Source organism: Mesorhizobium norvegicum, from assembly GCF_004919685.1.
GTDB classification, from domain to species: Bacteria; Pseudomonadota; Alphaproteobacteria; order Rhizobiales; family Rhizobiaceae; genus Mesorhizobium; species Mesorhizobium norvegicum.
The window spans coordinates 109,190-153,340 of the sequence record NZ_SMYZ01000089.1 but is presented as its reverse complement, the minus strand read 5'-3'; the positions used below and the strand labels follow the sequence as shown (position 1 = coordinate 153,340).

Annotated in this window: 46 protein-coding genes (1 of these 46 running past the window's edge); 24 read left to right on the top strand and 22 right to left on the bottom strand. The window is 64.6% G+C overall.

The genetic code is table 11. The features are described from left to right. Positions 1-64: 64 nt before the first annotated feature. Genes FCU66_RS34280 through FCU66_RS34265 form a run of 4 tightly spaced genes read left to right on the top strand, consistent with a single transcriptional unit; the run spans position 65 to position 2,724 of the window. Entirely contained in the window at positions 65-415 is a 351-nt protein-coding gene (locus FCU66_RS34280; RefSeq protein ID WP_136618025.1) for a cupin domain-containing protein, read from the top strand. 44 nt (positions 416-459) lie between these two features. Next, positions 460-828, top strand: a complete 369-nt coding sequence (locus FCU66_RS34275; RefSeq protein ID WP_246094155.1) for a cupin domain-containing protein — start codon at positions 460-462, stop codon at positions 826-828. Positions 829-850: 22 nt separating this feature from the next. Continuing rightward, complete coding sequence (locus FCU66_RS34270) at positions 851-1,195, top strand: cupin domain-containing protein (protein ID WP_136618026.1); 345 nt, start codon at positions 851-853, stop codon at positions 1,193-1,195. Between the two features lie 20 nt (positions 1,196-1,215). Next, positions 1,216-2,724 carry an aldehyde dehydrogenase family protein gene (locus FCU66_RS34265; RefSeq protein WP_136618027.1) on the top strand — a complete coding sequence of 503 codons (1,509 nt, stop codon included), beginning with the start codon at positions 1,216-1,218 and terminating at the stop codon, positions 2,722-2,724. Between the two features lie 122 nt (positions 2,725-2,846). Here FCU66_RS34265 and FCU66_RS34260 read toward each other — a convergent pair whose 3' ends face one another. From FCU66_RS34260 to FCU66_RS34235, 6 genes are all read right to left on the bottom strand, one after another. Continuing rightward, a complete protein-coding gene (locus FCU66_RS34260; protein WP_136618028.1) occupies positions 2,847-3,596 on the bottom strand; it encodes a hypothetical protein in 750 nt (249 codons plus the stop codon). A 299-nt stretch (positions 3,597-3,895) separates the two neighbouring features. After that, positions 3,896-4,657, bottom strand: a complete 762-nt coding sequence (locus FCU66_RS34255) for an SDR family NAD(P)-dependent oxidoreductase (protein ID WP_136618029.1) — start codon at positions 4,655-4,657, stop codon at positions 3,896-3,898. A 10-nt stretch (positions 4,658-4,667) separates the two neighbouring features. Beyond that, positions 4,668-5,480: an ABC transporter permease gene (locus FCU66_RS34250; protein ID WP_136618030.1), complete on the bottom strand. Its 813-nt coding sequence runs from the start codon at positions 5,478-5,480 to the stop codon at positions 4,668-4,670. Continuing rightward, positions 5,480-6,343: an ABC transporter permease gene (locus FCU66_RS34245; RefSeq protein WP_136618031.1), complete on the bottom strand. Its 864-nt coding sequence runs from the start codon at positions 6,341-6,343 to the stop codon at positions 5,480-5,482. The genes FCU66_RS34250 and FCU66_RS34245 overlap by 1 nt, the downstream gene beginning before the upstream one ends. A gap of 77 nt (positions 6,344-6,420) precedes the next feature. After that, positions 6,421-7,584 (bottom strand): ABC transporter substrate-binding protein, encoded by a 1,164-nt coding sequence (locus tag FCU66_RS34240; protein WP_109664056.1) that lies wholly within the window; start codon positions 7,582-7,584, stop codon positions 6,421-6,423. Then, the gene (locus tag FCU66_RS34235; RefSeq protein ID WP_136618032.1) at positions 7,565-8,701 is read right to left on the bottom strand and encodes an ABC transporter ATP-binding protein; all 1,137 of its coding nucleotides are present in this window, start codon (positions 8,699-8,701) and stop codon (positions 7,565-7,567) included. The genes FCU66_RS34240 and FCU66_RS34235 overlap by 20 nt, the downstream gene beginning before the upstream one ends. A 115-nt stretch (positions 8,702-8,816) precedes the next feature. Between FCU66_RS34235 and FCU66_RS34230 the strand changes: the two genes are divergently transcribed. After that, positions 8,817-9,623: a response regulator transcription factor gene (locus FCU66_RS34230; RefSeq protein ID WP_136618033.1), complete on the top strand. Its 807-nt coding sequence runs from the start codon at positions 8,817-8,819 to the stop codon at positions 9,621-9,623. Between the two features lie 5 nt (positions 9,624-9,628). On the opposite strand, the gene FCU66_RS34225 is transcribed toward FCU66_RS34230, so the two are convergent. The 8 genes from FCU66_RS34225 to FCU66_RS34185 all read right to left on the bottom strand — a co-directional run bounded on the left by FCU66_RS34225 (position 9,629) and on the right by FCU66_RS34185 (position 19,681). Next, positions 9,629-11,695 carry a 3-hydroxyacyl-CoA dehydrogenase NAD-binding domain-containing protein gene (locus FCU66_RS34225; RefSeq protein ID WP_136618034.1) on the bottom strand — a complete coding sequence of 689 codons (2,067 nt, stop codon included), beginning with the start codon at positions 11,693-11,695 and terminating at the stop codon, positions 9,629-9,631. Positions 11,696-12,046: 351 nt separating this feature from the next. Next, on the bottom strand, positions 12,047-12,994 hold the full coding sequence (locus FCU66_RS34215; RefSeq protein WP_126066859.1) for an ABC transporter permease: 948 nt from the start codon (positions 12,992-12,994) through the stop codon (positions 12,047-12,049). Between the two features lie 3 nt (positions 12,995-12,997). Next, positions 12,998-13,978, bottom strand: coding sequence for an ABC transporter permease (locus FCU66_RS34210; RefSeq protein WP_168991878.1), 981 nt, complete (start codon positions 13,976-13,978; stop codon positions 12,998-13,000). Position 13,979: 1 nt separating this feature from the next. Beyond that, a complete protein-coding gene (locus FCU66_RS34205; RefSeq protein WP_136618036.1) occupies positions 13,980-15,449 on the bottom strand; it encodes a sugar ABC transporter ATP-binding protein in 1,470 nt (489 codons plus the stop codon). A gap of 49 nt (positions 15,450-15,498) precedes the next feature. Further along, positions 15,499-16,512 carry an ABC transporter substrate-binding protein gene (locus FCU66_RS34200; RefSeq protein ID WP_136618037.1) on the bottom strand — a complete coding sequence of 338 codons (1,014 nt, stop codon included), beginning with the start codon at positions 16,510-16,512 and terminating at the stop codon, positions 15,499-15,501. Between the two features lie 93 nt (positions 16,513-16,605). Continuing rightward, positions 16,606-17,496 carry an SMP-30/gluconolactonase/LRE family protein gene (locus tag FCU66_RS34195; protein ID WP_136618038.1) on the bottom strand — a complete coding sequence of 297 codons (891 nt, stop codon included), beginning with the start codon at positions 17,494-17,496 and terminating at the stop codon, positions 16,606-16,608. Positions 17,497-17,669: 173 nt separating this feature from the next. Further along, a complete protein-coding gene (locus tag FCU66_RS34190) occupies positions 17,670-18,404 on the bottom strand; it encodes a response regulator transcription factor (RefSeq protein WP_136618039.1) in 735 nt (244 codons plus the stop codon). Beyond that, a complete protein-coding gene (locus FCU66_RS34185; protein ID WP_136618040.1) occupies positions 18,404-19,681 on the bottom strand; it encodes a histidine kinase in 1,278 nt (425 codons plus the stop codon). The genes FCU66_RS34190 and FCU66_RS34185 overlap by 1 nt, the downstream gene beginning before the upstream one ends. A gap of 155 nt (positions 19,682-19,836) precedes the next feature. Here FCU66_RS34185 and FCU66_RS34180 point away from each other — a divergent pair, with 155 nt between their 5' ends. The 8 genes from FCU66_RS34180 (at position 19,837) to FCU66_RS34145 (ending at position 29,088) form a co-directional block, all read left to right on the top strand. Further along, positions 19,837-22,248 (top strand): glucan 1,4-alpha-glucosidase, encoded by a 2,412-nt coding sequence (locus tag FCU66_RS34180; protein WP_136618041.1) that lies wholly within the window; start codon positions 19,837-19,839, stop codon positions 22,246-22,248. 57 nt (positions 22,249-22,305) lie between these two features. Continuing rightward, positions 22,306-23,319 carry a phosphogluconate dehydrogenase (NAD(+)-dependent, decarboxylating) gene (gene gnd / locus FCU66_RS34175; protein ID WP_136618042.1) on the top strand — a complete coding sequence of 338 codons (1,014 nt, stop codon included), beginning with the start codon at positions 22,306-22,308 and terminating at the stop codon, positions 23,317-23,319. A gap of 22 nt (positions 23,320-23,341) precedes the next feature. Continuing rightward, positions 23,342-24,718, top strand: a complete 1,377-nt coding sequence (gene zwf, locus FCU66_RS34170) for a glucose-6-phosphate dehydrogenase (protein WP_136618043.1) — start codon at positions 23,342-23,344, stop codon at positions 24,716-24,718. 12 nt (positions 24,719-24,730) lie between these two features. Next, on the top strand, positions 24,731-25,435 hold the full coding sequence (locus tag FCU66_RS34165; protein WP_136618044.1) for an ROK family protein: 705 nt from the start codon (positions 24,731-24,733) through the stop codon (positions 25,433-25,435). A 215-nt stretch (positions 25,436-25,650) separates the two neighbouring features. Continuing rightward, complete coding sequence (locus tag FCU66_RS34160; RefSeq protein WP_136618045.1) at positions 25,651-26,112, top strand: Ros/MucR family transcriptional regulator; 462 nt, start codon at positions 25,651-25,653, stop codon at positions 26,110-26,112. Positions 26,113-26,232: 120 nt separating this feature from the next. Then, a complete protein-coding gene (locus FCU66_RS34155) occupies positions 26,233-27,333 on the top strand; it encodes an aminotransferase class I/II-fold pyridoxal phosphate-dependent enzyme (protein ID WP_136618046.1) in 1,101 nt (366 codons plus the stop codon). A gap of 160 nt (positions 27,334-27,493) precedes the next feature. Further along, positions 27,494-28,732, top strand: coding sequence for an MFS transporter (locus FCU66_RS34150; protein ID WP_136618047.1), 1,239 nt, complete (start codon positions 27,494-27,496; stop codon positions 28,730-28,732). Positions 28,733-28,779: 47 nt separating this feature from the next. After that, complete coding sequence (locus FCU66_RS34145; protein WP_136618048.1) at positions 28,780-29,088, top strand: NIPSNAP family protein; 309 nt, start codon at positions 28,780-28,782, stop codon at positions 29,086-29,088. A gap of 164 nt (positions 29,089-29,252) precedes the next feature. Here FCU66_RS34145 and FCU66_RS34140 read toward each other — a convergent pair whose 3' ends face one another. From FCU66_RS34140 to hemC, 6 genes are all read right to left on the bottom strand, one after another. Then, complete coding sequence (locus FCU66_RS34140; protein ID WP_136618049.1) at positions 29,253-29,969, bottom strand: glutamine amidotransferase; 717 nt, start codon at positions 29,967-29,969, stop codon at positions 29,253-29,255. A gap of 18 nt (positions 29,970-29,987) precedes the next feature. After that, a complete protein-coding gene (locus FCU66_RS34135) occupies positions 29,988-30,467 on the bottom strand; it encodes a tellurite resistance TerB family protein (RefSeq protein ID WP_136618050.1) in 480 nt (159 codons plus the stop codon). Between the two features lie 36 nt (positions 30,468-30,503). Beyond that, positions 30,504-32,105 (bottom strand): heme biosynthesis protein HemY, encoded by a 1,602-nt coding sequence (locus FCU66_RS34130; RefSeq protein WP_136618051.1) that lies wholly within the window; start codon positions 32,103-32,105, stop codon positions 30,504-30,506. Between the two features lie 10 nt (positions 32,106-32,115). Then, positions 32,116-33,600 carry a COG4223 family protein gene (locus tag FCU66_RS34125; protein ID WP_136618052.1) on the bottom strand — a complete coding sequence of 495 codons (1,485 nt, stop codon included), beginning with the start codon at positions 33,598-33,600 and terminating at the stop codon, positions 32,116-32,118. Between the two features lie 115 nt (positions 33,601-33,715). After that, the gene (locus tag FCU66_RS34120; protein WP_136618053.1) at positions 33,716-34,426 is read right to left on the bottom strand and encodes a uroporphyrinogen-III synthase; all 711 of its coding nucleotides are present in this window, start codon (positions 34,424-34,426) and stop codon (positions 33,716-33,718) included. Between the two features lies 1 nt (position 34,427). Continuing rightward, complete coding sequence (gene hemC, locus FCU66_RS34115; RefSeq protein ID WP_136618054.1) at positions 34,428-35,354, bottom strand: hydroxymethylbilane synthase; 927 nt, start codon at positions 35,352-35,354, stop codon at positions 34,428-34,430. A 100-nt stretch (positions 35,355-35,454) separates the two neighbouring features. Between hemC and tsaD the strand changes: the two genes are divergently transcribed. From tsaD to FCU66_RS34085, 6 genes are read left to right on the top strand one after another with little or no spacing between them, the layout of a single operon-like run. Further along, the gene (gene tsaD, locus FCU66_RS34110; protein ID WP_181956583.1) at positions 35,455-36,540 is read left to right on the top strand and encodes a tRNA (adenosine(37)-N6)-threonylcarbamoyltransferase complex transferase subunit TsaD; all 1,086 of its coding nucleotides are present in this window, start codon (positions 35,455-35,457) and stop codon (positions 36,538-36,540) included. Next, positions 36,537-37,553 (top strand): NAD(P)H-dependent glycerol-3-phosphate dehydrogenase, encoded by a 1,017-nt coding sequence (locus tag FCU66_RS34105; protein WP_136618056.1) that lies wholly within the window; start codon positions 36,537-36,539, stop codon positions 37,551-37,553. Before tsaD ends, FCU66_RS34105 begins: the two co-directional genes overlap by 4 nt. 22 nt (positions 37,554-37,575) lie before the next feature. Continuing rightward, positions 37,576-37,872, top strand: a complete 297-nt coding sequence (locus tag FCU66_RS34100; RefSeq protein ID WP_136618057.1) for a YciI-like protein — start codon at positions 37,576-37,578, stop codon at positions 37,870-37,872. 43 nt (positions 37,873-37,915) lie between these two features. Beyond that, positions 37,916-38,341, top strand: a complete 426-nt coding sequence (locus FCU66_RS34095; RefSeq protein ID WP_136618058.1) for an EVE domain-containing protein — start codon at positions 37,916-37,918, stop codon at positions 38,339-38,341. Then, positions 38,296-38,994, top strand: coding sequence for a class I SAM-dependent methyltransferase (locus tag FCU66_RS34090; protein WP_181956581.1), 699 nt, complete (start codon positions 38,296-38,298; stop codon positions 38,992-38,994). Before FCU66_RS34095 ends, FCU66_RS34090 begins: the two co-directional genes overlap by 46 nt. A 49-nt stretch (positions 38,995-39,043) precedes the next feature. Next, the gene (locus tag FCU66_RS34085; protein ID WP_136618059.1) at positions 39,044-39,469 is read left to right on the top strand and encodes a DUF1761 domain-containing protein; all 426 of its coding nucleotides are present in this window, start codon (positions 39,044-39,046) and stop codon (positions 39,467-39,469) included. Positions 39,470-39,560: 91 nt separating this feature from the next. On the opposite strand, the gene gcvA is transcribed toward FCU66_RS34085, so the two are convergent. Next, entirely contained in the window at positions 39,561-40,511 is a 951-nt protein-coding gene (gene gcvA, locus FCU66_RS34080) for a transcriptional regulator GcvA (protein ID WP_136618060.1), read from the bottom strand. Between the two features lie 130 nt (positions 40,512-40,641). On the opposite strand from gcvA, the gene FCU66_RS34075 reads away from it, so the two are divergent. After that, a complete protein-coding gene (locus FCU66_RS34075) occupies positions 40,642-40,896 on the top strand; it encodes a hypothetical protein (RefSeq protein ID WP_136618061.1) in 255 nt (84 codons plus the stop codon). 72 nt (positions 40,897-40,968) lie between these two features. Here the strand turns inward: FCU66_RS34075 and FCU66_RS34070 are convergent, their stop codons facing one another. Continuing rightward, positions 40,969-41,484, bottom strand: a complete 516-nt coding sequence (locus tag FCU66_RS34070) for a L,D-transpeptidase family protein (protein ID WP_168991879.1) — start codon at positions 41,482-41,484, stop codon at positions 40,969-40,971. 165 nt (positions 41,485-41,649) lie between these two features. Here FCU66_RS34070 and FCU66_RS34065 point away from each other — a divergent pair, with 165 nt between their 5' ends. From FCU66_RS34065 to FCU66_RS34050, 4 genes are all read left to right on the top strand, one after another. Then, positions 41,650-42,333: a response regulator transcription factor gene (locus tag FCU66_RS34065; RefSeq protein ID WP_013528898.1), complete on the top strand. Its 684-nt coding sequence runs from the start codon at positions 41,650-41,652 to the stop codon at positions 42,331-42,333. A gap of 123 nt (positions 42,334-42,456) precedes the next feature. Further along, a complete protein-coding gene (locus FCU66_RS34060; protein ID WP_136618063.1) occupies positions 42,457-42,912 on the top strand; it encodes a Crp/Fnr family transcriptional regulator in 456 nt (151 codons plus the stop codon). 7 nt (positions 42,913-42,919) lie between these two features. Further along, the gene (locus FCU66_RS34055) at positions 42,920-43,432 is read left to right on the top strand and encodes a GNAT family N-acetyltransferase (protein ID WP_136618064.1); all 513 of its coding nucleotides are present in this window, start codon (positions 42,920-42,922) and stop codon (positions 43,430-43,432) included. A 103-nt stretch (positions 43,433-43,535) separates the two neighbouring features. After that, positions 43,536-44,151 carry the 5' portion of a glycosyltransferase family 9 protein gene (locus FCU66_RS34050; protein WP_136618065.1) on the top strand. The gene runs 479 nt beyond the window's last position, so 616 of the gene's 1,095 nt are visible here — the first part of the coding sequence; it begins with the start codon at positions 43,536-43,538; its stop codon lies beyond the right edge, outside the window.

Here is a 44,151-nt window from a genome sequence, read left to right as displayed (position 1 = left end):
GCAGGCCAGAGGGGGGTGCCCTGGCGCAACATGTCATTAGGTATCGCGCCACCGGAGCACGCCCATGACCTCCTCCGCTCCCCACCTCCACCAGGCCTCGACCCGCACCGACCTCGTCGACTGGGGTGCCCAGCCGGATGCTCTGGGAGGCGCCTCGCACTCCACCGGCAAACTCGTGCACAAGGGGCCGAACAACCAACCGGAATCCGGCATCTGGATGTGCACGCCCGGTCGCTGGCGCCTTAGCATCCCGCGCGACGAATTGTGCCATTTCGTCGCCGGCCGCGCGACCTACCGGTCGGATGTCGGCGAGGTGATAGAAGTCTCCAAGGGAACCGTGGTCATGTTCCCCGCCGGCTGGACAGGCGAATGCACCGTGCATGAGACCATGCGCAACGTCTACATGCTGGCCTGAGAGCATGATCCCGAAAAGTGGGAGCCGGTTTTTCGGACAAGATCATGCTTAAGCAAGAATCGGAGCAAGACATGCCGACACCGCACTGGCCGAAGGCCTCGAGCGTGGAACTGGAGGACTGGGGCGCGGGCAGCAACACGCTCGCCGGTTCGCCGCGTGCTTCCGGCAGGATCCTGTCGCAGAACCCGGACGGATCAAGCGAATGCGGCCTGTGGTCATGCACGCCGGGCACGCGCAAGGTCACCTTTGCCGCCGACGAGTTCTGCCACTTCCTCTCGGGGCACGGCACCTATGTCCACGAGAACGGCGAACAGATCCCCGTCGAGGCCGGCACGCTCGTGTTCTTCCCCGCCGGCTGGACCGGCATCTCCATTATCACCGAAACGCTGACCAAGGCCTTCATGTGCCGCTGAGCACCATTCCAAGGAAATCGCTATGACCACGCCGATCATGAAATCCCCGCTCACCATTACCGACCTCGTCGACTGGGGCGTCATCCCGACGATGATCGAGGGGCAATCCCACACCTCGGGCAAGCTGCTGCACAAGGGACCGGAAGGACGTTCCGAATGCGGGCTTTGGGTCTGCACGCCAGGCAAATGGCACTGCCACGTTACCCGCGACGAGTTTTGCCACTTCCTCGAAGGGCGCTGCACCTATGTGCATGAATCCGGCGAGGTGATCGAGATCGAGCCGGACACGGCAGCCTTCTTTCCGCAGGACTGGAAAGGCGTCTGCACCGTCCATGAGACCATCAAGAAGGTCTACATGATCCGCTGAGCGGATCTGAGAGGATGCCCATGGATTTCTCAGCTGACCGGCCGGCTTTCTTCGTCAACCCGGATTACCGGCCGATGACCGGCGCCAACAAACCGGTGATCGATCCGGCGACGCTGGAAACCGTCGGCACGATCTCGGCCGCTACCGACGGCGAGATCGACGCCGTGTTGACCGCCGCGACCAAGGCGCAGGCCGCCTGGAAGAAGCTCGATGCCAAGAGCCGAGCCAAGCACCTGCATGCCGTCGCCAACGCCATCGAGGCGGCGGACTTCACCCGCTGCGCCGAGCTGATGGTGCGCGAGATGGGCAAGCCCTACCCCGAGGCGATCGGCGAGATCGCCAATTGCGCGCCGATCTTCCGCTACTATGCAGAGATGGCGCGTGACGACGCCGGCAAGATCGCCGGCACGACGCAGGCCGGTTCGTTCCAGTATGCGCGCTACGAGCCCTATGGCGTCTCCGTCCACGTCATGCCCTACAACTTCCCGATCCTGCTGATGTGCTGGACGGTCGCCGCATCGCTCGCCGCCGGCAATGCCTGCATCATCAAGCCGGCCGAGGCGACCACGCTGTCGACGCTGGACTACATGACCGTGTTCCGCTCGCTGCCGGCAGGCCTCGTCTCCTGCCTGCCGGGCGGCGCGGCCACCGCGCAGGCGCTGATCGCCTCCGATCGCACCCACGCGGTCGCCTTCACCGGCTCGGTCGCCGCCGGCAAGGCGGTGGCGGTGGCCTGCGCCGAACGCATGAAACCGTGCGTCATCGAGGCCGGCGGCAGCGATCCGCTGATCGTCAGCGAGCATGCCCCGCTCGAGATCGCGGCGGCCGGCAGCGTCACCGCCGCCTTCCACCTCACCGGCCAGGTCTGCACTTCGGCCGAGCGCTTCTTTGTCGTCGATGCCGTTCATGACCGCTTCGTCGAGCTGTTCGCCGAAAGGACACGCGCGTTGCGCATCGGCAACGGCATGGACAAGACCGAGATTGGCCCGCTGGTCAGCGAAAGCGCGCGGACAAAGGTGATGCGCCTTGTGGATGACGCCATTGCCCATGGCGCCAAGGCGGTCACCGGCGGCCGCATCCCGCCGGCACACAACACCGGCTGGTTCTACGAACCGACGATCCTGACCGGCGTCACCCCTGATATGGCCATCGTGCGCGAAGAATGCTTTGGGCCGGTCGCCGCCATCTGCCGGGTGAAAGATTTCGACGAGGCGATCCGGCTTGCCAATGACAGTCCGTTCGGGCTCGGTGCTTCCGTCTTCACCACCGATCTGGCCGAAGCCCACGAGGCAGCCGAACGACTCGAGGCCGGCATGGTCTGGGTCAACAATCCGCTGATCGACAATGACGCCCTGCCCTTCGGCGGCTGGAAGGCCTCCGGCCTCGGCCGCGAACTCGGACGCCAGGGCCTCGATGCCTTCCGCCGCTCGAAGATGGTGATCATCGACCACAAGCCTGCAATCCAGGACTGGTGGTACCCCTACCCAGACAGCTGGTTCCGCGAGACCGGCGGTCGCAAGCACGTCTGAGTGTCTCGAACCTTCCTATCTCGGGATGGCCAGCCCGGCCATGGCCGGGAAAAAGCAATGCCGCCGGGCGAGACCCGGCGGCATCTTCTTTGACTGGTCACTGCCGTTTCGGCGGCAAGTCGCTACGGCGTCGTTTCCGCTTCCATCGCGGCGGCCGTCTGGTCGATCTTGCCGGCAAGGACCCCCTGGGCCCAGGCCGTGACATCGTCGTCGACCGGCTTGTTGGCCATGTCCGTCAGCGCCGCGTCGAGCGATGCATCATCGGTGCCCTCCGCGGCCGCTTCCGCAGCAGTGGTCTGGGTGGCGATCTCGGCCTCCAGATCCGTTATCTTCCCGGGCAGGGCCGCCTGGTCTTCGGGCGACATGGCGGCAATCTCATCAGGCGTCAGCGCCTTCAGCGCGTCCAACTGCGCGGTCAGCGCATCCAGCTGGTCCTGGGCGACCTTGGCTTTCGCGGACTGTGTCACGAAGGCCTGAATGGCAGCGAACTTCTTGCTCTTGGAGTTCATATAGGCGTTGATGTTGCGCTGCAGCGAGTTCAACCGGCCGAGTTTGGCGTGGATGTTCTTCTCCTTGGGCACGGCCGAGACCTTTGTGGTCGTGTCGACCGTGGTGTCGTCCGCTTTGGCCTTGGCCACCTGCCCCCGAGCCGACGCGGACTTGCCGTGCGAAGCGCCGCTCTTGCCATTGCCGTTGCCGCCGCCGTTCCCGCCAGCATTGCCGCCGCCATTGCCATTGCCGCCAGCATTGCCACCGCCGTTCCCGTGCCCGTTGCCGCCGCCGTGCCCGTTGCCGCCGGCTCCGGCGAGCGCCGGAGACGCCAGAAGCGCCAATGCGGCAACCATCGCGAACAGAGTTTTTCGGTTTGTCATGGTAATCTCCTCGGGGAATCGCATCCCTTCGCCCACCGCTAGGGGAGGTCGTATGAGGAATCACTAATTGTACAGAGTAAACTTTAGACAAATGCGGTCTTAATACGCGATCTGGCAACCGCGAGAATCGTAACCATTTGATATTATAGACAGATCGACGCTCTCGGATCGTCGTGGCACTGAAGTCCCATGCCGGTCAGACCATAGTCCTGGCTGCCGACCAGCGGCACGGAGAAAGTCGTGGAGCAGTGTATCGGAAAGGCGCTGAAATAAAGGAGGTTGATGGCGAAAACACAGTCTCAACCGATGCTTTCGCCACCGTCGATCACCAGCGCCTGGCCGGTCATGAAGGATGAGCGGTCGGAGACGAGGAACAGGATCGCTTCGGCGATCTCATCGGCGCTGGCCCAGCGCCCCATCGGGATCTTGGTGCGGACATAGGTTTCGATCGCCTCGCGTCCGCCCATCTGGGCGATGAACGGTTCGTTGAACGGCGTATCGACCCAGCCTGGGCAGAGTGCGTTGACGCGGACATTGTGCCGGGCATAGTCGAGCGACATCTGCCGCGTCATTGCCACCACCGCATGTTTGGAGGTTGCGTAGGCGATCATCTCGCGGTCGTAGAACACGCCCGAATTGGAGGCGGTGTTGAGGATGACGCCGCCGCCTCGTGCGACCATCGATGGCATGACCAGCCTGGCCGCCAGGAACTGCGCCCGCACATTGACCCGCCACGAGGCATCCATGCCGTCGACTTCGACTTCGGTCAGCGTGCCGCCGACCTGGATGCCGGCGTGATTGTGCAGGATGTCGATGCGCCCATGCCTGCCCAGCGTGCCGGCAATGAGTTGCTCGACCGCCACGTCATCGGCGACATCGGTCGCGATCGCCTCGGCCTGCCCGCCCACTGCGCGGATGTCCGAAGCCGTTGCTTCGCCGGCGGCCTGATCCCTATCGGCGATGACAACCACCGCGCCTTCCCTGGCCATGATCATGGCGCCGGCGCGCCCGATGCCGGAGCCGGCGCCAGTCACCACGGCGATGCGGTCTTTGAGGATCATGATGCGACTTTCAGTTCGACGGTTTGCGCTGGCGCAGCTGCCATTGGGCAAGCACCACAAGCAGCACGGAGGCGACGAGCACGATCGTCGCGATGGCGTTGATTTCCGGCGTCACGCCGCGCCGGATCGACGCGAAGACATAGATCGGCAGCGTCGTCTGCGCGCCGGCGACGAAGAAAGCGACGATGAAATCGTCGAAGGAGAAGGTGAAGGCGAGCAGGAAGCCGGCGACGACCGCCGGTATGATCTGCGGAAGGACGATGCTGCGGAACGTCGTCAGCGGCGTGGCGTAGAGATCACTCGACGCCTCGACCAGATTGCGGTCGAGGCTGCCGAGACGTGTCCCAACGATCATCGTCACCAGCGCCATCGAAAACAGCCCGTGTGCCGCGATGATCGAACCATAGCCGAGCGCCAGGCGCGGCGGCTGGTCATCCGGCCAGATCGAGGCGAGGAACGGGTTGACGACGCCAAAGAGCTGGACGAGCGCGACCAGCGTCGAAATGCCGATGACGACCCCCGGAACGACGATCGCAGCACCGAGCAAGGCATCGAAGACCGCCCGGGTCCGGACACTGACGCGCGCCAGGCCGAGTGCGGCCGCCGTGCCGCATAGCGCCGCCAGCGAGGCGCTGGTGGTGGCGATGAACAGGCTGTTCTTCAGCGCTTCGACCAGGAACGGGTTCGCCAATGCCTTGCCGTACCATTGCACCGAAAAGCCGGTGAACTCGCTGGCATGGTGGCCGGCATTGAAGGAGAACCGCACGACAAGCGCTATCGGCAAATAGAGGAAGGCGAAGACGGCAATGACGAAAGCGCGCATCAGATCAGATCCACCCGGCGCGCGCCCGAAACCCGGGTCGAGATGCGGTTGGCGGCAATCAGCACCACCACCGAGACCAGCACCAGCGTGATCGCGATGGCCGATCCGAACGGCCAGTTGCGCGACTGCAGGAACAGGTCGACCAGCGCGTTGCCGATGAAGAACACCTTGCCGCCGCCAAGCAGCGTCGGGATCAGATATTCGCCAAGCAGCAGGATCATCACCAACGAGAAGCCGGTCATCACGCCCGGCAGCGACAGTTTCAGGGTCACCCCGAGGAAGGTCGAAATCGGTGTTGCGCCGAGATCGGCGGAGGCCTCCAGCAGCCGGCGATCAAGCCGTTCGAGGCTGACATAGATCGGCAGGATCATCAGCGGCAGATAGCCATAGACGATGCCGAGCAGCACCGCGCCCGGCGTGTTGATCAGCCTGACATCCTCGAAACCGATATAGGCGAGCAATGCCGGAATGCCGCGCCCGCCCAGCACATACATCCATGCGTAGGTCCGCATCAGAAGGCTGGTCCAGAACGGAATGACGACCAGTGCAAGCAGGATCAGCCGCCAGCGCTGCGGCGCCTGCAGGGCGAGGTAGTAGGCGACCGGGTAGGCGACGAGAAGACAGGCGAGCGCTCCCACCGGCGCCAGCACCATCGTGTTCCAGAACGCCGTCGCCCGCGCTGGCAGATTGGCATATTGCGCCAGCGTAAAGGCGGCCTGATAGCCGCCTTCCGGCGCCCGTTCGCCGACGCTGAACACCGCGATGGCGATAAACGGCAGCACCAGAAACACCACCAGCCACGCGGTCGCCGGACCGAGTAGCATGGCGGTCAGAAGATTCTTGCGAAGACGGCTGCCGTGCATGGAAAGATTGCCCCGGTGCCGGCGGGCATGAACCCGCCGGTCAAGTTTGTCTGCGTGGAATTTGAGGCCCGAGCGGCTCAGGCCGACTTGAAGCGCGCCATCAATTCGGCACGGCCGGGGTCGGTCAGCGTTGCCGCCGCGCCGAATTCCAGCGGCGTCAAAAGGTCGGCCGCCGGATAGAGGATCGGATTGTCGAGCACTTCCTTCGGCAGCAGCTTGTTGACCCGCGCATCGGTCGACGGCGCGCCATTGGCTAGGTGCTCCTTCACCGCCACCTGCGGGTTCATCAAATAGTTGAGCAGAGCGTAACCTGCGGGCTTGTTCGGCGCGTCCTTCGGGATGGCATAGAAGTCGGTCCAAATCTCGCCGCCTTCCTTGCCCAGCACATAGGCGATCTCGGGAATGTCGCGATGCAGCTGCGCGCCATCATTCGTCCAGCACATGGTCATCCACGCGTCACCGGCGCGCATCCCCGGCTGGTAGTCGGATGAGACCGCGAACAGATGCGGCTTGACCTTCAGCAGCAATTCCTCCGCCTTGGCGAGTTCGTCCTGCTTCAACGAGTTGAACGAGTAGCCGTAATATTTCAGCGCATTGCCGATCGTGGTCAGCTGGTAGTCGTGCACCATGGTGCGGCTGTCGCCTTCGGCCATGGCGGTGTCCCAGAACTCCTTCCAGCTCGTCATCGGCTTGGTCAGCTTCTTGGTGTTGACGGCAAAGCCAGTGGTGCCCCAGTTCTTCGGCACCGCGTAGGTCACCGCATCGATCGTGCCTTCCCCAGTGAAGCGCGGATCCTCCTGCGAGCCGTCGAAGTTCGGCAGCTTCGCCATCTCCAGCGGCTCGATGATGCCGAGCTTCTTGTAGGTCGAGATCGTGTAGTTGGTCGGCACGAACAGGCTCCAGCCCGAGGCGCCGGCCTGCAGCTTGGCCAGCATCTCCTCATTGGAACCGAACACGTTGACCTCGACGGCAACGCCGGTGTCCTTCTTGAAGTTCTCGAAGGTCGCCGGGTCATGATAGTTCGGCCAGGTGGCGATCGACATGCGGTCGCCAAGGCTTTCCGCGGCAAAGGCCGGTGTCGGCATGATGCCGATCTCGCGCGCCATCACCGCCGTCGCAATGCCAAGGCCGGTGAGGCCAAGGAAATCGCGGCGGCCGATCGAGCCGCGCTTCAAACGCATCAGCTGGTCGACAAAGTTCTCAGGGCTTATCGGCAGTCCATCACGATATGATTTCGACATGTTTATCTACCCTCTGGTTGGTCCCGTTGTTTTTGGTTTCCGGAAAAGCCAGCGGCGTTCCGGAGGCAAAGCCGATGGCGACGGGTTCACCCGGCTTGAAGAGATTGCCGTGGCCGATCAGATGATCGGCCTTGGCCAGAAGCGTTCCGATGCCCTGGACCTCGATCGCGTATTCCGCTGTCGAGCCCAGGAAAATCCGGTTGCGGACGATGCCCTTGAACGGGCCGCTTTCGGGAGCGCCGAGACTGAGCGATTCAGGACGCAGGCTGACCGACACGGCCTCGCCCTGCTGCAAGGCAGTTCGCTTGCGCGCCGCAATCACGGTGCCATCGGCAAGCGCTATCTCCACCAGATCGCCGGTATGCCCGGCGACGGTGCCGCTCAAGAGATTGGTCTTGCCGACGAAGTCGGCGACGAACAGGTCGGCCGGCTCGTCATAGATCTCGCTCGGCTGCCCGAGTTGGACGATGCGGCCGCCATTCATGACGCAGACGAAATCGCTCATCGACAGCGCTTCCTCCTGGTCGTGGGTGACCAGCACGAAGGTGATGCCGATCTCGCGCTGCAGGTTCTGCAGTTCGATCTGCATGTCGGTGCGCAGCTTCTTGTCGAGCGCCGCCAGCGGCTCGTCGAGCAACAGCACGGCCGGCTTGTTGACCAGCGCGCGGGCGAGCGCCACACGCTGCTGCTGGCCGCCCGACAGTTCGTGGATCTTGCGGCGGCCATAGCCGGCGAGCCGCACCATTTCGAGCGCCTCACCTGCCCTTGAGGTGATCTCACGTGACGACAGCCTTGGCCGCGCCTGGCGCAGGCCGTAGGCAACGTTGTCCTCGACATCCAGATGCGGAAACAGCGCGTATTGCTGGAACACCATGTTGACCGGCCGCCGGTAGGGCGGCGTGCCGGCCATGTCCTGGCCGCGAATGAAGACCTGGCCTTCGCTCGGCTGTTCGAAGCCGCCGATCATGCGCAGGCAGGTCGTCTTGCCGCAGCCGGATGGTCCAAGCAGGGCGACAAAGGCGGATGGCGGAACAGCAAGATCGATGCCGCTCACAGCCGTCACGCTGCCATAGCGTTTGGTGACGCCGCGAAACTCGATGTCGGGCACTGCGGTCAAAGGCTGCGGGCTCCAGCAACAGGGCAATTCCAGGACGCTACCAGAGCCAATGCCGGCTAGTATATACCTCGCAGGTGGTATATCTGATCTATTTTCTCGTTTAAGGGGGTATAGATTGTCCCGCAGCGACGAATACAGCCAGCTCGCCGCGCTCGTCGCGGCGACGCGGGATACGAGCGGCGACCTCTTCGGCAAGGCGCTGGTCGATTGGCTGCGGCAGCATGTCAGCTTCGATCACTGTGTGATCTTCGGCTATCGCGGCGCCTCGCGCCCGCCGCTGCTGTTCGAGACGTTCTCGCCCGCCGAAAGCCACGTCTTCGTTGCGCTCTACCAGGAGGGGCCGTATCTGCTCGACCCGTTTCACCACGCGGCGGTCGAGCGTAAGGAAGGCTTCTGGCGCATGCGCGAACTGGCGCCGGACCGCTTCTATGCCAGCGAATATTTTCGTTCCTACTACAGCCAGACCAGACTGGCCGAGGAGGTCGGCTTCTTCGTGCCGCTGCCGGGCAAGGATGCGCTGGTGGTCTCGCTGATGCGGCTGCGCGCTTCGGGCCCGTTCGGCACCGCCGATGCCAGGCTGTTGCGCGACATGGCGCCGGCGGTGATCAGCTTCATCAGGTTGCGCTGGCCCGCCCTGCCGATCGACGAACCGGCACAAATGAAGCAGGACGAGACGATAGCGCCGGTCAACGACTTCGACCGTGCCCATATCTGGAAGAGCCTGTCGCTGACGCCGCGCGAAAAGCATGTCGTCGACCTGGTGCTGCAGGGGCATTCCACAGAGTCGATCGCCAGGGCGATGCGCATCGTGCCGGGAACCGTGAAGGTCCATCGCCGCAACATCTACCGCAAGCTCAAGATCAAGTCGCAGGCCGGTCTCTTCGCGCGCTTCGTCGAGATCATCGACGCGCGGATCCGATAGGTCGCCTAGCCCCCAGCTTCCCACGACCCGGTCTCGGCCATCTGCTTCAGCAGCGGCGCGGGCTCGAACACACCCTTGCCCGTCCGCTGATGCCAGTGGTCGAGCCGCTCGATGATCTTGGCCGGACCTTCGAGGCCAGCCCAGAACATCGGCCCGCCCTTGCCCACGGGAAAGCCATAGCCGTTGACCCAGACGACATCGATGTCGGACGCGCGGGCCGCTATGCCTTCCTCCAGGATCTTCGCGCCCTCGTTGACCAGGGGATAAAGCGTGCGCTCGATGATTTCTTCCGCGCCGATCTCACGCGGCGCGATGCCCTTCTCGGCAGCCTTGTCGCGGATCAGCGCTTCAACCTCGGGATCCGGCACTGGTGTGCGCGCGCCAGCCTCGTAGAGATAGAAACCCCGGCCGGTCTTCTGACCGAAACGGCCTTGTTCGCACAGCGTGTCGGCGATCACGGCTGTCTGGCCGCGTGCCTTGCGGTTGCGCCAGCCAATGTCGAGGCCGGCGAGATCGCCCATCTGGAACGGCCCCATCGGCCAGCCGAAATCGGTGAAGGCCTTGTCTATCTGGCTGGGTGTCGCGCCTTCCAGCAGCAACGCTTCGGATTCCGAGCCGCGCGCCGCCAGCATGCGATTGCCCACGAAGCCATGGCACACACCGACGACGACAGCCACCTTGCCGATCCGCCGCGCCAGGTCGACGACAGTCGCCAGCGCATCGGGCGCGGTCTTGTCGGCCCGGACGATCTCCAGCAGCTTCATGACATTGGCCGGTGAGAAGAAATGCAGGCCGAGCACATCCTGCGGCCGCGAGGTCGAGGCGGCGATTTCGTTGATGTCGAGATAGGAGGTGTTGGTGGCAAGGATCGCGCCCGGCTTGGCCACCGCTTCGAGCTTGCCGAAGACCTCCTTCTTGACCGCCATGTCCTCGAACACCGCCTCGACGATCAGGTCGCAATCGGCGAGATCGGCATAGTCGGTAGAGCCTTTGAACTGGGCGAGGCGCTCGCGCTTGGCATCTGCCGTCAGCGAGCCGCGCGTGACGGACACCGAATAGTTCTTGTCGATGGTCGCCAGCCCGCGCTGCAATGCCTCATGGCTGGTTTCCAGCAAGGTCACGGGATAGCCGCCATTGGCGAAGGCCATGGCGATGCCGCCGCCCATCGTGCCGGCGCCAATGACGCCGACGCGGGCGATCCGGCGCTTGACGATGTCCTTGCCGGGAAGCTTTGCCGCCTCACGTTCGGCGAAGAAAAGATGGCGCTGCGCCCGCGACTGGTCGCTGGCGACCAGCTTGACGAACAGCGCCCGCTCCGCCGCCAGCGCCTCGTCGAAAGGCAGCGTCACGGCATTGCGTACCGACTGCGCACAAGCGATCGGTGCCTCGAGGCCGCGCGCTTTCCTGGCGAGGTCCGCTGCCTCGGCGTCTAAAGCCGCGAGGTCGGTCTCCCTGAGCCCCTCGTCGCGATCGCGCACCGGCGTGAAGGGGCCACCCTTGCGGGCGATTTCCCTGGCAAAGTTCACCGCATGCGTGGTTAGATCGTCTTCGAAAACAGCATCGACGAGACCGGCGGCATGCGCCTCGGTCGCTCCGATCGGCGCACCGGAAACGATCATCTTCAAGGCTTTCAGCGCGCCGACCAGGCGCGGCAACCGCACCGTGCCGCCGCCGCCCGGCAACAGGCCGAGCTTCACCTCCGGCAGACCGAGCTTGGCGCCGGCGTCGGCGACGCGAAAATGGCAGCCGAGCGCCAGTTCCAGCCCGCCGCCAAGCGCGGTGCCGTGGATGGCGGCCACCGTCGGCTTGGCGATGGTTTCCAGCATGGCCACGATGGCGCGCAGCTCGGGTTGCTGCATCGGTTTGCCGAATTCGGTGATGTCGGCCCCGGCAACAAAGGTCCGGCCGGCACAGGCGATGACGATGGCAGACACCGAAGCATCATCCCGCAGCTCAACCAGCGCCTGCATCAGCGGTTCGCGGACATGAAAACTCAGCGCGTTAACCGGCGGATTGTCGATGGTGACGATGGCGACATCGCCGTCGCGGTTGACCTTCAAGAAATCGGACAAGCATAACCTCCCAGCACTATTCAGCGGCCGTGGCCGCGCGAACGGGATTTACAGCGCCATGACGCCGATGGGAACCGTATGCCGGCCTGGCACAATGATTAGCCGTTTGAGGTGCCTGGCGCCGGCCTTCGCCGCCATCATCTCAGAAGTAGCGATCCTTCACACCCCCCTCTGCCCTGCCGGGCATCTCCCCCGCAAGGGGGGAGATTGACAGCTTCTGCGCCTCGCTCACCTTGCAACGTTGAATATTGGCGAAAGCCAAAATAACGGCCAATCTCCCCCCTTGCGGGGGAGATGTCCGGTAGGACAGAGGGGGGTGCTGTCCCGCCAGCATAAAACGTTCTGCGTCGTCTAACGCAGCGCCTTCTGCCCGCCCGCCGCCGTGATCACCCCGACAATGATCAGCCCCGTCAGCAACAACCTCACGCCGGCGCTGACGCCGAACGTGTTGAGCATGGTCAGCAGCAGCACCAGGAACAGCGCCGCGCCCCACACGCCGGGCACATTGGCCTTGCCGCCGGCCACCGACGTGCCGCCGATAACGACGACGGCGATCGAGGCCAGCAGATATTCATTGCCGATATCGACATTGGCGCCACGGAAATAGCCGGCGAGCAGCGCGCCATCGATGCCGCCGAGCGCGCCCGACAGCGTGTAGGTGAGGAAGCGGATGCGGCCGACATTGACGCCCGCCAGCCACGCGGCGCGGATGTTCTGGCCGATCGCCAGCACCGAGCGGCCATAGATCATGCGCTGCAGCGCGATGGCTGCACCGATGGTGAACAGCACTGTGAGGATCGCCAGCACCGGAATGCCCAGTATCTGCCAGTTGGCGAAATCGGCGAAGCCCGGCGGCGGCTTGATCTGCAGTCCGCGGCCATAGCTGATGTCAATCGACTGGATGATGAAGCTGGCCGACAAGGTGGCGATGATCGGCGGGATGCGCAGCGCCCAGATCAGCAGGTAGTTGGCGGCGCCGACCGCAGCCCCACAGGCGAGCGCCGCCAGCAGTCCGACCACGATCATCGAGTCGTTGCCGTCCATCACTTTCATCGCGACGGCGCTGGCAAGGCCTATATTGGCCGGCAACGACAGGTCGACATTGCCCGGGCCGAGCGTGATGACGAACATCTGGCCGACACCGACAATGACCGTGAACACCGCCAGCGACAGGGCCGCGGTCACCATGCCGCCGGCGCCATAGCCGCCGGTGAAGGCAATCGTCGCCAGCCACACCAGCAGGGCGCCGAGAAACGACCAGATCCAGGGTTTTGTCAGCAGCGATTTCACCGAGGCCATCGCTCACCTCTCCTTGCGGCTGATCAGCACCCGCGCCGCCAGCACGATGATGAGGATGGCGCCGTTGGCGGCGACCTGCCAGTCGGGCGGGATGTGCATGAAGGTGAGCAGCGGCGAGGCTGCGAGCGCCAATGTCAGGGCGCCAATCACCGCACCGATCGGCGACACCCGCCCGCCGACGAATTCGCCGCCGCCGAGGATGACGCCGGCGATTGCCAGCAGCGTGTAGCCATTGCCGATATTGGCATCGGCCGAGGTGGTGATGCCGATCAGCGCCATGCCGGACAGCACGCCGAACAGGCCGGCCAGCGCAAACAGCACGATCTTGGTCTTGAGCAGCGACCAGCCGGCGCGGGCGAGTGCCGCCGGATTGCCGCCGGAGCCGCGCAGGATCACGCCATAGGAGGTACGCATCAGGCCGAAGTGGACGATGAGGCCGATGAGCAGCGCCGCGATGATCGGGAACGGCACGAAAGGCGGCTTGAACGCCATCAGCCCAAGCAGCCAGTCCGGCGCCTTGCCCCCCGGTTTGGGCAAAACGAGAATCGCGAGCCCTTGCCAGACGAAGCTCATGCCGAGCGTCACCACGATGGAAGGCAGGTTGCGCAGATGGATCAGCGCGCCGAGCAGCGCATAGACGCCGATCGACCCGAGCAGGATGGCGACGCCGATGAGCGGCGCATCCTTCAGCCAGGTCGCGGTGACACAGCCGACAAAGCCGACGAAAGTACCGATCGACAGGTCGAGCTCATTACCGGCTATGACGAACATCTGCGCGATCGTTGCCAGCGCGATCGGGATCGCCAGGTTGAGCATCAGGCTGAAGCCGAAATAGCTGATGGCGCGCGGGTTGAGCCAGGCGATGGCGAGCAGCACCAGCGCCAGCGACAGCGCCGGCAGCAGCCCGCGCAACAGGCGGGCGCGGGCCAGCGCGCCACGTTCGGCGGAAGTCCTGGCAGCGGTGTCGAGGCTGGCGGCCGTCATCTCAGGCCGCATCGCCGAAGGAGGACTGGATGATCTTCTCTTCGGTCAACTCGTCGCGGCGCAGATTGGCGACGATGCGGCCGTTTTTGAAGACATAGATGTGGTCGCAATTGTCGAGCTCTTCGGTTTCCGTGGTGTACCAGAGGAAGGTGCGGCCGCGGCCGGCCTCTTCGCGCACGAGGTCGTAGACCTCCAGCTTGGTGCCGATATCGACGCCGCGCATCGGGTCGTCCATCAGCACGATCTGCGCGTCCGAGCCGAGGGCACGGGCAAACAGCGCCTTCTGCTGGTTGCCGCCCGACAGCGAAAAGATGTTGTTGTTCATGTCAGGCGTGCGGATGCCGATCTTCTCCTGCCAAAATGCAGCAAGCTCGGCCTCGCGCTGCGGCGAGATCAGCAGCCCGTTGCGCAGGCGTGCCAGCGAGCGGATGCCGATATTCTGCGCGATCGACCATTGCGGAAAAATGCCGTCCGACTGACGGTCTCCGGCGACCAGCGCCACCGGCGCCGTCACCTCGATGCCGGTCCGGGCGCGCGATGCCGCAGCGAAGATCGCCAGCAGCAGGTCGGTCTGGCCATGCCCCGCCAGCCCGGCGAGGCCGATGATCTCACCGGCACAGGCGACGAGGTCGGTGCCGTCCTTCTGCGCGGCGGGCCGCGCCCGAACCCGCAGCGGACTGGCGCCGGGCTTGGCGGCTGCGATTTGCGCCGCGATCTTCTGGCGCGCTTCGGCCCCGCCCATCGCCGTCACCAGCCGGTCGCGGTCGAAGGCACTGGCGGCGTCAGCGACAACCACCTTGCCGTCGCGCATCACCACGATGCGGTCGGCGTTCCGCAGCACCTCGCCCAGCACATGCGAAATCAGGATGCAGCTTTTGCCGCCGGCGACGAAGCGGCGCACGAAGGTCAGCAGCTGGCCGGCCGTGTGCGCGTCCAGCGACGATGTCGGCTCGTCGAGGATGACGAGGTCGAGACGATCCTGGGTGACGGTGAAGGCGCGCGCCACCTCGACCATCTGGCGCCGGCCGATCGATAGGTCGCCGACAATATCCGACGCCGAGATGCTGTGACCCGGAAAAATCTCATCGAGCTTGGCGGCGATCAAACCGGCCGCCTTGCGCCGCCAGCCGAAGCCACGCAGCGAAGCGTGGTTGATGCGTGTGTTCTCGGCGACGCTGAGATTGGGGCACAGCGACAATTCCTGGAACACGCAGCGTATGCCGAGCTGCTGCGCCCGCGACACCGAGTAGTTGTCCTCGGTGCCGCCATGCACGCCGATCTGCCCGCTGTCGGGCACCAGCGTGCCCGCCACCATGTGCATCAGCGTCGATTTGCCGGCGCCATTGTGGCCGACAAGCCCGACACACTCGCCGGATCCGACGTGAAAATCCACGCCGCCCAGTGCGCGAACGGCGCCGAAATGCTTTTCGGCGCCGTTCAGTCTGATGATGTCAGCGTTCCCTTCAGGCATGCTCAACGATATCCGCTCGGCGATACGGACGGCAACGCTGCCGTGATGCTCACTTGATGTTGGCTTTGATGGCTGCGATCGCGTCTTCCTGCGTGTATTCGTGGCTGGCGACGCCGCCCTTGACGATCTTCGGCAGCTCGGCCTCGAAATCGTCCTGGGTGAAGGCCAGATACGGCACCAGCAGGTCGTGCGGGATGTCGGTGCGGCCGTCAAGCACCTGCTGTGCAACCCAGAAGGCGAGCGACGAGACGCCTGGCGCGATCGATGCCGACCAGGTCTGGTAGCCGTCCTTGTCCTTCTGTTCCTTCCACCACTGCAACTCGTCCTGGCGGTTGCCCATGATGATGGTCGGGCGTGGCTTGCCGGCGGCGGCGAAGGCCTGTGCGGCGCCATAGCCGTCACCGCCCTGGTCGACGATGCCGACGATATCGGGCAGCGACGGCAGGATGGTCGCCACCGCCTTTTGTGCCGTCGTCTGGTCCCAGTCCCCGGTCACCGAACCGACGATCTTGAACTCGGGATGGGCGGCGACACCTTCGAGGATGCCGGCATGGATGGCATCGTCGATCGAGGTGCCGGCAAGGCCACGGATTTCCAGCAGGTTGCCGCCCTTGGGCTGGAACTTGGCCATCTGCTCGACTTCCTGCTTGCCCATGTCTTTGAAGTCGACGACGACGCGGTAGGCGCAGGGCTCAGTCACGGTGCCGTCGAAAGAGACGACGGTGATGCCGGCGTCGCAGGCCTGCTTGATGGCGCCGTTGAGCGCATCCGGCGAAGCGGCGTTGATGACGATCGCGTCATAGCCCTGCAGGATCAGGTTCTGCACCTGTGCTGCCTGCGTCGGCACTTCCTTGTCGGCGGTGGTGAAGATATCGGCCGCGCCGACGATCTTGTCGGCAACCGCCTTCTTGGTGACGATGCCGTAGCTGTCGAGCATCGCCTGCCGCCAGGAATTGCCGGCATAGTTGTTGGAGAAGGCGATCTTCTTGCCGCTGGTGTCGGCCAGCGCCGTGCCCGAGGCGAGCATCGCCGCCAGAGCGCCCAAGACGAACAGTTTCTTCATGTCGTAATCCTCCCAGATGTTGACTGCTGCATTTCCCGCCGGCTTTGACCCGGCCTCACTCCCAATCTGATTTGAGCACGGATCGTCGCGGGCTCAAAACAGTCTCAATCCCGGCACGCGCACCCGGAGCCGGTACAGCGACGTCGACGCGGCGATGTAGAGGCTTTGCAGATCGTCGTCGCCGAAGGTGAAATTCGCGCAATTTTCCGGTGTCCGGATCACACCCAGTATGGCGCCCGACGCGTCGAAGACATGGATGCCGCCGGGGCCGGTGCAATAGAGATTGCCGCGGCTGTCGATCTTCATACCGTCGGGCGCTCCCGGCCCCTCGCCCTCGGTCACGGCCCAGACGGCGCCGCCATTAAGGTCGCCATTCGCTTCCACGCCGAACACCCTGATGTGTCCGCGTTCGGTGTCGTTGACGAACAGCCGCGACTCGTCGAGCGAAAAGCAAAGCCCGTTCGGCTGCACGAAATCGTCGGCCAGCAGTGTCAGCCGGGCGCCGTCGCCGTCGATACGGTAGACGCCCTGGAACGGCAGCTCCTGTGGCCGCGGCACGCCGTAGAATTCCACTCGGCCATAGCCCGGATCGGTGAAGTAGATCGATCCGCCGGTGGCAACGACAACGTCGTTCGGGCTGTTGAGCTGCTTGCCCTGGTGATGTGTGGCAAGCACCGTCACGCTGCCATTGGGCTCGGCGCGGGTCACCCGGCTCGTCGCGTGCTCGCAGGTGACCAGCCGCCCGTGGCGATCCAGCGTGTTGCCGTTGGCCTTGTGGCTCGGCTCGCGGAACAGCTCGATTTCGCCCTCGGCATTGCGGCGGTACATCCGGCTTTCCGGAATGTCGGAGAAGATCAGCCACTTCTCGTAAGGGTGCCAGACCGGCCCTTCGAGGAAGCCGAAGCCGTTCGCCAGCGTCTCAATGGTCGCATCGCCGACGACGTCGTCGAAGCCGGAATGGCGGGCGCGCGCCGACACCGACATCACCGGCTCCCGGCGGTGCCAACAGCCGTGCAGATCCGCATGGTGACGAATGGCATGAGCGCTTCCCCGATATGTCTTCTTGTTGGGGTCGAGCGTAGTTGCGGCGCCGGCGTAGCGATACGGGTCAAAGCGCAAGGCCGACTGTGCGTTTGCACAGTCGCACAGGGTCGAAATCAGTGGCCTGGCGGCGCCTCAGCCAGCCAGGCATCGAGCCGGTCCTGCTCGCGGCGCAGCGCGTCGATGTTGATCAGGCCGCGCGCCATGGCGAGATAGATCGCCCGCGTCCGCGAGTTGAACACGGAAGCATCGCTGGCGCCGTCTTCCGCCGGCACGATGCCGAGCTTGTCATAGACATGCTTGATGCGGCTCTGCGCGCCACGGATCGACAGGCCGCGGCGTGCGGCGATGGCCCGGTCGGTCAGGCCGAGCGCGATGTCGATCAGGCTTTCATATTCGCCGTCGGTGATGCCCTCGAACTTGTCTTGCACGCGATGCTGGATGCCGCGGATCTCGCGATCGATGATGCAATGGCCTTCGCGGAAAACGCCGCGCAAGGCGGACCGCATGCCTTCCTCCGTCGCCGATTTGAGCACATAGCCGTAGACCGAGCCGGGCGGCACGATGCGCGCCACGCCGCGCACATAGGCCTCGTCGGCGAAATTCGACCAGAACAGGATGTGCGTGCCGGCGCGGCGGTTCCAGATCGCCCTGGCGACCTCGATCCCGGTCGCCTTTGGCATCTGCAGGTCGAGCACCACATGCGGCGGCTCGCGTTCAGCCGCCAGGTTGATGGCGTCCTCGCCGTCGCTCGCTTCGATCACCTCGACGTCGCCGGGCCATAATTGCTCGACGGTCCGCCGTGCGAAGGTGCGGTGCAGTCCGTCATTCTCGGCGATCATCACAAGCATTACATGGCCTCCGATATGGCGAGTTGACCGAGCGCCGTTGCAGCCGCCGCAACCGGCAATGGCTGGCGGTCGATCTCGACGACGACACGGGTGCCGCCGCTCTTGCGGCCGGCCTGGCCGATGCGCAGGCGCGCTCCGATAAGGGCCGCGCGCGTATGCATATGGCCAATGCCGCCATGCGCCGCCGGATCGACAGCGCCGCAGCCCTGGCCGTCATCGGTGACGATCACCCGCAGCACGCTCGCGGTCGACGCCAGCAGCACGTCGATGCGGCGCGGAACGGCGTGGCGGACGGCATTGTTGATGGCTTCCTGCACGATCCGGTAGAGCGCGGTCCGCACTGGCTCGGACAGGCTGTCGGCGCCGCCGTCGCTGGTGTCGGCGATGCGCACGGCAATCGGCGGCTTGGCTCTGGCGACGCTGCGGTTGAGATGCGCCTCGACGGCGTCGCGCAGGCCGAACAATTCGAGCACGCTCGGCCGCATGTCGTCGACGATGTGGCGCAGTTCGGTCAGACAACCGGCGACCTCCTGCTCGAGATCGGCAAGCTGCGCCGCCCGCGCCACACCCTGGCCGCGAAGGGCCGAAAGCTGGCGCGCGATGCGGGCGAGATCGGCAAGCGTCTGGTCGTGCAGGTCCATGGCCATGCGCCGGCGTTCGCGCTCCATGCCTTCGGTCAGTTGCGAGGCGCCGACCCGCAGCAGTTCGACGCGGTTGCGCGCCTCGCTCTCGGCCAGCATGGCGCGGCGCGCCTCCTCGGTCTGGATCAGCGCGAAGATATAGGGCGCGATCAGATCGGCGCATTGCTGGGCGACCGCGACATCGGCAAGCGTGTAGCAGTCGACCTCGTGCCGGCTGATGTTGAGCGCACCGATGATACCGCCGCGCGCCCTGAGCGGCACGACGATGCGGCTGCGCAGTCGGGCGGCGAAGATCGGTCCATCGATGGCGGTGGCGAAATGGAAGCGCTGGTCGCTCAACGCGTCGTCGGCGAGCAGATAGGGTACTTCGCCCCACAGCACCGAGCGGATCGGGCTGACTTCGGTCGGCAGCGGATGCTGGGCAAGCTCGCTCCAGCTGGTGTGGAAGCCGGCTTCATAACAGGCGTGCCGGCGGCCATCATGCGACAGCACCGCCAGATCCATGTGGTCGTGCGGAATGAGCGAGCCGATCTCGATGGCTGTCGCGCGGAACGCCGTGCCGGGATCGATATGGCCGGCAAGCGCCCGCGAGATCGCCAGCAGCCGGTCGATCAGGACCAGGGACACTTCCGGCATTGGCTTTCACGATCCTCCCGTGCCGGGAAATAGTGGACGCATGCCGGCGCCGCTGTCAACGACGCGCCATTGGCGGTGTCTGATCAACTTGCGGTGCAATGATTGAAAAGGCTTCGCGTCCTGGTCTAGGGAGGGGGCCAGGAGACCGAAACAGAATGCCAGTGACGCCAACCGTTGCTCCGGGCGCCCCGGGAATTCCGGCCCGCTGGACGTCGAGCGCCAAGAGCGGCGTCGGAACGTCGCTTTCGCCGGCCGGCCAGATCTGGTTCACGATCAGCCACGGCATCCTCAACGAAATCTACTATCCGCGCGTCGACAGCGCCTGCACGCGCGACCTCGGCCTGATCGTCACCGGCCCCGACGGCTACTTCTCGGAAGAGAAGCGCGATGCCGCGCACATCATCGAACCGTTCGAGGACGGCGTACCCGCCTACAGGCTGGTCAATACAGCCGCCGACGGCGCCTGGCGGATCGAGAAGCGCATCCTTGCCGATCCGGCTCGCCCCACACTGCTGCAGGAAATCACCTTCACACCGCTCAAGGGTGCGCCCGGCGACTACCGTGTCTATGCGCTTCTGGCGCCGCATCTGGTCAATGCCGGCATGGGCAACACCGCCTGGATCGGCGAGCACAGGGGAAAGCCCGTGCTGTTTGCCTCGGGGCGCGGCTCTTGCCTGGCGCTGGCCTCGTCGCTGCCCTGGCGAAGTTGCTCGGCCGGCTATGTCGGCTTTTCCGACGGCTGGCAGCAACTGCACAACACCGGCGAACTCGATCCGGCTTGCCAGCGGGCCGAGGACGGCAATGTCGCGCTGACCGGCGAGATCGGCTTTTCCGCCGCAAAGACCAGGGCCTTGCTGGCGCTGGGGTTTGGCGCAACGCCCGACAAGGCGGCTGAAAATGCCTTCGCCAGCCTGAAGCGGGGTTTTGCGGCGGCCGCCAAGTCTTACATCCAGAACTGGCGCAAGTGGCAGACTGGCCTGCTGCAGTTGGATCGGCACACGGCGTCAGGCATCAACAGCTATCGCACCAGCACCGCGGTACTGGCGACGCACCGGTCGATCGTCGTGCCGGGCGCCGCGGTCGCCAGCCTGTCGATCCCATGGGGCTTCAACAAGGGCGACGACGACCTCGGTGGCTATCATCTGGTCTGGCCGCGCGATCTGGTCGAAACGGCTGGCGGCTTTCTCGCTGCCGGCGACGCCGCCTCGGCGTTGCAAATCCTCGGCTATCTCAGCTCCATCCAGCAGCCGGACGGCCACTGGCCGCAGAACGCCTGGCTCGACGGGTCGGCCTATTGGCCCGGTATCCAGATGGACGAATGCGCCTTCCCGTTGCTGCTGGCCGACGCGCTGCATCGTGCAAGACATCTGCCGCGCTCAAAGCTCGCAGCCTTCCTGCCGATGATCGAGCGCGCTGCCAGCTATGTCGTGCGCAACGGCCCGGTCACCGGCGAAGACCGCTGGGAAGAGGATGCCGGCTACAGCCCGTTCACGCTCGCGGTCGAGATCGCGGCACTGCTTGCCGCGGCAGACCTGCTCGACGCCTGCGGCAAGGACGACGCCGCGACCTATCTGCGCGAGACATCAGATGGTTGGAACGACCAGGTCGAGTGCTGGACCTATGTCACCGGCACGGCGATCTGCAAGGCGGCAGGCGTCGAAGGCTACTACGTGCGCATCGCGCCGCCCGACAGCGCCGAGGCCGGTTCGCCGAAGGACGGCTATGTGCCGATCAAGAACCGGCCGCCCGGCGACAGCGACCGGCCTACCGAGGAAATCGTCAGCCCTGACGCGCTGGCGCTGGTGCGCTTCGGCCTGCGGGCGGCCGATGACCCGCGCATCGTCGACACGGTCAAGGTCATCGATGCGCAATTGCGCTGCGAGTTGCCGCAAGGGCCGCTCTGGTACCGCTACAATGGCGACGGCTATGGCGAGCATGAAGATGGCGCACCCTTCGATGGAACCGGCCAGGGCCGCCCCTGGCCGTTGCTCGCCGGCGAACGCGCCCATTATGAGCTGGCGGCAGGGCGCAAGGACGAGGCGACCAGCCTGTTGGCGACGCTTGAAAGGTCCGCTGGACCGGGCGGCCTGTTGCCGGAGCAAGTCTGGGACGGCGCTGATATGCCGGAGCGCGAATTGCTGCATGGCAGGGCCTCGGGCAGCGCCATGCCGCTGGTCTGGGCGCATTCGGAGCATATCAAGCTGTTGCGCTCGCTGCGCGACGGCGCTGTCTTCGACATGCCGCCGCAAGGCGTCAAGCGCTATATCGAGGACAAGACCGTATCGCCGTTCAGGACGTGGCGGTTCAACAACAAGATCCGCACCATGCCGGTGGGCAAAATGCTGCGTATCGAATTGTTGGACCGGGCTACAGTCCATTGGAGCACCGACAACTGGACATCAGCCCATGACAGCCAGACGGCAGAGAACGCTTTTGGCATCCATCTTGCCGATCTGCCCGTTGCCGACCTCCCCAAGGGAAGCACGCTGATCTTCACTTTTTTCTGGCCCGCAACCGGCGATTGGGAGAATGTCGACTTCTCCGTCATATCAGGCGACCACGGATAGCCAGGTGATCCTTTCTCGATAAACCCCGTAAATCTATCAGGAAACAGGGACGAAACCATGCAGATCGGAATGATGGGACTGGGCCGGATGGGCGCCAACATGGTCCGGCGCCTGATGCGCGACGGCCACGAATGCGTCGTCTACGACATCAATCCCGCCAGCGTCGCGGCTCTGGTGACAGACGGGGCGCTAGGGGCGGCTTCAATGCAAGAATTCGTCGGCAAACTGGCCAAGCCGCGCTGCGTGTGGCTGATGCTGCCGGCGGCGATCACCGGCAGGATCATCGATCAGGTGGCGGCCCTGATGGAGCCCGGCGACATCGTCATCGACGGCGGCAATTCCTACTATCACGACGCCGTCGACCAGGCCGCGAAACTGGCCGGCAAGGGTATCCATCTCGTCGATGTCGGCACCAGCGGCGGTGTCTGGGGCCTGGAGCGCGGCTACTGCCTGATGATCGGCGGTCCCGATGTGGCGGTGCAACACCTCGATTCGGTCTTTGCCACGCTGGCACCCGGCGCCGATGCCGGCTCCAATCCGCCCAAGGATGCCGGGACCGCGCCCTTTGGCTACCTGCATTGCGGACCGAGCGGCGCCGGTCACTTCGTCAAGATGGTGCACAACGGCATCGAGTATGGCGTCATGGCCGCCTATGCCGAAGGCATGAACATCCTGAAATCGGCCAATGCCGGCAAGCGGCAACGGACGGCGGACGCCGAGACCAGCCCGCTGGAAAACCCGCAATACTACCAGTTCGATATCGACCTTCCCCAGGTGGCCGAGGTCTGGCGGCATGGCAGCGTGATCGGCTCCTGGCTGCTCGACCTGACGGCCGGCGCATTGAAAAGCGATCCGGGCCTGGCGAATTTCGGCGGCCGCGTCTCGGATTCCGGCGAGGGACGCTGGACGCTGAAGGCGGCGATCGACACCGGCGTGCCGGCGCCGGTGCTGTCCTCGGCGCTGTTCGACCGCTTCTCCTCGCAAGGCGAATCCGAATTCGCCGACAAGCTGTTGTCCGCCATGCGCTATGCCTTTGGCGGCCATGTCGAAAAGACGAAGGCCGGCAAGTGACGGCGGCAGGGGAGACGCGCGCATGAGCCAGGAACGGTCCGACACGCTGGTGCTCTTCGGGGCGACCGGCGACCTCGCTCACAAGAAGATATTTCCAGCGCTTTACCAGATGGTCGCCAAGGGCACGCTCACCGAACCGGTGATCGGCGTCGCGTTCGACGCCTGGGACCTCAAGCAATTGCAGGCGCGTGCCCGCGACGGCATCGTCAATGCGCTGGGCAAGATCGACGAAAAGGTGTTCGCCAAATTCGCCTCCCTGCTGCGCTATGTCAGCGGCGACTACCGCGATGGAGCGACGTTCGAGAAACTGAAAAGCGCGCTCGGCACGGCGCAGCGGCCGCTGCACTACATGGCGGTGCCGCCGACCATGTTCGAGACCGTCGTCCAGGGCCTGGAACAATCGGGCACGGCGCATGGCGCACGGCTGATGGTGGAAAAGCCCTTCGGCCACGATCTGCAATCGGCGCGCTGGCTGAACCGGATTCTGCACCTGGTGTTCGACGAACAGTCGATCTTCCGCATCGACCACTATCTCGGCAAGGAAGCGATCCAGAACCTGCTCTATTTCCGCTTCGCCAACTCCTTCCTCGAGCCGATCTGGAACCGCAACTTCGTCGAGAGCGTGCAGATCACCATGGCCGAGGATTTCGGCGTCGAGGGGCGAGGCCGCTTCTATGACGATGTCGGCTGCATCAGGGACGTCATCGAGAACCACCTGCTCAACATCCTGTTGCTGCTTGCCATGGAGCCGCCTGTCGGCCGTTCCGCCGACGATTTGATCGACGAGAAGGTCCAGGTGCTGCGCGCCATCCGCACGCTGACCAGGGACGATGTCGTGCGTGGCCAGTTCACCGGCTATCTTGCCGAGCCGGGCGTAGCGCCGAACTCGCCGGTCGAGACCTTCGCGGCGGTGCGTTTCTTCGTCGATACCTGGCGCTGGCAGGACGTGCCGTTCTTCATCCGCGCCGGCAAGAACATGCCGGTGCATGTCACCGAAGTGGTGGTGCGGCTGAAGCGGCCGCCGCTCGATGTCTTCGACCCGATCAAGCCTGCCGACCAGAACTACGTCCGCTTCCGCATCGACCCCCAGGTGGTGATCGCCATCGGCGCCCAGCGCAAGGCGCCGGGCGACGACATGATCGGCGAGCAGGTCGAGCTGACGGCGCTCGACGACAGCAAGGGCGACATGCCGCCCTACGAGCGGCTGATCGGCGATGCCATGAACGGCAACGGTCAGCTGTTCACCCGCCAGGATGCCAGCGAGCTGGCCTGGCGCATCGTCGGCCCGGTGCTTGGCGACACCACGCCACCGCACCTCTACGAGCCGGGAACATGGGGCCCAGCGGACGTCATGGCCGGGTTCGGGCCGCCCAATGGCTGGATCGATCCGGTAAAGTGAGAGGGTGACACGATGGCCAAGGCGGTGAAACAACCGGCAGCCGATGCTGAAAAGATCGTGCTCTCGATCGATATTGGCGGCTCGCACGTCAAGATCCTCACCAGCGCCGGCGGCGAGGAGCGCCGCGCCGACTCCGGACCGGACCTGACGCCGCAGCAGATGATCGACGCGGTGAAGAAGCTCGCCGAGGGCCTGTCCTATGATGTCGTCTCGATGGGCTATCCCGGCCCGGTCAATCACAACAGGCCGCTGACCGACCCCGCCAATCTCGGCAAGGGCTGGGCTGGATTCGACTTCGCGGGTGCGTTCGGCAAACCTGTGAAGGTGGTCAACGATGCGCTGATGCAGGCCATCGGTAGCTATGAGGGCGGGCGCATGCTGTTCCTCGGGCTCGGCACTGGTCTCGGTGCGGCGATGATTGCCGACAATGTTGCCCAGCCGATGGAACTTGCGCACCTGCCCTACAAGAAGGGCAAGAGTTTCGAGGACTATGTCGGCGAGCGCGGCCTCGAAAAGCGCGGCAAGAAGAAATGGCGCAAATATGTTTTCGACGTTGTCGACCGGCTTCGCGCCGCCCTGCAGCCTGACTATGTCGTCATTGGCGGCGGCAATGTCGACAAGCTCGATGAATTGCCCGCCGACTCCAGGCGCGGTGACAACACACGCGCCTTCGAAGGCGGATTTCGTTTGTGGCGCGACAAGGCGCTGATAGTCTGATACTGTTATTGTTTAATATAGTTGTTCAAAATAACGTGTGACTTGACACCAAGTCATTGCGTTACGCAGATTTGCCGACTAGGAATTCCGCGCCACAACAACGCCATTCGTCCCGTGGGTGCACGAAGGACGCCATAGCATTTTGATTTCGCGCATGATCCTTTCCGAAAGTCGAATCCGATTTTCAGGTCATTCGCTGTAGACGGAGAAATAGAGTGACCGACGATAGCAACAGTACCCGTAAAGACATCGACCTGCTCGAGCTGACCGCTCACATCGTATCCGCTTATGTCGAGAAGAACCGCTTGCCCGTTTCCGGCCTGGCCGACCTCATCGCCAGCGTCAGCACCTCGATAAGCGGGCTCGGCAAGCCGGTGGTTCCGGTGGCTGCTCCCCTGGTCCCGGCGGTCAACCCCAAGAAGTCGGTGACGCCCGATTTCATTATCTGCCTCGAGGACGGCAAGAAGTTCAAATCGCTGAAGCGTCACCTCGGTGTGCATTTCGGCCTGACGCCGGACGCCTATCGCACCAAGTGGGGCTTGCCGTCGGACTATCCGATGGTCGCCCCCAACTACGCGGCCTCGCGCTCGCTGCTGGCCAAGTCGATCGGCCTCGGCCGCAAGGCCGCCCCCGTGAAGGCACCTGCCAAGGGCAGGAAGGCCAAGGTTTCAGCCTGAAGCAAAGACCCAATCCGGCTCTGAGCCAATAGATTGATTGGAGCCTGCCGGCGAATCCGCCTTGGCAGGCTTCATGTTTTTATGGCTTGGATGGGGCCGACAAGGTCTTTGGGGGAAGCCATGAACTACACCAGGATGGTGATCGAGAAAGAGGCGCCGGAAGAGTACGGCTACGAACGTATCCGCTACAATCTCTCCGAAAGTTCGATCGCCGACCAGAAGCTCTCCGACATCGGGCTGTCACTGCCTGATCTCACGCTTTTCTATGGCGAGCATCGCGGCGACAAGGCGTTGCGTGCACTGATATCGGCGCAGGACGCCGGTATTTCACCGGATGATGTCCTGATCACCGCCGGTGCCGCCGGCGCGCTGTTCATCATCTCGACCTCGCTCTTGTCGGCGAACGACCATCTCGTCGTCATCCGGCCCAACTACGCCACCAACATCGAAACCCCAAGGGCGATCGGCTGCGCCATCAGCTTTGTCGACCTGGCCTTCGAGGAAGGCTTCGCCATCGATGTCGAACGCGTCAAGGCGGCGATACAGCCGAACACGAAACTGATCAGCGTCACCTGCCCGCACAACCCGACCGGCACGATGATGAACCGAACCGAGCTCGATGCGCTGGTGGCGCTCGCGGAAAGCACGAATTGTCATCTGCTGGTCGACGAGACCTACCGCGACCTCTCCTACGGCCGTCGCCTGCCGGCGGCGGCGTCGCTCAGCCCGAAGGCGATCAGCGTCTCGTCGCTGTCCAAGGCCTTCGGCATCCCCGGCATCCGTATCGGCTGGCTGATCACCAGGGATGCGGAGCTTCAGGAGAAATTCCTCGCCGCCAAGGAGCAGATCGGCATCTGCGGCAGCGTCATCGACGAAGGCATCGCGCGCGGCATGCTTGAGCGCCGGGACGCCTTCCTGGCGACGCTGCTGCCCGAAATGGCGGGGCGTCGCGACATCGTCCAGGCCTGGATCGACCGCGAGCCACTGGTCGACTGGGTGCGGCCCGAAGGCGGTGTCGTCGGGTTCCCCCGCCTGAATGTCGATCCCGGCTTCGACCTCGACCGGTTCTATGTGAACCTGCTGGAGAACCACCGCACCTATGTCGGACCCGGCCACTGGTTCGAGATGGAGAAGCGCTTCTTCCGCGTCGGCTTTGGCTGGCCGACCGAAGCCGAATTGAGGGGCGGCCTCGACGCCATTTCCGCCGCGCTGAGGCAGTAACTTCCCCGTGCGGGCGATGGAACAGGCTGAAAATTCCTTGATCCAGCACTGATTTTAACGCATATCCGCGGCGAACTGAGCTAAAAGTTCCGCCAGCCGGACCAGCGCCCATCGTGGAAGTGCCCCGCCAGCTGATGCCATCGCAACGGGGCCTCACTCCATGACATCCGCACAAACCTCGCCGGACCAGCGCTATGCCGCGTTCCGCCACCGCTCCTTTCTGAGCTATTGGGCGGCGCGTTTCCTCACCACATTCGCCACCATGATCGTGTCCGTCGCCGTCGGCTGGCAGATGTACGACCTGACCCGCGACCCGCTCGATCTCGGCCTGGTCGGCATCGTCCAGTTCCTGCCGTCGCTGCTGCTGGTGCTGGTCACCGGCGTCGTCGCCGACCGCTTCGGCCGCCGCCTGATCATGGCGCTGGCGGTGGTGGTGGAGGCGATGTGCGCGCTGGCGCTGCTGTTTCTGACGCTGCGCGGCATCAGCGGGCCGCTGCCGATCTTCGCCGTCCTCGCCATGTTCGGCGTCGCCCGCGCCTTCTTCGGCCCGGCCTCCGCCTCGCTGTTCGCCAATCTGGTGCCATCGGAGGATTTCGCCAACGCCATCGCCTGGAATTCGTCGGCCTGGCAGACGGCGACCATCGTTGGCCCGGTTGCCGGCGGCCTGCTCTACGGCGTGTCGCCGGAAGTGGCCTACGGCACGGCCGCTGTCCTGATGCTTGTGTCCGGGCTGCTGATCTTCACCATCCCGAAGCCGTCGCAGCGCACCGAGACGGAAAAGCCGACGATGCAGCACCTGTTAGGCGGGTTCAGCTATATCTGGAGCGAGAAGATCGTGCTGGGCGCCATCTCGCTTGATCTGTTCGCCGTGCTCCTGTCCGGCGCTTCGGCGCTGCTGCCGGTCTACGCGCGCGATATCCTCCATCTCGGCCCGTGGGGACTTGGCCTGCTGCGCTCAGCGCCTGCTGCCGGCTCCATCTGGGTCGCCATCTGGCTGGCCGGCCATCCGATCCGCAACCATGCGGGACTGGTCATGCTCGGCGGCGCCGCGTCGTTCGGTGCCTGCACCGTGCTGTTCGGCCTGTCGACCATCACCTGGCTGTCGATCGTCGCATTGGCGCTGCTGGGCGCCACCGACATGTTCAGCGTCTATATCAGGGAAACGCTGATCCAGTTGTGGACGCCGGACGCGGTGCGCGGCCGCGTCAACGCCGTCAACCAGGTCTTCGTCGGCGCCTCCAACGAGCTCGGCGAATTCCGTGCGGGCACGATGGCGGCGCTCATCGGCACGGTGCCGGCGGTGGTGGTCGGCGGCATCGGCGCCATCGCGGTTGTGGGCCTGTGGGCCTATCTGTTCCCGCAATTGCGCAAGGTGCGCCATCTCAACGGGCGGAACTGACGTTCGCTCACGGTCAGCAAGATACATCACCCGTCACAGGAACTCCCATGATCACCTGTTACCTGAAATACGTCATTGATCCTTACAAGCTTGCCGAGTTTGAAGAATATGGCCGTCGCTGGATCGGTCTGGTCAATCGCCTCGGCGGAAACCATCATGGCTATTTCCTTCCGGGCGAAGGAGCGAACAATATCGCCTATGCCATGTTCAGCTTTCCGAGCCTTGCTGACTACGAGGACTATCGCAAGCGGATGGCTGCCGACCCGGAATGCCAGGATGTTTTTGAAACGGAAAAGCGCAATCGCAGCATTCTCAGCTATGAGCGCAGCTTCATGCGGCCAGTGCTCGAACCCTGATGCATGTCGCTCAAAAGCGGCTCCGGTTTTGAGACGACATGCATGGAGGCAAAGACCTTAAGCGCGTCGCCTGAATCCGTTTCGACGCGACGCGCTTTGGAGAAATTGCAGGAAAATCGCGAAACGGTTCTCCGTTCGGAATTGCGAAAAGCAAAGAGATGGAGCTACCGCGCAGCCGGCTTGCCGAAAATCATCCGCAGGAACTCGTCCAGCCAGCGCTTGAGATGCATGTCCCAGATCAGCCGGCCGCCGAGATGATCGCGGCCGGGCTGCGCGCCCGGCAACTCGAAGCGATGCGCGCCGCGCACCACCCAGCGCTGCATCATCACCCTGGTCAACTCGCCATGGAACTGGATGCCCCAGGCATTGTCGCCATAGCGGAAGGCCTGGTTGGGATAGGTCTCGGCCGTCGCCAAGAGCGTCGCGTCCCTCGGCAGCGAAAAACCCTCGCGGTGGAACTGGTAGACCATCTCAGGCCAGTGCATCAGCTGCTTGCCGGCTTCGGTCGCCTTCAGCTTGTACCAGCCGATCTCGACCAGTCCTTCGCCATGACCCTCGACCTTGCCGCCGAGATGATTGGCCAGCATCTGCGCGCCAAGGCAGATGCCTAGGAACGGCCGGTTCTCCCTGAGCGGTATTTCCAGCCAGTTGGTCTCGCGGCGGACGAACTCGTCCTCGTCATTGGCGCTCATCGGCCCGCCGAACACCACCGTGCCGGCGTGGCCATCCAGCGTTTCCGGCAAGCTGTCGCCCAGCGGCGGCCGGCGGATGTCGAGATCGAAGCCCTCTTCCAGCAGCATGTGGCCGACGCGTCCGGGGCTCGAATTCTCCTGATGCAGCACGATCAGGATTTTGGGCTTCGAACTCGTTTGGCGCGGCATGGGCAGGCGAAATCCCGTCTATTCGTCGCTCGATGTTCCGGTGGCGCCAGGTGCGTGCGCCGCCGCCTTGCGGCGCGCCTCGACGCGGTCGCGGCGTTCGACGCCGATCAGCTCGGCGACGCGCCAGACGGTGTTGTCCTCCAGTTCGTGCAGTTCGCCGTCGGCATAGACGATCTCCCACATCAGGCCGATGAAGGCCTTGCGCGCATCGGCATCGAGATGGCGCTTCAAGATACTGGTGAAGGCATAGAGATCGATCGCCTCATTGTCGGCCCGCTCGCCTGCGGCGGCAAGCGCTTCGAGTTCGGCGCCGCTGATCGAGTAGCTCTCCGCCAGCACCGCCTTGAAGCGCTCCCACTCGACATCCTGGCGCACGCCATCGGCATTCATCACATGATAGAGGAGCGCCGAGGCCGCAACGCGCGGATCGTCCGTGCTGGCATGCGTGCCGGCGCCGGCCGGCAAATCCCTCAGAAACGACAGAACGCGTTCAAACATAAGTCCATACCCCAACGGCCCGACGGCCGGCCCAATTCAAAACAGCCGAAACCGGCGCGACGATTTTTCCGCTTCCTCGTCCGGATCGACGCCGGGATCGTCCGGCAGCCGCGCAAGCTCCTCGGCCGGCTCGACGGCCTCGGCATCGGTCGGCACCGCGGCGAAGGCCGCCGCCGTGATCGGCCTGACATGATCCTCGTGGCTCTCGGCGCCCTTGCCCGCCGCCTCGCCCTGACCGGTATCATCGATCACCTCGGCCGGCCTTTTTTCGCTCGTCGGCTTTGTCAATGCTTCAATGACCGGCGCCGCGCTGGCTGGTGCATCCTCATGGCTGTCGATCAACTGGCCGAGACGCTCCATCGGCGCGCGCCACTCGAAGGCGTCGAGCCGGCCGGTGATCGGGGACACCGGCGCCCAGCGTTCGGACACCACGCCGTCGGCAACCCAGGCTGGATCGCGCGGCGCCCGCACCGCCCTGGACAGCAGCTGCCGCACCTTGCCCTGGTCGCCGGTCTCGGCCTCCTCGATGTCGGCGAGCAGCAGATAGGCGCCCTCGCGGCGGTCCATCCGGATCGCTGCCTCGGCCTCGCGACGGGCGGTCGAGAAATCCTGCGCGTCGAGTGCGGCCCGTGCCACCGTCATCGACGACTCGGCGTGGTTCTTCTTCATCTCCTGCAGCTTCTTCGCCCGGTTGAGGCGGTCGAGCACGGCGTCGCCCGGCCTCGCATGGGTATAGAGTTCGGCGACCTCCGGATGCGGCTCGGCCTTCCACGCCGCCTCGAGGATCTTTGAGCCCTTGCGCACATCGTTCTGCTTGAACAGCGCCGCGGCGGCGGCAACGGCGGCGGGCGCGAAGTCCGGCCGCAGCCGGTTGGCCTCGATCGCCGCGGTTCTGGCGGCAGCGGGATCGCTGTCGGCAAGCGCCTGCGCCTTGGCGGTCAACAGCACGGCGCGGCGGCGGGTGGCGGCATCGCGTTCGATCTGCCGTGTCGACTTCTGGGCGTCGACCAGTTTCAAGGCGCCGTCCCAGTCGCCGCGTGCGGTCAGCTCTTCCAGCGTCGATTCGGCCGCCCAGGCCAGCTGCGGCGCCACAGCGGCAGCACGGCCGGCATAATGCCTCGCGGCATTGCGGTCGCCGAGCCGTTCGGCTTCGAGATAGAGCCCGCGCAGACCAAGCAACCGCATTTCGGGATCGTCGAGCATGCTCTCGAATTTCTGCCGCGCGCCTTCGTGATCGCCTTCGAGCAGTGACGCCTGCGCCTCGAGCAGATGGATCAGCGGTTCCTGGTCGGAGCGGATCAGCTTGGCGGCTTCCTTGGTCTTCTTGCGGGCCAGCGCGCCGTCACCGGCGCCGGCGGCGATCATGCCGGTCGACAGCGCCTGATAGCCGCGGTCACGGCGGCGAACACGGAAATAGCGCGAGATGGTGTAGGGGCTGTTCCACAGCGACTTGAGCAGCCACCACAGGATCATCACCGCGGCGACGACGGCAACGACAGCCACCGCCGCCACCATCAGGCTGACCTGGTATTGATAGCCGCTGAAGGTGACAACCATGTCGCCCGGCCGGTCGGCCAGCCAGGCAAAGCCCAGCCCGAGTGCGAAGACGACGATGAGGAAGGCGAGCAGGCGGATCATTGTGTTGCCCTCATGCCTTCATCGCGCCGGAGATCAGCGCGTCGACCTGGGTTTCGACCTCGATGCGCGCCTTCAGTTTGCCGGCAAAGTCGGCGCCGGCAGCCTTGGCGGCTTCAGGCAGGGTGTCATACTCGCTGAGCGCCTTGGCGTAGTCGCCCTGGTTGACCGCCGCCTCCATGCGCGCGACGGTTTCCAGCGCACCGGCGCCTTCGACGGCGCCGATCGGCCTGACCTTGACCAGCGATTCGGCGCTGGACAAAAGGTTCTGCAGGAAGCCGGCATTCTCATCGACAGGCGTCGCAGCAGCGACCATGGCACTGGCGGCGGCATCCGCTTGCGTTGCGATCTCGGCGCGGGTGGGCACGCCCTTTTCGGCATAGGGACGCAGCGTCGCAAGCTGCGGCGCGTCCGGCGAAATCGCGGCAAAGGTTTCGAGTTCGGCCGAGAACGGCGCGCCACGGTCGAGCGCCGCCTTGAGCGCAGAGGCAGCAATGGCGAGCGCGATCTTCGGCTGTCCTGCGGCCGCTTCGACCTTGCCGGAAAGCTGCGACACCGACTGCTCCAGCGCGGTGAGCCGGCCATCCTGCGCCGTCGCCGCCTCGCCGGCCGACTTCACCTGCGCGTCGAGGCCAGCCAGTTTTTCGTTGAGCGGGCCGAGATCGACCGGGGCCGTGCTGCCGGCCTTGCCGAGCGCGGCGACCGCCGTTTCGATCTGCGCGACCTTGTCGCCCAGTGCGGCGAGCCCGGCGGTGTCGCCTGCTCCACCTTTCTCGACCGCCGATTTCAGCGCCGCGACATCGGCCTTGACCTGCTCCAGGCCCGAGGACAGGCCGACCACCTTGGCCGCTGCATCGCTGTTGCCGCCGGCGTCCTTCAAGCTTGCGATTTCGGTCTTCAGCGAGGCGATCTCGCCATTGACGCCATCGAGCGAGACACTGGCGCCGGAGCCCGGCGCCCCGAGCAGGCCGGCAAATTGCAGCCCGCCGGCGCCGACCAGCGCGATGACACCGCCGATGATGCCGGCGGCGATGCCGTTGAGGCCACCACGCTTTGCCGGGGCCGGTGTCGGCGCCACTCTGTCGTCCCGTGTCTCGGTTTTTGCCTTGCTGGCGTCGGTCTGGGTGCGCGTTGCCGACGCATCCTCGAAACTGTAGTCGAAGGCTTTGGCGCGGTTGGGCGGCGCATCCGAACCGGGGTAAGGGAGCTCCGGTTCGGCGGCTTTGGCTCCGGCATCTGCCGGCGCTTGCGCCTCCGCTGCCCCTGCGGCGGCATCGGCATGCTCCCAGGGCTCCAGATCGGTCTGGTCGGCGTGAACCGGCTCTTCGGGAATTTCGGATTGAGAGGCTTCCGTGGCCTCCACGGGCGCTTCTTCGGCGCCGGCCTGTGTCTTGGCGGCGTCCTCGTCGGCGATGCGTGAGACGGCGCCGGGCTCGAGGTCGATGGTCACCGGCTCGCGGCGGCTTTTCGAGTGTCGCATCTTCGGCGTCTTGACCATGCTTGGGCTCCGCACAATTCGCTTCGTCTCAACGCCCTGCGGCGCATGATGGTTCAGAAAGGGTCTAGCACATCACCAAGCGGTGAAAAGGGGCGGTGTGATGACGCGGCTCAGCTCACGCTCGCAAAAGCGCCAGCAGCGCTTCCTCGTCGGGCTGTGCGGCAATGCGGATTCTTTCGCTGGCGGTATCGTCGAGGACTGCCGCGATGCGCGCAGAAAGGGCGAAAAACCATGTTTTTTCAAAGAGCCTGTGCAGAGCGGGCCGCCTGGCCAAGGTTTGTATCGCGGCAGCCGCCTTGACTGAATAAAGCAGCACCGCATCGGCGGATTGGCCAGACAGACGCTCGAGGATGGCTTCGTCCGAATAACCCACCTGGAGCGTGTCATATGTCTCGACGGCGTGGACGTGAACACTCGCCGCCTTGAGCTCTTGCTCGAAGGCCGGAAACCGCACGCGTCCGCAGAGATAGACAATGGTCTTGCCCGAGAGATCAGCAGCAAGACTGTCAGCGAGACCTTCGGCATTGCCTGGGCCCTCGCTGACCGACAAGAACCCCGCTTTGCGCGCGGCTTCCGCCGTCCTTTTACCGACGGCATGGCAAGGTAAGGCGGCGAGCGCCGCGATGACTTCTTCCGGCGCATGGCGCACGGCATTGGCGCTGGTGATGGCAACGGCGACGGCAGCGTCCAGGACCAGTCCGGCATCGACCGGCAGCGCCACCGTTTCGGTGAGGGGCAAAAGAATCGGCTGAAACCCCGTTTCCCGAAGCTGCTGCGCCGTGCGCGAGGCGCCCGGTTCCGGTCTCGTCACCAGGACGCGAAGCATTTCAGAGCCAGCCGTCGAAGAACTTTTCGCCGGCCTTGGCCCGCACCGTCTTGGCTGCTTCGGCACCGATACGGGCGGCGTCCTGCGCCGACCCCTGCAGCTCGACCGTGTGCGACTGCGTACCGTCGGGCGAAATGATCAGCCCGGCAAAAGACAGCTTTCCAGCCTCGATCGCCGCATAGCCGGCGATCGGTGTGCGGCAGGAACCATCCAGCGCCGCCAGGAAGGCGCGCTCGCAGGCCAGCGCCTGACCGGTCGGAACATCATGGATTGCCACCAGCATCTTTTCGACATCGCGGTCGCCGATACGGGTCTCGATGCAGATCGCGCCTTGCCCCGGCGCCGGCGGGAAGATGTCGAGCGGTATCAGGTCGGTGACGACATGCTCGAGCCCGAGCCGCTTCAGCCCGGCATAGGCGAGGATGGTGCCGGCGGCGACGCCTTCGTCGAGCTTTCGCAGGCGCGTCTGCACATTGCCGCGGAACATCACCACGTCGAGATCGGGCCGCATGCGGCGGATCAGCGCCTGCCGCCTGAGCGACGACGAGCCGACTTTCGCTCCCTGCGGCAGGTCGGCGATCCTCTTCGCCGCCTTGCCGACAAAGGCGTCGCGCGCGTCCTCGCGCGGCAAGAAGGCCGAGAGTTCGAGACCGTCGGGCAGTTGCGTCGGCATGTCCTTCGACGAATGCACGGCGATATCGATCCGGCCCGCCAGCAGCGCCTCCTCGATCTCCTTGGTGAACAGGCCCTTGCCGCCGGCTTCCGACAGCGGCCGGTCCTGGATGCGGTCGCCGCTGGTCGAGATGACGACGACCTCGAACGCTTCTGCCGGCATGCCGTGCGCGGCCATCAGCCGCGCCTGCGTTTCCTGCGCCTGTGCCAGCGCCAGCGGGCTGCCGCGTGTTCCGATTCTCAAGATTGTTTGCATGGCGCGCGGTCCGTGATAACCCCCGGCAAGCGAGGCTTTTCCGGGCTTCTCCTAACGGGGAAAGCCCCATGATACAATCTTTAGGGACAGCGACGAATTGATCCGCGTGCTGGGCATTGAGACGAGTTGTGACGAGACCGCCGCCAGCGTCGTGGCGGTGGATGGCGATGCCGCGCCAAAAATCCTGTCCAACATCGTGCTCAGCCAGATCGAGGAACATGCCGCATTCGGCGGTGTCGTGCCGGAGATCGCGGCGCGCGCCCATGTCGAGGCGCTGGACGGCATCATCGAGGCGGCCCTTGCCGATTCGGGCGTCGCGCTCGCCGATATCGACGCGATTGCCGCCACCGCCGGTCCCGGCCTGGTCGGCGGGCTGATCGTCGGGCTGATGACGGCCAAGGCGATCGCCGCTGCGGCAAACAAGCCGCTGATCGCCATCAACCACCTCGAAGGCCATGCCTTGACCGCACGGCTGACCGACGGCCTCGATTTTCCCTATCTGCTGCTGCTGGTTTCCGGCGGCCATACGCAGATCCTCGCCGTGCGTGGCGTCGGCGACTATCAGCGCTGGGCAACCACCATCGACGACGCGCTCGGCGAAGCCTTCGACAAGACCGCCAAGATGCTCGGCCTGCCCTATCCCGGTGGACCGAATGTCGAAAAGGCGGCACAGGCCGGCAATGCCTCGCGCTTTGCCTTTCCGCGCCCGATGAAGGGCTCGGCGCAGCCCGACTTCTCCTTCTCCGGCCTCAAGACCGCCGTGCGGCAGGCGGCGACAGCGATTGAGCCCTTGAGCGACCAGGACGTCGCCGACATCTGCGCCTCCTTCCAGGCGGCGGTCGCCGATGCGCTGGCCGACCGCGTTTCTCGCGCGCTGACGCGCTTTCGGGGGACATTTCCCGACACCAGGAACCCGGCACTCGTCGTGGCCGGCGGTGTCGCCGCCAACCGCACGATCAAGGCGATGCTTGAGCGACTCTGTGCCGAGGCCGGCTTCACCTTCATTGCGCCGCCGCTGAAACTCTGCACCGACAATGCGGCGATGATCGCTTGGGCGGGCGTTGAGCGGCTGCGCGCCGGCATGGCGCAGGAGAACGGCTTCGATTTCGTGCCGCGCTCGCGATGGCCGCTGGACAGCATCTCGACACCGATGGTCGGCTCCGGCAGGCGCGGAGCCAAGGCATGACTGACCCGGATATGAAAAGTCCGGGCAAAAGCGGCTGGCGTGTCACCGTGCTCGGTGGCGGCGCCTGGGGCACGGCGCTGGCGCTGGCGATGCTGCGCGCCGGTCATTCGGTACGGCTGTTCGCGCGCGACCCTGAAACCGTCGCTTCGATCGGGCATGGCGAGAACCCGCGCTACCTGCCCGGCATCACTATTGCGCCCGGCATCGAGGCGATGAGCGACATCGAGGTGGCACTGGCCGGCGCCGATTGCGTGCTGGCGGTGACCCCGGCGCAGGCGTTGCGGGCAACGCTGGCCGCCGCGAAGGACCATATGCCGGCCGGTATCCCGCTCGTTCTCTGCGCCAAGGGCATCGAGCGCGACACGGGCGCCTTACTGTCGGCAATCGTCGAAGAGATCCTGCCGCAAAATCCGGTCGCCGCTTTGTCGGGTCCAAGCTTCGCCACCGATGTCGCCCGCGGCCTGCCGACGGCCGTTGTGGTCGCCGCCCGCGACGAGGCATTGGCCGCCGATCTCGCTGTCCGCTTTTCGGCCGAGAACCTGCGCTGCTATTCGAGCGACGACCTGATCGGCGTCGAAATCGGCGGCGCCTTGAAGAACGTCTTCGCCATCGCCGCGGGTGCTGTCACCGGCGCCGGGCTCGGCGCCAGCGCCCAGGCCGCCATGGTGACGCGCGGCTTTGTCGAACTGCGCCGCATCGGCGCTGCCTTCGGCGCCAGGCCGGAGACCTTGATGGGGCTTTCCGGCCTTGGCGACCTGCTGCTGACCTGCTCGTCCACCCAGTCGCGCAATTTCGCCTACGGGCTGGCGCTCGGGCAAGGCAAGCCGCTGGCCGGATTGCCGCTGGCCGAGGGCGTGCCGACGGCGGCGATCGCTGCCCGCATCGCCACCGAGCGCGCCATCGACGCCCCGATCATCGCCGCCGTCGCCGCCATACTGGACGGCACCATCACCATCCGGCAGGCTGTGACCGCTCTGATGACCCGGCCGCTGAAGACCGAAACCAACGATTGATCCCAAGATCAGGAGAGAGACCATGCTGTTTGCTGTGATTTGCAAGGACAAGCCGGGAAGCCTGCAAGTGCGCCTCGACACGCGGCCCGAGCATATCGCCTTTCTCGAAGGGTTGAACGGCGACAAGAAGCTGGCTTTCGCCGGTCCGTTCCTTGACGCCGAAGGCAAGCCCAATGGCAGCCTCGTCGTCATCGAGGCGCCCGACATGGCCGGTGCGCAGGCCCTGTCGGCCGCCGACCCCTACGCCAAGGCCGGCCTGTTCGAAAGCGTCGAAATCCGCCCGTGGAACTGGACGTTCAACAAGCCTGCGGCTAGTTAAATTCCGGTCGCTGGCGGATGACCCGCAAGGAGGAGCAAAAGAAATGAACCACTGGCTGTTCAAATCGGAGCCATTCAAGTTCTCCTTCGAGATGCTGAAGGCCAAGGGCAAGGCTGGCACGCAATGGGACGGCGTGCGCAACTATGCCGCGCGCAACAACATGAAGGCGATGCAGATCGGCGACCTCGGCTTCTTTTATCATTCCAACGAGGGGCTGAACGTAGTCGGCATCGCCGAAGTCTGCGCGCTGGCCCACCCAGACACCACGTCGGACGATCCGCGCTGGGAATGCGTCGACATCCGCGCCGTCAGGGATGTGCCGAACCCGCCGACGCTGGAAGAGGTCAAGGCCAATCCGAAGCTTGCCGACATGGCGCTGGTGCGGCTCGGGCGGCTTTCCGTGCAGCCGGTGACGCCGGCCGAATGGAAGGAAGTCTGCCGCATGGGCGGCCTGACGCCTGCTCCGTGACGGCGCTGACGCCCAACAGCGCGAAACAATTCATTCTCGACAACACGGCGCTGATGACGCCGCCGCACGTGCCGGAGATTTTTCTGCGCCTCGCCGACGAGGCGCATGATCTGTGGCAGCGGACAGAGGATGAGCTGGTCGAGATCGGCCTGCCGCCACCCTTCTGGGCCTTTGCCTGGGCCGGCGGCCAGGGCCTTGCCCGCTATGTCCTGGACAATCCCGGCACGGTGCGGGGCAAGCGCGTGCTCGACTTCGCTTCCGGCTCCGGCCTTGTCGCCATCGCCGCCGCCAAGGCAGGTGCTGCCAAGGTGATCGCCACCGACATCGATCCGTTCTGTGCGACCGCGATCCGCCTCAATGGCGAGGCCAACGATGTCGCAATCGAATTCCTCGGCACGGATTGCATCGGCACCGATGCAGGTTGGGACGTGATCCTGGCCGGCGACGTTTTCTACGACAAATCCTTCGCCGACCTGCTGATGCCGTGGTTCGCAACCCTGAAGGCGCGTGGCGCCGAGATCCTCGTCGGCGATCCCGGCCGGTCGTATATGCCAAAGGCAGGGCTGGAGCCGCTTGCGGTCTATGAAGTGCCCGTCACGCGGGCACTGGAGGATTCCCTGGTCAAGCGCACGACCGTCTGGCGGTTCGCTTGACGCGATCGCCGAACAGGCGTTCCATCACACCGCATCGGAGGGGGAAATCATGGATTTTTCAGCGGTAAACTGGCTGGCGGTGATCGCCGCCGCAATCGTGGCATGGCTGTTCGGCGCCGTCTGGTACATGGGCCTGAGCAAGCCGTGGCTGAAGGCCGCCAAGCTTGACCCGGCCACGATGAAGAGATCGCCGCTGCCCTTCGTCATCAGCTTCATCGCCGAACTGGTCATGGCCTACATTATGGCCCTGGTCGTCGGCGCGATGACCGGCGGCGAGCCGACACTGCTTGCCGGCCTGGTCTTCGGTTTTGTGCTTTGGCTGGGCTTCGTCGCCACGACGCTCTCGGTCAACCACCGCTATGAGAATTTCGGCTGGGACCTGACCCTCATCGACGGCGGCCACTGGCTCGGTGTGCTGCTGATCATCGGTGCTGTGATCGGCTGGTTCGGCGCGGCGGCGGAAGCGGCGGGCTGAGCGCCTACGGCTGACGGAGAGGCTGCCTAGAGCTCTTTGTTTTGACGCAATTCCTGACGGAAAACCGTTTCACACTTTTCCTGGAATTGCTCTAGAACGCATCCCAGCTGCGAAGCGTCGGGTCGGGCTGCGGATTGTGGACTTCGTTCAGGATCCAGTCCCTGAAGGCGATGATCCTGGCATCATTCGCGGATTCGACGGGATAGACGACGTGATAGGCGAAGTCGGGCGTAACCTTGATGCCCAGTTCGAACGGTTGCACCAGCCTGCCCTCGGAAAGGTCGTGCGCCACCATGAAGAAATCGGCCAGCGCGACGGCATTGCCGTCGAGCGCCGCCTGCACGGCATCGGAGGAATTGACGAAGACGATCGTCCGGCTGTCGTCGAAATCGTCAACGCCGGCGGCCGCCATCCACATGCGCCAGTTCGGCCATATGATACCGAGGCGGGACCATTCGATATGGGCGAGCGTGTGATGGAAGAGGTCGCGCGGTTCCTTCAACGGTAACGCCCCCCGCAACAGGGCCGGGCTGCAGACCGGAATGATGACGTTGTCGAACAGCCGGTGGGTGCAGAGGCCCGGATATTTGCCGGCGCCGAAACGGATGCCGATATCGACGTCGTCCAGGTCGAAGTCGCGCACTTCATAGGTGATGTCGAAGCGGAGGTCGATGCCCGGCTGATGCTTGCGAAAATCATCGACGCGCCGCATCAGCCATTTTGTCGCGAACTGCGCATCCAGCGTCACTTTCAGCAGCGCCGTGCCGCGCGTCAGCTTTTGCGCCCGCGAAACGGCCCGGCCAAGCAGGTCGAGCGCGTCGGTCGAGGCCTCGAACAGCACCGTGCCCGCCTCGGTCAGCCGGATGGTGCGGCTGGTGCGCGTAAACAGCACCAGTCCGAGCTGATCCTCGATTTCCTTGATCTGGTGGCTGACGGCGGCTGGCGTCAGGCCCAGCTCATCGGCGGCGCGGGTGAAATTGAGGTGCCGGGCCGCTGCTTCCAGCGTCCTCAAGGCGCGAGTTCCAGGCAGCAGGCGGGCCACTCTATCCTCAAATAAAACTTGACGATCCAGAGAAAACTACTCGTTTCTCGCAGGGATTTCAATCCGGCATAATCCCACCATCGAAACATCATCAAGCCGGATTTGATATCCGGAGAGACCGGATCACACCATGTCCATCATCGTTTTGAAGTCATCGACACCCCGACCGAACTGGCTGACCGAGGCCCTCGACTGGTTGCGTCACGCCAGGGTCGCGATCAATCTCCCGCACCAGAACGTCGAAGACCTGTCGGATCGGCAACTGCGCGACGTTGGCGCCAGGCGCAAGGACATCACACGCGCCATGGACCGCGAGATGGGCCGCCTCGGCCTGCTCGACATCGGCTGGCAGCAGCCGCGTCAGGGAATAGGCAGTAGGAAATAGGCAGTAGGGAAAATCAAGTCAGCGCCGACAGGTAGCCCTACTGCCTACTGCCTACTGCCTACTGCCTACTGCCTACCTCACCACCCTCACCACAGTCCGATCCGACAGCAGCGGCAGCAGCCGCGCCATCGTTTGCGCCGTGACAGCCACACAGCCTTGCGTCGGCGTGAAGCCGGCGCGCGCCAGGTGGAAGAAGATGGCGCTGCCGCGCCCGCGCCGGCGTGGCGACAGGTTCCAGTCGAGCACCAGGCAGGCGTCGTAGAGCCGGTCGTCGCGCCGCATGCGTTCGTGGCTGGCGCCATAGGGAATCTTGACCGGCCTGTTGTAGTTGCGGTCGTCAGGCACTTCGCACCAACCCAGATCAGGCCCGATCGGCGTCATCGCCAGACGGGTCTTGCGTCCGCTGGAGAACTGATCTCCCCGGAAATATCCCGACAGGATCCGCATCGCGGCCAGCGGCGTGGCGCCGTCGCCTTCGCGCTTGCCGGACGAGATGCCGCCGCGCCCCAGCGCACACGCAAACACCGTTCTGCCCGCCTGCAGCAGCCCTTGGCTTGGATGGCCAGGCCTGGCCCGCACGGTCAGCACGCGCAGCCCTTTTCGCAAAATTGCGCCGGCTGCATTGCGATCGTGTTTTTTCTTGTATGATCGGGCCACGGAACAAATCACTGTGATCGGCTGTTGTGTCGGTCAGCTTCCGCATAAACAGGCAGCGGTCAACTGAATTTTCTTTTCAAAACAACGGATTGATCCATGACTTCACGCACCATTCTGATCGTCGACGACGATGACGACCTGCGCGGCACACTGGTCGAGCAATTATCCCTTTACGAGGAATTCGACGTGCTGCAGGAATCGACTGCGGCAAAAGGTGTCGCCGCCGCGCGCGGCGGCCTCATCGATCTGCTCATCATGGATGTCGGGCTGCCCGACATGGATGGCCGCGAAGCGGTGAAGATCCTGCGCAAGGGCGGCTACAAGGCGCCCATCATCATGCTCACCGGCCACGACACCGATTCCGATACGATTCTCGGTCTCGAGGCCGGCGCCAACGACTATGTGACGAAGCCGTTCCGCTTCGCAGTGCTGCTTGCACGCATTCGGGCGCAATTGCGCCAGCATGAGCAGAGCGAGGACGCCACCTTCTCGGTCGGACCCTACACCTTCAAGCCCAGCCAGAAACTGCTACTCGACCCGCGCGGCGGCAAGGTGCGGCTGACGGAGAAGGAGGCCTCGATCATCAAATATCTCTATCGCGCCGACCAGAAGGTGGTGACGCGCGACGTGCTGCTCGAGGAAGTGTGGGGCTACAATTCCGGCGTCACCACGCACACGCTGGAAACCCATGTCTATCGGCTGCGCCAGAAGATCGAGCGCGATCCTTCCAATGCGGAAATTCTTGTGACAGAAAGCGGCGGCTACAAGCTGGTTCCTTAAACATTTCATTATCCAATGAGCGGTCGGGCGGGGACGCTTTTCGGGTACGGTCCTGAAGCTGGAGGTGGTTTGGATCGAACTCGCAGAGGAGGAGTCGGACTGTCGGTTCGGGGACATAGCTAGATGGCGCTGGATGACGACATCCGCATCCTGTCCGCCGTGAGGCTCTTCGAGGGCTTCACGCAGGAACAGTTGCGCCTGCTCGCCTTTGGCGCCGAGAACACCAGGCTGAGCGCAAACCACAAGCTTTACCGCGAGGAGGACGAGGCCGATTCGGCCTATATCGTCGTCAGCGGGCGCATCGTGCTCTATCGGGAGCACGATGGCGAACGCATTCCGATAGGCACCGCCGGCCCCGGTACGATCCTGAGCGAACTGGCATTGATCGCCGACACCAACCGGCTGACCAGCGCGTCGGCCGAAATCGATTCGGAAGTGATACGGCTCAGCCGCAAGATGTTCCGCCGCATCCTGGAGGAATATCCGGAAGTGGCGGTGCAGTTACACCAGCGCATCCTGGAGGATTTCCAGGCGATGATCCGCCGCATCGAAGAACTGGCGCCGCGCTTCACCGACTGAGGCGCAGATGAACTTCCAGCTTGTACGCGCTGGCGAAAATGACCTGCCCTTCATCATGGCGACCGAACGGCGCGAGGGCTATGATGCCTTGGTCGGGCGCTGGGACGAAGCGCGTCATCGCGAGGCCCTTTTCGACGGCAGCCATGCCTATTTTGTCGGTGTCGACGGGTCCGAGCCGATCGGCTTCGTGATCCTTCGCCAATGGGCCTCGGCCGAGCGCCTTACGCTGGTCAAGCGCATCGCCGTCGTCGCACCAGGACAAGGCCACGGCAGAATGCTGTTGGCGGCGGCGGTCGATCGGGTTTTCGTCGAGACCGACGCCTACCGGCTCTGCATTGGCCTTTTCCCGGACAATCATCGCGCCCGGCGCGCCTACGAAGCTGTCGGCTTCACGGCTGAGGGCATTGCGCGCGGCAGCGCGTTTTTCAAGGGCGTGCACCGTGACGAGCTGGTCATGGCGCAACTGCGGCCGGAGTGGGACGAACGCCGACAAGGTGATCATCCCGCTGCCCGGACCTGAGCGTCGAGGTTCCGTTGACAGGCAAGAGGTGAAATCCTACAGAACCTCGAAGGCGGGCGGCCTAGCAGGCACCGTCACCACCAGGCTCCTGGGGGAGCGAGGCATGCTGCCAGCTCGGTACGAGACGATTATCTTGTATTCCCGCAATGACGCGTTCGGCGACGGATTGGTCCGGATTCCGGCCTTGCGCGCTGCCAGAACGGCATTCCCCGACAGTTTTATCGTCTACGGAACCACCGGGTCATCAACCCTTGAACATGTCCTCAATCGCCATGTCGATCACCTTGTCGATGCGATCAATGTGCGGACGCCCCTGATGCATCTGGTGGCCAACCACCGCAAGGGCAAGGGGCGATTGGCCGTTGTCGATTTCCGCATCTCGGGGCGCTGGCTGATTCAGACCTGGGGCTCGCTGCTCGGCCGCGGCATTGCCTATGAAGCGAACTTCCCGGCTTTCGCCCTTTCCTGGCGCCCGGGTCAGAAGCCCGAAGCACGCCCCGAGCGCAACGCATGGCGCTACCACCGCCTCATCGAGCGTCTTGCGGGCAAACGGTTGCCTTTCGACCATCGGCTGGAGCCCACCCCGGCCGCCCGGGCTGCGGCCAGGACCCTGGCGGGCGGCAAGCATGCTCCATTGATCATCATCGCGGCGCATGGTGACGGCGGCAAGCGATTGACCGCGGATCAGGTTGTCGCGGTATCCGCCAGCATGATCGCCG

Bases quoted from the DNA above. Each gene is read 5' to 3' on its own strand.
- FCU66_RS34260 (WP_136618028.1), bottom strand. From the start codon at position 3,596: ATGACAAACCGAAAAACTCTGTTCGCGATGGTTGCCGCATTGGCGCTT.
- FCU66_RS34095 (WP_136618058.1), top strand. From the start codon at position 37,916: ATGAACCACTGGCTGTTCAAATCGGAGCCATTCAAGTTCTCCTTCGAG.
- FCU66_RS34265 (WP_136618027.1), top strand. From the start codon at position 1,216: ATGGATTTCTCAGCTGACCGGCCGGCTTTCTTCGTCAACCCGGATTAC.
- FCU66_RS34145 (WP_136618048.1), top strand. From the start codon at position 28,780: ATGATCACCTGTTACCTGAAATACGTCATTGATCCTTACAAGCTTGCC.
- gnd (WP_136618042.1), top strand. From the start codon at position 22,306: ATGCAGATCGGAATGATGGGACTGGGCCGGATGGGCGCCAACATGGTC.
- FCU66_RS34280 (WP_136618025.1), top strand. From the start codon at position 65: ATGACCTCCTCCGCTCCCCACCTCCACCAGGCCTCGACCCGCACCGAC.
- zwf (WP_136618043.1), top strand. From the start codon at position 23,342: ATGAGCCAGGAACGGTCCGACACGCTGGTGCTCTTCGGGGCGACCGGC.
- FCU66_RS34090 (WP_181956581.1), top strand. From the start codon at position 38,296: ATGGAAGGAAGTCTGCCGCATGGGCGGCCTGACGCCTGCTCCGTGACG.
- FCU66_RS34065 (WP_013528898.1), top strand. From the start codon at position 41,650: ATGACTTCACGCACCATTCTGATCGTCGACGACGATGACGACCTGCGC.
- FCU66_RS34180 (WP_136618041.1), top strand. From the start codon at position 19,837: ATGCCAGTGACGCCAACCGTTGCTCCGGGCGCCCCGGGAATTCCGGCC.
- FCU66_RS34250 (WP_136618030.1), bottom strand. From the start codon at position 5,480: ATGCGCGCTTTCGTCATTGCCGTCTTCGCCTTCCTCTATTTGCCGATA.
- FCU66_RS34055 (WP_136618064.1), top strand. From the start codon at position 42,920: ATGAACTTCCAGCTTGTACGCGCTGGCGAAAATGACCTGCCCTTCATC.
- FCU66_RS34200 (WP_136618037.1), bottom strand. From the start codon at position 16,512: ATGAAGAAACTGTTCGTCTTGGGCGCTCTGGCGGCGATGCTCGCCTCG.
- FCU66_RS34105 (WP_136618056.1), top strand. From the start codon at position 36,537: ATGACTGACCCGGATATGAAAAGTCCGGGCAAAAGCGGCTGGCGTGTC.
- FCU66_RS34185 (WP_136618040.1), bottom strand. From the start codon at position 19,681: ATGCCGGAAGTGTCCCTGGTCCTGATCGACCGGCTGCTGGCGATCTCG.
- FCU66_RS34195 (WP_136618038.1), bottom strand. From the start codon at position 17,496: ATGTCGGTGTCGGCGCGCGCCCGCCATTCCGGCTTCGACGACGTCGTC.
- hemC (WP_136618054.1), bottom strand. From the start codon at position 35,354: ATGCAAACAATCTTGAGAATCGGAACACGCGGCAGCCCGCTGGCGCTG.
- FCU66_RS34155 (WP_136618046.1), top strand. From the start codon at position 26,233: ATGAACTACACCAGGATGGTGATCGAGAAAGAGGCGCCGGAAGAGTAC.
- FCU66_RS34100 (WP_136618057.1), top strand. From the start codon at position 37,576: ATGCTGTTTGCTGTGATTTGCAAGGACAAGCCGGGAAGCCTGCAAGTG.
- FCU66_RS34210 (WP_168991878.1), bottom strand. From the start codon at position 13,978: ATGACGGCCGCCAGCCTCGACACCGCTGCCAGGACTTCCGCCGAACGT.
- FCU66_RS34215 (WP_126066859.1), bottom strand. From the start codon at position 12,994: ATGGCCTCGGTGAAATCGCTGCTGACAAAACCCTGGATCTGGTCGTTT.
- FCU66_RS34060 (WP_136618063.1), top strand. From the start codon at position 42,457: ATGGCGCTGGATGACGACATCCGCATCCTGTCCGCCGTGAGGCTCTTC.
- FCU66_RS34125 (WP_136618052.1), bottom strand. From the start codon at position 33,600: ATGGTCAAGACGCCGAAGATGCGACACTCGAAAAGCCGCCGCGAGCCG.
- FCU66_RS34255 (WP_136618029.1), bottom strand. From the start codon at position 4,657: ATGATCCTCAAAGACCGCATCGCCGTGGTGACTGGCGCCGGCTCCGGC.
- FCU66_RS34245 (WP_136618031.1), bottom strand. From the start codon at position 6,343: ATGCACGGCAGCCGTCTTCGCAAGAATCTTCTGACCGCCATGCTACTC.
- FCU66_RS34165 (WP_136618044.1), top strand. From the start codon at position 24,731: ATGGCCAAGGCGGTGAAACAACCGGCAGCCGATGCTGAAAAGATCGTG.
- FCU66_RS34120 (WP_136618053.1), bottom strand. From the start codon at position 34,426: ATGCTTCGCGTCCTGGTGACGAGACCGGAACCGGGCGCCTCGCGCACG.
- FCU66_RS34075 (WP_136618061.1), top strand. From the start codon at position 40,642: ATGTCCATCATCGTTTTGAAGTCATCGACACCCCGACCGAACTGGCTG.
- FCU66_RS34190 (WP_136618039.1), bottom strand. From the start codon at position 18,404: ATGCTTGTGATGATCGCCGAGAATGACGGACTGCACCGCACCTTCGCA.
- FCU66_RS34240 (WP_109664056.1), bottom strand. From the start codon at position 7,584: ATGTCGAAATCATATCGTGATGGACTGCCGATAAGCCCTGAGAACTTT.
- FCU66_RS34085 (WP_136618059.1), top strand. From the start codon at position 39,044: ATGGATTTTTCAGCGGTAAACTGGCTGGCGGTGATCGCCGCCGCAATC.
- FCU66_RS34135 (WP_136618050.1), bottom strand. From the start codon at position 30,467: ATGTTTGAACGCGTTCTGTCGTTTCTGAGGGATTTGCCGGCCGGCGCC.
- FCU66_RS34270 (WP_136618026.1), top strand. From the start codon at position 851: ATGACCACGCCGATCATGAAATCCCCGCTCACCATTACCGACCTCGTC.
- FCU66_RS34205 (WP_136618036.1), bottom strand. From the start codon at position 15,449: ATGCCTGAAGGGAACGCTGACATCATCAGACTGAACGGCGCCGAAAAG.
- FCU66_RS34275 (WP_246094155.1), top strand. From the start codon at position 460: ATGCTTAAGCAAGAATCGGAGCAAGACATGCCGACACCGCACTGGCCG.
- FCU66_RS34150 (WP_136618047.1), top strand. From the start codon at position 27,494: ATGACATCCGCACAAACCTCGCCGGACCAGCGCTATGCCGCGTTCCGC.
- FCU66_RS34130 (WP_136618051.1), bottom strand. From the start codon at position 32,105: ATGATCCGCCTGCTCGCCTTCCTCATCGTCGTCTTCGCACTCGGGCTG.
- FCU66_RS34140 (WP_136618049.1), bottom strand. From the start codon at position 29,969: ATGCCGCGCCAAACGAGTTCGAAGCCCAAAATCCTGATCGTGCTGCAT.